The organism is Micromonospora sp. DT81.3, assembly GCF_049847225.1.
Lineage (GTDB): Bacteria > Actinomycetota > Actinomycetes > Actinomycetales > Microbacteriaceae > Microbacterium.
Genome location: NZ_JBNCNY010000009.1, coordinates 1 through 57,671, shown reverse-complemented (window position 1 = coordinate 57,671; position 57,671 = coordinate 1). Strand labels below are relative to the sequence as shown.

At 65.0% G+C, this 57,671-nt stretch carries 44 protein-coding genes and 2 pseudogenes (1 of these 46 running past the window's edge); 33 read left to right on the top strand and 13 right to left on the bottom strand.

From position 1 onward, the window contains the following. Positions 1-488 carry the 3' portion of a hypothetical protein gene (locus ACPW96_RS18065; protein WP_425884686.1) on the top strand. The gene continues 64 nt to the left of window position 1, outside the view, so the window shows 488 of its 552 coding nt (coding positions 65-552); its start codon lies beyond the left edge, outside the window; the stop codon is at positions 486-488. Positions 489-677: 189 nt separating this feature from the next. Here the strand turns inward: ACPW96_RS18065 and ACPW96_RS18060 are convergent, their stop codons facing one another. The 4 genes from ACPW96_RS18060 to ACPW96_RS18045 all read right to left on the bottom strand — a co-directional run bounded on the left by ACPW96_RS18060 (position 678) and on the right by ACPW96_RS18045 (position 4,485). Continuing rightward, a complete protein-coding gene (locus ACPW96_RS18060; protein WP_425884684.1) occupies positions 678-1,697 on the bottom strand; it encodes an NAD(P)-dependent alcohol dehydrogenase in 1,020 nt (339 codons plus the stop codon). Positions 1,698-1,707: 10 nt separating this feature from the next. Next, positions 1,708-3,006: an ABC transporter permease gene (locus ACPW96_RS18055; protein ID WP_425884682.1), complete on the bottom strand. Its 1,299-nt coding sequence runs from the start codon at positions 3,004-3,006 to the stop codon at positions 1,708-1,710. Further along, positions 3,003-3,707, bottom strand: coding sequence for an ABC transporter ATP-binding protein (locus ACPW96_RS18050; protein ID WP_425884680.1), 705 nt, complete (start codon positions 3,705-3,707; stop codon positions 3,003-3,005). Before ACPW96_RS18050 ends, ACPW96_RS18055 begins: the two co-directional genes overlap by 4 nt. Positions 3,708-3,780: 73 nt before the next feature. Further along, positions 3,781-4,485 carry a DUF4386 domain-containing protein gene (locus tag ACPW96_RS18045; RefSeq protein WP_425884678.1) on the bottom strand — a complete coding sequence of 235 codons (705 nt, stop codon included), beginning with the start codon at positions 4,483-4,485 and terminating at the stop codon, positions 3,781-3,783. Positions 4,486-4,522: 37 nt separating this feature from the next. Here ACPW96_RS18045 and ACPW96_RS18040 point away from each other — a divergent pair, with 37 nt between their 5' ends. Then, positions 4,523-5,269 carry a TetR/AcrR family transcriptional regulator C-terminal domain-containing protein gene (locus tag ACPW96_RS18040; protein WP_425884677.1) on the top strand — a complete coding sequence of 249 codons (747 nt, stop codon included), beginning with the start codon at positions 4,523-4,525 and terminating at the stop codon, positions 5,267-5,269. A gap of 21 nt (positions 5,270-5,290) precedes the next feature. Here ACPW96_RS18040 and ACPW96_RS18035 read toward each other — a convergent pair whose 3' ends face one another. Further along, positions 5,291-5,881: a helix-turn-helix domain-containing protein gene (locus tag ACPW96_RS18035; RefSeq protein WP_425884675.1), complete on the bottom strand. Its 591-nt coding sequence runs from the start codon at positions 5,879-5,881 to the stop codon at positions 5,291-5,293. 77 nt (positions 5,882-5,958) lie between these two features. Between ACPW96_RS18035 and ACPW96_RS18030 the strand changes: the two genes are divergently transcribed. From ACPW96_RS18030 to ACPW96_RS17990, 9 genes are all read left to right on the top strand, one after another. After that, positions 5,959-6,900: an NAD(P)/FAD-dependent oxidoreductase gene (locus ACPW96_RS18030; RefSeq protein ID WP_425884673.1), complete on the top strand. Its 942-nt coding sequence runs from the start codon at positions 5,959-5,961 to the stop codon at positions 6,898-6,900. A 102-nt stretch (positions 6,901-7,002) separates the two neighbouring features. Then, positions 7,003-7,191 carry a hypothetical protein gene (locus ACPW96_RS18025; RefSeq protein ID WP_425884671.1) on the top strand — a complete coding sequence of 63 codons (189 nt, stop codon included), beginning with the start codon at positions 7,003-7,005 and terminating at the stop codon, positions 7,189-7,191. A 67-nt stretch (positions 7,192-7,258) separates the two neighbouring features. Next, positions 7,259-9,922 carry a LuxR C-terminal-related transcriptional regulator gene (locus ACPW96_RS18020; protein ID WP_425884669.1) on the top strand — a complete coding sequence of 888 codons (2,664 nt, stop codon included), beginning with the start codon at positions 7,259-7,261 and terminating at the stop codon, positions 9,920-9,922. A 115-nt stretch (positions 9,923-10,037) separates the two neighbouring features. Next, positions 10,038-10,715, top strand: coding sequence for a hypothetical protein (locus tag ACPW96_RS18015; RefSeq protein ID WP_425884668.1), 678 nt, complete (start codon positions 10,038-10,040; stop codon positions 10,713-10,715). Positions 10,716-10,743: 28 nt separating this feature from the next. Continuing rightward, positions 10,744-11,013: a hypothetical protein gene (locus tag ACPW96_RS18010; RefSeq protein ID WP_425884667.1), complete on the top strand. Its 270-nt coding sequence runs from the start codon at positions 10,744-10,746 to the stop codon at positions 11,011-11,013. After that, positions 11,006-11,434, top strand: a complete 429-nt coding sequence (locus tag ACPW96_RS18005) for a hypothetical protein (RefSeq protein ID WP_425884665.1) — start codon at positions 11,006-11,008, stop codon at positions 11,432-11,434. Before ACPW96_RS18010 ends, ACPW96_RS18005 begins: the two co-directional genes overlap by 8 nt. A gap of 101 nt (positions 11,435-11,535) precedes the next feature. Next, positions 11,536-12,108, top strand: coding sequence for a DUF2306 domain-containing protein (locus ACPW96_RS18000; protein ID WP_425884664.1), 573 nt, complete (start codon positions 11,536-11,538; stop codon positions 12,106-12,108). 252 nt (positions 12,109-12,360) lie between these two features. Next, positions 12,361-13,296, top strand: coding sequence for an ATP-binding cassette domain-containing protein (locus tag ACPW96_RS17995; protein WP_425884663.1), 936 nt, complete (start codon positions 12,361-12,363; stop codon positions 13,294-13,296). Further along, positions 13,293-14,171 carry an ABC transporter permease gene (locus ACPW96_RS17990; protein ID WP_425884662.1) on the top strand — a complete coding sequence of 293 codons (879 nt, stop codon included), beginning with the start codon at positions 13,293-13,295 and terminating at the stop codon, positions 14,169-14,171. The genes ACPW96_RS17995 and ACPW96_RS17990 overlap by 4 nt, the downstream gene beginning before the upstream one ends. A 319-nt stretch (positions 14,172-14,490) precedes the next feature. Here ACPW96_RS17990 and ACPW96_RS17985 read toward each other — a convergent pair whose 3' ends face one another. Both ACPW96_RS17985 and ACPW96_RS17980 read right to left on the bottom strand, forming a co-directional pair. Further along, entirely contained in the window at positions 14,491-16,671 is a 2,181-nt protein-coding gene (locus tag ACPW96_RS17985; protein ID WP_425884660.1) for an alpha-L-rhamnosidase C-terminal domain-containing protein, read from the bottom strand. A gap of 191 nt (positions 16,672-16,862) precedes the next feature. Then, positions 16,863-19,937 carry a glycoside hydrolase family 3 C-terminal domain-containing protein gene (locus ACPW96_RS17980; RefSeq protein WP_425884658.1) on the bottom strand — a complete coding sequence of 1,025 codons (3,075 nt, stop codon included), beginning with the start codon at positions 19,935-19,937 and terminating at the stop codon, positions 16,863-16,865. 358 nt (positions 19,938-20,295) lie between these two features. Here ACPW96_RS17980 and ACPW96_RS17975 point away from each other — a divergent pair, with 358 nt between their 5' ends. After that, positions 20,296-21,942, top strand: a complete 1,647-nt coding sequence (locus ACPW96_RS17975) for a ricin-type beta-trefoil lectin domain protein (protein WP_425884657.1) — start codon at positions 20,296-20,298, stop codon at positions 21,940-21,942. A gap of 532 nt (positions 21,943-22,474) precedes the next feature. Beyond that, the gene (locus tag ACPW96_RS17970) at positions 22,475-23,206 is read left to right on the top strand and encodes a glycoside hydrolase family 16 protein (protein WP_425884655.1); all 732 of its coding nucleotides are present in this window, start codon (positions 22,475-22,477) and stop codon (positions 23,204-23,206) included. Between the two features lie 73 nt (positions 23,207-23,279). Here ACPW96_RS17970 and ACPW96_RS17965 read toward each other — a convergent pair whose 3' ends face one another. Next, positions 23,280-24,335: a LacI family DNA-binding transcriptional regulator gene (locus ACPW96_RS17965; protein WP_425884653.1), complete on the bottom strand. Its 1,056-nt coding sequence runs from the start codon at positions 24,333-24,335 to the stop codon at positions 23,280-23,282. A 191-nt stretch (positions 24,336-24,526) separates the two neighbouring features. Here ACPW96_RS17965 and ACPW96_RS17960 point away from each other — a divergent pair, with 191 nt between their 5' ends. From ACPW96_RS17960 to ACPW96_RS17935, 6 genes are all read left to right on the top strand, one after another. Further along, positions 24,527-25,840: an ABC transporter substrate-binding protein gene (locus tag ACPW96_RS17960; RefSeq protein WP_425884652.1), complete on the top strand. Its 1,314-nt coding sequence runs from the start codon at positions 24,527-24,529 to the stop codon at positions 25,838-25,840. A 73-nt stretch (positions 25,841-25,913) separates the two neighbouring features. Further along, positions 25,914-26,798, top strand: a complete 885-nt coding sequence (locus ACPW96_RS17955; RefSeq protein WP_425884650.1) for a carbohydrate ABC transporter permease — start codon at positions 25,914-25,916, stop codon at positions 26,796-26,798. A 2-nt stretch (positions 26,799-26,800) separates the two neighbouring features. Continuing rightward, the gene (locus ACPW96_RS17950; RefSeq protein WP_425884648.1) at positions 26,801-27,676 is read left to right on the top strand and encodes a carbohydrate ABC transporter permease; all 876 of its coding nucleotides are present in this window, start codon (positions 26,801-26,803) and stop codon (positions 27,674-27,676) included. Positions 27,677-27,962: 286 nt separating this feature from the next. Further along, on the top strand, positions 27,963-30,299 hold the full coding sequence (locus ACPW96_RS17945) for a family 78 glycoside hydrolase catalytic domain (RefSeq protein WP_425884646.1): 2,337 nt from the start codon (positions 27,963-27,965) through the stop codon (positions 30,297-30,299). 62 nt (positions 30,300-30,361) lie between these two features. After that, entirely contained in the window at positions 30,362-31,384 is a 1,023-nt protein-coding gene (locus tag ACPW96_RS17940) for a family 43 glycosylhydrolase (RefSeq protein ID WP_425884644.1), read from the top strand. 162 nt (positions 31,385-31,546) lie between these two features. Beyond that, positions 31,547-34,102 (top strand): glycoside hydrolase family 3 protein, encoded by a 2,556-nt coding sequence (locus tag ACPW96_RS17935; protein WP_425884642.1) that lies wholly within the window; start codon positions 31,547-31,549, stop codon positions 34,100-34,102. Positions 34,103-34,591: 489 nt separating this feature from the next. Here the strand turns inward: ACPW96_RS17935 and ACPW96_RS17930 are convergent, their stop codons facing one another. Beyond that, a complete protein-coding gene (locus tag ACPW96_RS17930; RefSeq protein ID WP_425884641.1) occupies positions 34,592-36,556 on the bottom strand; it encodes an RICIN domain-containing protein in 1,965 nt (654 codons plus the stop codon). Between the two features lie 541 nt (positions 36,557-37,097). Continuing rightward, positions 37,098-37,694: a recombinase family protein gene (locus tag ACPW96_RS17925; protein ID WP_425884639.1), complete on the bottom strand. Its 597-nt coding sequence runs from the start codon at positions 37,692-37,694 to the stop codon at positions 37,098-37,100. Between the two features lie 631 nt (positions 37,695-38,325). On the opposite strand from ACPW96_RS17925, the gene ACPW96_RS17920 reads away from it, so the two are divergent. Together ACPW96_RS17920 and ACPW96_RS17915 are read left to right on the top strand one after the other, a co-directional pair. Then, positions 38,326-41,907 carry a hypothetical protein gene (locus ACPW96_RS17920; protein WP_425884637.1) on the top strand — a complete coding sequence of 1,194 codons (3,582 nt, stop codon included), beginning with the start codon at positions 38,326-38,328 and terminating at the stop codon, positions 41,905-41,907. Positions 41,908-42,437: 530 nt separating this feature from the next. Further along, the gene (locus tag ACPW96_RS17915) at positions 42,438-42,869 is read left to right on the top strand and encodes a hypothetical protein (protein WP_425884635.1); all 432 of its coding nucleotides are present in this window, start codon (positions 42,438-42,440) and stop codon (positions 42,867-42,869) included. On the opposite strand, the gene ACPW96_RS17910 is transcribed toward ACPW96_RS17915, so the two are convergent. Then, positions 42,856-43,314, bottom strand: coding sequence for a hypothetical protein (locus ACPW96_RS17910; RefSeq protein ID WP_425884633.1), 459 nt, complete (start codon positions 43,312-43,314; stop codon positions 42,856-42,858). The two genes, ACPW96_RS17915 and ACPW96_RS17910, sit on opposite strands and share 14 nt — an antisense overlap. A 23-nt stretch (positions 43,315-43,337) precedes the next feature. Between ACPW96_RS17910 and ACPW96_RS17905 the strand changes: the two genes are divergently transcribed. The 3 genes from ACPW96_RS17905 (at position 43,338) to ACPW96_RS17895 (ending at position 45,849) form a co-directional block, all read left to right on the top strand. After that, on the top strand, positions 43,338-44,357 hold the full coding sequence (locus ACPW96_RS17905) for a serine/threonine-protein kinase (RefSeq protein ID WP_425884631.1): 1,020 nt from the start codon (positions 43,338-43,340) through the stop codon (positions 44,355-44,357). Positions 44,358-44,928: 571 nt separating this feature from the next. After that, positions 44,929-45,192 (top strand): hypothetical protein, encoded by a 264-nt coding sequence (locus tag ACPW96_RS17900; protein WP_425884629.1) that lies wholly within the window; start codon positions 44,929-44,931, stop codon positions 45,190-45,192. A 222-nt stretch (positions 45,193-45,414) separates the two neighbouring features. Further along, positions 45,415-45,849 (top strand): GNAT family N-acetyltransferase, encoded by a 435-nt coding sequence (locus ACPW96_RS17895; protein WP_425884627.1) that lies wholly within the window; start codon positions 45,415-45,417, stop codon positions 45,847-45,849. A gap of 504 nt (positions 45,850-46,353) precedes the next feature. Here ACPW96_RS17895 and ACPW96_RS17890 read toward each other — a convergent pair. After that, positions 46,354-46,770, bottom strand: a complete 417-nt coding sequence (locus tag ACPW96_RS17890; RefSeq protein ID WP_425884873.1) for a flavin reductase family protein — start codon at positions 46,768-46,770, stop codon at positions 46,354-46,356. 37 nt (positions 46,771-46,807) lie between these two features. Between ACPW96_RS17890 and ACPW96_RS17885 the strand changes: the two genes are divergently transcribed. From ACPW96_RS17885 to ACPW96_RS17870, 4 genes and pseudogenes are all read left to right on the top strand, one after another. After that, a complete protein-coding gene (locus tag ACPW96_RS17885) occupies positions 46,808-46,945 on the top strand; it encodes a hypothetical protein (RefSeq protein WP_425884624.1) in 138 nt (45 codons plus the stop codon). A gap of 56 nt (positions 46,946-47,001) precedes the next feature. Next, positions 47,002-49,135 (top strand): annotated as a pseudogene (locus tag ACPW96_RS17880) (molybdopterin oxidoreductase family protein); the annotation flags it as partial. A 509-nt stretch (positions 49,136-49,644) separates the two neighbouring features. Further along, positions 49,645-52,227: a nitrite reductase large subunit NirB gene (nirB, locus tag ACPW96_RS17875; RefSeq protein WP_425884622.1), complete on the top strand. Its 2,583-nt coding sequence runs from the start codon at positions 49,645-49,647 to the stop codon at positions 52,225-52,227. Further along, positions 52,224-52,550, top strand: a complete 327-nt coding sequence (locus tag ACPW96_RS17870; RefSeq protein ID WP_425884620.1) for a Rieske (2Fe-2S) protein — start codon at positions 52,224-52,226, stop codon at positions 52,548-52,550. Before nirB ends, ACPW96_RS17870 begins: the two co-directional genes overlap by 4 nt. Before the next feature lie 325 nt (positions 52,551-52,875). Here the strand turns inward: ACPW96_RS17870 and ACPW96_RS17865 are convergent, their stop codons facing one another. Then, entirely contained in the window at positions 52,876-53,964 is a 1,089-nt protein-coding gene (locus tag ACPW96_RS17865; RefSeq protein ID WP_425884619.1) for an ATP-binding protein, read from the bottom strand. 600 nt (positions 53,965-54,564) lie between these two features. Between ACPW96_RS17865 and ACPW96_RS17860 the strand changes: the two genes are divergently transcribed. The 5 genes and pseudogenes from ACPW96_RS17860 to ACPW96_RS17840 form a co-directional block, all read left to right on the top strand. Continuing rightward, positions 54,565-55,521, top strand: a complete 957-nt coding sequence (locus tag ACPW96_RS17860) for an acyl-ACP desaturase (RefSeq protein ID WP_425884618.1) — start codon at positions 54,565-54,567, stop codon at positions 55,519-55,521. A 46-nt stretch (positions 55,522-55,567) separates the two neighbouring features. Beyond that, positions 55,568-55,699 (top strand): hypothetical protein, encoded by a 132-nt coding sequence (locus ACPW96_RS17855; RefSeq protein ID WP_425884616.1) that lies wholly within the window; start codon positions 55,568-55,570, stop codon positions 55,697-55,699. Positions 55,700-55,863: 164 nt separating this feature from the next. Next, on the top strand, positions 55,864-56,031 hold the full coding sequence (locus ACPW96_RS17850) for a hypothetical protein (protein WP_425884614.1): 168 nt from the start codon (positions 55,864-55,866) through the stop codon (positions 56,029-56,031). Between the two features lie 233 nt (positions 56,032-56,264). Beyond that, positions 56,265-56,546: a hypothetical protein gene (locus tag ACPW96_RS17845; protein WP_425884612.1), complete on the top strand. Its 282-nt coding sequence runs from the start codon at positions 56,265-56,267 to the stop codon at positions 56,544-56,546. 32 nt (positions 56,547-56,578) lie between these two features. Continuing rightward, positions 56,579-56,809: pseudogene (locus ACPW96_RS17840) on the top strand (DUF2382 domain-containing protein); the annotation flags it as partial. Positions 56,810-57,671 lie beyond the last annotated feature (862 nt).

Sequence of the window (57,671 nt, the reverse complement as noted above, 5' to 3'; positions counted from 1 at the left end):
GCACCGTCATTCTTGGGTTTGCGGCGATCGCAGTACCAGTACTCGCGGCTTCCGACTGGAAGCTCCCATGGGCGCCGAGGCCCGGCGGACCAGCCCACAGCTTCGAGGTCTACGGGTCAGCATCTTCGGACCATGCGCTCGAAGCAAACACCACCGATGAAGGGCCGGTGACCTACACGCGTAAACCGGGCGTGTCGACCGTCGAGGTGGAGATCCGTTGGTTTGCCCGCAAGGTCGATGATTCGCCGGCGGAAGGCCTGTGCGACATATCAGTCACCGTCGAAGCCGAAGGGGCCGATGAGAATCGGGAGCCCTACAGCGAAATGTCCTCCCCATGGTGCTCAACCGCTGACACTTTCGGAGAAGACGAGCCCAACACTGACCCCATCGTCATAGATCTGCCTGCTGGCCACTATTTCGTATCCATTCGTGATGAAGACCTTTCGGTGCCCGCAGGGGTTCCCGACGGTCAGTTCGTCATCGAGTGACGGGGGGCCGCGGATGATGGGCCGCGCGAGAGGTGTTCGTTTTTGAGGATCGCTATGCAGGACGACGAGCGGGGGAGTCGCCGCAGCAGAAATCGGCTCGAAGGACGCACCGCAGAGGGTGTTCGGATGAGATTTCAGCGAGGTCGCCTATGCGGGACACCAGATCCGTACACGTACGCAAATAAAGGTTTACGAGACACCTCCAACCGTGTCGAAGGTGATCACCGCGCTTCCACGCTTGTGGCCGGTCTCCACAACTCGGTGGGATTCGGCGGCCTGCTCGATGGGATGGACGGAGCTGATAAGGGGGACGAGCGCACCCTGCTCGACCAGTTCCCGCAGATAGGCGAAATTGCGTGCCATCTCGGCAGGCTTCGCCAGACCCGTGAAGAGGATGGCGGCCTTCCTCTGGCCGAAGAACGCGCTCCACAGCATCCGGGCGAGGATGCCGACGGAGGGCACGGTCGTCAGATAGAGGCCGTCCCGCGTCAGCGATCGCCGGACGCGCGCGAACGAACTCTTTCCTACGGAGTCGAAGACGACGTTGTAGGCGTCGCGGGCTTGAGTGAAGTCCTCCGCGGAATAGTCGATTACGTGATCAGCGCCCAGCGCACGCACGGCCTCCATATTGCCGGTGCTGCAGACGGCCGTGACATTGGCGCCGTAGTGCTTCGCCAGCTGCACAGCGGCGGACCCTACCGCCCCCGCAGCGCCATTGATCAAGATCGACTGGCCGGCGCTGAGGCGCGCCCTGTCGCGGATGAAGGGGAGTGCCGTGATCGACCCGTCGAAGACGGCAACCGTCTCGACGTCGCTGAAGCCAGCTGGGGTGGGAACGATCACGCCGTCCTCGGTGGCGACAATGTATTCGGCATGCGCGCCGAAGTCGGAGACGTTGATTCCAGTGACTCGGTCGCCGACGGCGAACCGGGTGACGGAGGGGCTGATGGCGATGACTGTGCCGGCAAAGTTGGTGCCGAGGACGGGCCATTTGGGTTTGGTCAGTCCGAAGTAGAGGCGTGCCATCAGGGGTCCGCGTCGGGCCTCGGTAACCGCGTGCGTGACGACGGAGGCGTGGTTGCGGACCAGTACCTCGTGGGCTTTGGGGGCGGGGCGTGGGATCTGGGTGATCTCGAGGCTCTCGGGTGGTCCGTAGCCCCGACTCACGACGGCTGTCATGACGTCGGTGGAGGCAAGTGTGGTGTTCATGAGTCGGTTCCTATTCGTAGCGGAGGGCGTCGATTGGGTTCTGGCGGGCTGCGCGGCGGGCGGGCAGGGTGCCCGCGAGGAAGGCGATGAACATGACCAGCAGGATGATCCCGGCGACGGGGGCGGGTGCGAACTGCATCACCTGCAGTCCTTCCAGGTCAGCCAGGATGGTGTCGGCCAGAATGGCGCTGACGATGGTTCCGGTGAGGATGGCCACGAGTGCGCCGACGGTGCTGCCGAGGAATCCGATGAAGATTGCCTCGGTGCTGAAGAGGGCGTAGACGCGCCGTCCGCTCATTCCCATGGCTTTCATCAGGCCGATCTCGCGGGTGCGTTCCTGGACGCTCATCAGGAGGGTGTTGACGATGCCCACCCCGGCGGCGATGAGGGCGATGCCGGCGAACCCATTGAGGACGCCGATGATGCCGGTGAGGATCGTCTGGAATACGCCGATCTGGTCTGCCACGGTCTGGGCTGTGTAGCCCTGGGTGGCGAGGTCTGTCTTGATCGTGGCGATCCGCTCGGCGGAAGCTTCGGGATCAAAGTGGGCGGTTGCCAGGAAGTAACCCGTGTCCAGCCCATCCGGCTTGGCGGCCATCTGAATGGCGGCCACCTCGTCGGTGAGGGCGCGGCTCAGCCGTACGCCGACGCCGAGCAGAGTTAGGTTCTGCACTCCGGCCACTGTCGCGGTGACCTCGTGCATGGTTCCGACGTAGTCGGCGGCACCGAGGGTTATGGTTGCACCGATCGCGTCGTCGGCATCGGCGAAGCCGAGGTTGGTCAGGTAGGACGCGGGCAGCAGCACCTCGTTCGCGTTACTGGATTCGGAGAGCTGAGTGCCAGCGGCCAGATCGGCGCGGGTCATCTCGGAGTTGGCGCCGACGGCGAGGTTGTATTTGCCGTTGCCGTTGTATTCGATCCAGCTGGGGGTGACTGCGATCACCGGGTTGACGTCTCGGATCCCGTCAGTGACGGCGATGGTGTCCAGGTCGGAGGGGCTGAGAACGGCGGTTGAGCCGCCGGTCTCGGTGGCCGCGGCTGTGCTGGCGGTCAGTTCGACCGGGTCGTACGCGGTGGGCCCATCTCCCAAGCCGGGGGCGGTGTCGGCAGTTTTGGCGATGGAAAGGACGTCTGGTGCGCCGACAGAGGCGAGCTGCACGTCAAGGTAGCTGGAGATGCCGGTGCCGATCGCGTTGGTCAGGGTGAGGGTGCAGGCGCCGATGAAGATCGCGACGACCGTGAGGGTGGTGCGCAGTCTGCTGCGAAAGGTGTTCGCGACGGCGGCGTGGAGGATGTCGAGGGTGTTCATGCTGCTGCTCCTACGTAGTCGAGGGAGCGCACTTCGCGCCCGTCGCGGATGAAGATCTGCCGGTCACACCGGGCGGCGAGGTCGGGGTCGTGGGTGACGATCACGAGGGTGATGCCGTGCTCACGGTTAAGGGAGAACAGAAGGTTCTCCACCAGGCGCCCGGTGTTGGTGTCGAGATTGCCGGTGGGCTCGTCGGCGAAGATCACCTTCGGCCGGTTCACCAGAGCGCGGGCAATGACCACGCGCTGCTTTTGCCCGCCGGAAAGGTTGATCGCCTTGTTGGTTGCCTTGTCGACGAGTTCGAGCTGCTCCAGCACCGCCAGCGCGCGCAGCTTCCTCTCACGGACACCGATGCCCGCGATCTTCAGTGGCAGCATGACGTTCTCCAGCACGGTGGCATGAGGGGTCAGGAAGAACTGCTGGAAGACGAACCCGAAGTCGCGGTTGCGGATGCGGCCCATCTGGGCGGTGGTCATCGTGGCCGGGTCCGATCCGCTGACGCGGAGGTCACCGGTGTCGGGGGTGTCCAGGAGCGCAAGGAGGTGCATGAGGGTGGACTTTCCGGAGCCGCTCTTGCCGACGATGGCGAGGGCTTCGCCGGCCGGGACGGCCAGGGAGACGCCGGCCAGGGCGGTGAAGCGGGAGGAGCCGCGCCCGTAAGACTTCGTGATGGTGCGGGCTTCGAGGAGAGGGCTGGTCATGATCGCGGATCCTTCGTCTGGGTCGTGGGGAAGAGGTGGCCGGGGCCTGTGTGGAGGAAGCCTGACCGGCGGGTTAGCTGCGGGGGAGGCGGCGGCCCTTGATGAAGAGCCAGAAGATCATCGCGGCGGTCTCGCCGACGAACCCGAACAGGCCGAAGACGGGGGAGAAGCCGTCGACGAAGAGCAGACCGCCGAGGTCGGCGATGTAGCAGAGACCGGCGATGCCGATCAGGATGCCGAAGATGTTCGGCATGAAGGTGGATCGGATCGCGAGGTAGGCGACCATCAGCAGATACACGCCGAACAGGCCGAGCGCTGTATCCCAGATGGACTTGAATGCCACGATGCTCGCTAGCGCGGCCGCGGGATCATCGAGCGTGTTGTAGGCGATCACCAGCTGCGTGAGCGCGACCGCGAACCAGGTGGCGAAGGCGACGCGGGTCAGTCCGGCCACCCGGGACAGAACCGGGCTCACCGGTTTGAAGACTGCGCTGGTGCCGGCGGCGGCGAAGAGGTCCAGCACAACCACGACGTACAGGGCCGCCACACCGGCGATCCACAGTTGCGGGGAGGCGGCGATCGCCTCGGCGGTCGCGGCCGCGTCGCCCAGAGTCGTCAAACCCTTGACCGCGATGAAGTACCCGAAGATCGACAAGAACACCATCAGCGTCAGTGCAGTCGCCGACACCAGCGCCCCGGTGCGCTGTGACCAACGCAGCGGGTTGAGGGTGAACGGGGTGGACTTGACGGGAGCGGGTGCGTGCATTTGAGTGGTCATGACCTCATCCTTACAGTGTAGTGGTAACATACTTACAATGTATGTATTCGTTGTAAGCAAGTTATATGTACGTAGTAAGTTTGTCAATGAGGACTTCGAGGAGATGAAGATGGCGCCACGCAAGACATCGACCGGCATTCGCGAACGGTTGAGCCGCGATCGTGTGATCGCGGCAGCCATCACACTCGCCGACGCCATCGGGCTCGACGGGCTGACCATGCGGCGGCTGGGTGAGGAACTCAATGTCGAGGCGATGTCGATCTACAACCACGTGTCCAACAAGGAGGACCTGATCAACGGTATGGCCGACGCGGTCTTTGCAGAGATCGAGCTGCCCTCGCACAGCGATGAGTGGAAGACCGCTATCCGGAAGCGCTCGATCTCCTTCCGGGAAGTCCTCGCGCGTCATTCTTGGGCAACGACGGTCCGTGATTCAGGGACGAACCCCGGCCACGCGACCCTGCGACACCACGACCGGGTCATCGGCACCTTGCGCAACGGAGGGTTCTCGGTCGATAAGGCGGCGCATGCTATCTCGGCGGTGGACAGTTACATCTACGGCTTCGCGATGCAGGAGAAGAGTCTCCCGTTCACGACTCCGGAGGAGACGGCCGCGATGGCGGAGATCATGCTGTCCCAGATTCCGAAGACCGAGTACCCCTATCTCGCGGAGCTCACCGCCGATCACGTTCTGCGGCCGGGGTACTTCTACGGCGACGAGTTCCTTATCGGGCTGGACCTGATGCTCGACGGTCTCGAGGGGATGCGCGGCGGCCCTAAGTAGGGACTGGTCCGACCGCGCTCGTCAGGTCGGGGTTGCCTTGGATCTGGCGCGGACGTGGATGCGTTCTCCGTGCTTGCCGAACATGCTGAGGATCTCGACTGGGCCGCTGCCGGCGGATCCGAACCAGTGTGGGTTCTTGGTGTCGAACTCTGCTGCTTCGCCCGGTCCCATCACGATGTCGTGGTCGCCGAGCACCATTCGGAGCCGGCCTGCGAGCACGTAGATCCATTCGTAGCCGTCGTGGGTGCGCAGCACGGGGTCGCGTTCGGTGGCCGGAATGATGATTTTGAATGCCTGTGGTTGGCTGTGCGGTTGGGACAGGCGGGTGAGCGTGCGGCCCTCCGTGCGAGTGGCGTTCTGCGGCACCCTCGGGTCGTCGATCTTGGGGGAGCTGACGATATCGTCCAGCGAGATTGCGAGCGCGGCGACGACAGGCAGCAGCAACTCGAGACTGGGTTTGCGCTGACCCGACTCGAGGCGGGAGAGGGTGCTCTTCGAGATTCCCGTCACCTTCGCGAGATCTTCCAGCGTGACGTTCTTCTTCTGCCGCGCATGACGCAAGCGCGGCGGGATCTGGCTGAGTTCAGTCTCGATGCGCTGCGATGTGCTCACCCGCCCATGCAAGCACCTCGTTCCAGTTTCGGCAACGGAATTCCCTCGCGCGAAGTTCGCAATGTCATCTTGGTCTCATGGACGAGAAACAACATCATGACGTCATCATCATCGGTGCCGGCGCCGCAGGTTTGAGCGCGGGACTGGTCCTGACCCGAGCACGGGCCGATGTCCTGTTGATCGATGCTGGCCAGCCGCGCAACGCGCCCGCCGAGCACATGCACGGCTTCGTCTCCCGCGACGGAATGCCCCCACTAGACTTCCTCGCGGCGGGCCGCGCCGAGATCGCATCGTACGGCGGCCGGTTCCTCGCGGCATCTGTCGTGGCAATCGAGCGGTCGGCCGACGCCTCGTTCGGTGTCACGTTCGCCGACGGCACGGCGCAAACGTGCCGTGCCATCCTGGTGGCGACCGGTCTCGTCGACGAGCTTCCCGACATCCGCGGGGTTGCCGAGCGATGGGGGACCCTGGTACACCATTGCCCCTACTGCCACGGACACGAAGTCCGGGAGCAGAAGATCGCCGTCATCGGCGGGCCGCAGCGAGAGATGTCCCTCAAACAAGCAGGGCTTATCCGTCGCTACAGCGACAGCGTGACCCTCATCACGAACGGCATCGACCTCACACCCGCCGAATTGATCCGTCTCACCGCGTTCGGCGTCGCGGTGGAGCACGGCTTCGTATCAGGCTTGACCGGTGCACCCGGGTCGCTCGACGCGATCGAGCTGACCGACGGAAGCGCCGTAACATCCGACGCCGCGTTCATCGCACCCCGGCAGGCGCCCCGGGACGCGCTCCTCAGATCACTCGGCTGCCAGACCGACCCCGCCACGGGTCTGGTCGGTGCCGATGGATCCGGCCAGACCAGTGTTCCCGGCGTCTGGGCTGCGGGCAACGTTGTCACTCCCACCGCACAGGTCATCACCGCCGCAGGCGCCGGCAGTGCTACCGCCATCGTCATCAACGGATGGCTTCTTCAACAAGACCTCGACGCCGCATCCGTGGCGCGACCGCAGTAACACCCTCCCACCGAAAGGACATCAACGATGTCTCAGTCAGCAACAACCTCAACCCGCATCCCGTCTTCGGCACCACAACCCCCGTCCGTTCACGTCAGAGCCGTGATCACCTGGATCGCCATCTTCCCGCTTGTCACACTCGGGTTCTTCGCCATCGCCCCCTTCGCCGAAGACTGGAACCCCGTCCTGCGCGCGTTCATCCTCTCCATCGTCGTGGTCCCGATCGCCGTCTACCTCGTCGTCCCCCAGCTGATGCGCCTCTACGGGAAGATCCGCGCCGCACGTCGCTGAGGCGGCTGCCGGCCTGTCCACTGAACGTCGGTCGAGGCCGTCCTCGCAGCATCCCTAGGATGAGCACATGGCGATGCCGGTTCTGGCAACCAAGCTCTTCGTTCCGCCGCCGCGCATCAACGCTGTGTCACGTCCCCGCCTCGTCCGCAAGCTCGATGACGGAGTCGCCGCCGGGCACAAGCTCACTCTCGTCTCGGCACCCGCCGGGTTCGGAAAGAGCACCGTGCTCAGCGAATGGATCTCCGCGAGCAGACGGGCCGATCCCGACATCGGGGTCGGCTGGGTTTCGCTTGAGGATAGCGACAACGACCCGGTCCGGTTCCTCTCCTATCTGTCCGCGGCGTTTGACGCCACGAACAAGAGTCTTTCCGGGCCACGCAACCTCTCGGGATCGGTCGAATCCACGCTGACCTCCTTGATGAACGAGGCCGCGCAGACAGCGAGCTGCTTGCTGATCGTCTTGGATGACTTCCAGTTCATCGAGGAAGCATCCATATGCGAGGCGATCAGCTTTCTTCTGGACCATTCGCCCCCCAATCTGCACCTTGCGATCGCGAGCCGTTCGGATCCTCTGCTCCCCGTGGCGCGGCTGCGGGCGCGGGACCAGCTCACCGAACTGCGCGCGGCCGACCTCAGGTTCACGCCCGACGAAGCGGCACAGTTCCTCACCCGGGCCACCGGCATTGCGCTGTCCCCAGACGATACTGCTGCCCTCGAGGAGCGAACGGAGGGGTGGATCGCCGGACTTCAACTGGCCGCCCTCTCCCTGCGTGAGCGAGCCGATCCCTCCGAGTTCGTGTCGGCCTTCGCCGGCAGCAACCGCTTCGTGATCGACTACCTGGCCGAGGAGGTCCTCGAACGTGCGCCGGCGCACGTCCGCGACTTCCTCGGCCAGACCGCGATTCTCGAACGCCTGTGCGCACCGCTCTGCGACGCCGTCACCGGGAATGCAGACGGTGTGGAGATGCTGGCCACCCTCGAGCGTGCCAATCTGTTCATCGTCCCGCTCGATGACCAGCGGCAGTGGTACCGATACCATCACCTCTTCGCGGACGTGCTGATGGCCCGTCTTAGGGCGCGCGGCATCGCCCACGTGAACGCGCTGCACAGTAGGGCCAGCGACTGGTTCGAGCGCCACGGCTCGCCTGAGGAGGCCGTGCGCCACGCGCTGGCCGGCTCAGACTTTCCGCGGGCCGCGAGGCTGATCGAGTCCACGATTCCAAGTGTGCGCAAGAGTCGACAAGACGCCACTCTCCTCGGCTGGCTCGCCCTGCTGCCTCGTTCGGCGATCGATGCCCGGCCCGTGCTGCGTGTCTTCTCCGCGTGGGCGTCTCTGGTCGCCGGCGATCTCGCCGCGGTCGAACCGCAGCTCGCCGCCGCTGAGAACCAGCTCGCTGTCGCGCGAGATGGAGGCGTTCACGAGTCCGGTCCAGGCGAGGAGTTGGACTCACTGCCCGTGACGATCGCGCTGTATCGAGGTGCGTTGGCGATGGCCGCCGGTGATACGACGGCGATCGGAGCCCATGCACAGCACGCTCTGGATGTCGCAGCGTCCGACGACTACCTCGGCCGCGGCGCGGCGGCCGGCATGCTGGGCTTGGCTGCGTGGGCTCGCGGCGAGCTCGAAGCGGGCACAGCTGCGTTTCGTCAGTCGGCCACCAGTTTGCGCCACGCGGGCAACCTTCTGGATGCGCTCAGCACGACGATGGTCGTGGGCGACATGCTGCTCGCGCGCGGTCGGCTCGCAGAAGCGAAATCGGGCTACGAGCTAGCGATAGGTGAGGCCGAAGGCAACCCACCGGCAGCCGACCTGCATGCCGGCTTCAGTGAGGTGCTCCGGCAGTGCAACGATCTGGATGCCGCCGCGCTGCACCTTGCCGCAGCCGATGCGCTCGGTGCCGTTTCGTTCTCGCACGAGCACGGGTACCGCTGGGCGGTCGGCATGGCGGAACTCGCGCGTTCCCGAGGTGATCTGGATGCCGCTCTTGACTACTTGGCCGCGGCCGACACGCAATACCGACGCGGATTTCTTCCCGACGTACGACCCATCGGCGGTGTGAGGGCCAGGATTTGGATCACTCAAGGACGTCTGGCGGACGCTCGGGGGTGGATCGCCGAGCAGGGGTTGAGCAGCTCCGACGAGCCCGTATACCTGAGCGAGTTCGGTCACATCACGCTCGCTCGACTCCTCATCGCGGAGGACAGTGACGAGTCCGTCGATGAAGCCGTGACGCTGCTCTCCCGTCTCGCCCGCGCCGCGGATTCGGCTGGTCGTCTGGGCAGCCTCATCGAGATACTGATACTGCAGGCTCTCGCGTTGCGCGCGGAAGGGCGGACCGCCCCCGCGTTGATGTCGCTGGACCGGGCGCTCACGTCAGCTGAACCGGATGGCCACATCCGAGTCTTCCTGGACGAGGGCGCGCCCATGTTGCGGGTGCTGAGAGAAGCTGCGGGCGCGGGCATCCGGCCCGACTTCGTGCGGATGCTGAGCCGGGCACTTCGTGACGCCGGTGAGATCGCGGCCGTCACGCTGCTGGCCACTCCCCTGAGCGAACGTGAGCTGAGCGTAATCCGTCTGCTTGGCACCGAGCTGACTGGTCCGCAAATCGCTCGTGAGCTCCATGTCTCGCTGAACACCATGCGGACGCACACGAAGCACATCTTCGTGAAGCTCAACGTCAACGATCGCGGGGCCGCCGTTCGGCGGGCCGAGGCGCTCGGAATCATCTAGCTGACAAATCACCACGCCTGACGTGCATGTGGGGATGCCCCGTCACCAGGTTTCTTCGTAGCTTCAGGACGTCCGCAAGCGACCAGCCCGGGCAACCCAGCATCGGAGAACAGTCATGAGCATCACACCGACCACCCTCACCCGCGGAGCCGCTGTCGCGGCGATCCTCGCCGGCCTGGCGTACGTCGCCATCCAGTTCATCCACCCAGCGGATGTCATCGAATCGCTCTCCACCCAGGCATGGGTGAACGTCCACATTCTGAGCTTCGCGGAAGCGGTGCTCGCCCTCATCGGGCTCACCGGCCTCTACCTGTTCCAGGTGCGCAAGGTCGGCATCCTGGGTCTCGTCGGGTACCTGATGTTCGGCCTCTTCTTCATCCTGCAGGCATCATTCAACTTCGCAGAAGCACTCATCGCACCCCTGATCGCGGTCAACGCACCCCAGCTCGCCGTCGACTTCGTCGGACTCTTCGGACGGTACCCCGCAGAAACCGATCTGGGCGCTCTTGCCGCAGTGCCGCTGGTCGGCCTCATCCTCTACGCCGGCGGCGCCCTCCTGTTCGGCATCGCCTCCCTTCGAGCTCGTGTGCTGTCCCGCGGGGCCGGCATCCTCCTCATCATCGCCGCCGCCGTCACGCCGCTCTCTGCGCTCCTGCCCCACACCCTCGAGCGCATGGCCGCCGTACCCATGGGCCTCGCCCTGGTCTGGCTCGGCTACTCGCTTTGGATGAACACTCGCACGAACACCGCGCGACACACCCCGACGGACTCAGCCCGGATCGCCGCGAGCTGACCTCGCCCTCCTCGACGGCATCACGGCGATGTTCCACCCACCAGCCCGCGGGGCCGGCGACCCCGGCCTGTATGAGATCCGCCTGCGCGGGCAGCTTGATCAGCGCTGGAGCGAATGGTTCGAGGGATTCACCCTGACCAACCAGAGCGACGGAACCACCACCCTCACCGGTGCTGTGGTTGACCAAGCTGCCCTGCACGGGCTCCTCAGACGCGTCGGAGACCTCGGCGTCACCCTGATCTCCCTCAACATGACGAACGAAACGAAAGAGGCACCTCGTGTCCAAACCAATGAGTGACAGAAATCCTCCGCCCAGCACCGCCGGAAAGGTCGCCGCACTCCTTCTGCTGGTGGTGGTGGTGTTCCAAGCCGCACTGGCCGCGGGTGCACCGTGGGGGGTGGCCACCCAGGGCGGCGTGAACGAGGGAGTCCTCCCGGACTCTCTCCGCATCAGCAGCGTGATCACGCTGGTCATCTATGCCGCCCTAGCAGTGGTCGCGGGGACATCCCTCGTCCCCGCCACTGTTCGCCGCCGGATTTTGTATACGGCGTCCGCTGTGATGGTGCCGGCGACCGTGCTGAACATCGCGTCGACGTCGTTCATCGAACGGATCATCTGGGCGCCCATCACGATCGCGCTGGTCATCACACTCTGGAGCGCGGCCCGCCACGAGTCGATTGCTCCGCTGTCACGCCGGCTGCGGCTCTCTGCGCGATGACCGGTTTCGTCACTCGGGTCCGTCCGAGACCACCGCTGGTCCAGTGGCTCGCCCCGACGGGTCTTATCCTTCTCGCGCTCATTCCCATATTGGCCGGCGGGATGCGGCTCACTGAGCTCGCAGAAAATCCCCTCTCGACCCCCGCGAACTCGCGCTTCGTGGACTCGCCCGTTCCCGTCCTCATCCACATCGTGAGCGTCACCGTCTACAGCCTTTTGGGCACCTTCCAGTTCGTGCCGGCACTACGCCGCCGCGGAGCACGCTGGCACCGGATGGCCGGGGTCATCCTCATTCCCGCCGGTCTGCTCACCGCACTCTCCGGGATGTGGATGGCCGCCTTCTATCCCCATCCCGCCGGCGACGGACCTGCACTGCTGATCCTGCGCCTCGCCTTTGGGACGGCGATGATTACGGCCATCCTGCTCGCCATCCACGCGATCGGCCATCGCGACTTCGCCGCACACGGCGCCTGGATGACACGGGCCTACGCGATCGGGATCGGCGCCGGCACCCAGGCCATCGTGCTCATCCCCGGATCGATCATCTTCAGCTCAACGCACGAACTCTCACGCACCGTCCTGATGGGAGCCGCGTGGATCATCAACCTCACGGTCGCCGAACTCGTCATCCGTGGACGAGCACGCCGACGCACCTTCAACGCGCACGCGCAATGAAAGGTCCCCGAGAAAGTGACAATCACCCCTCTACCCCCGATGAATTCGGTTCGCCTCGACGGCGTTCTGGACTCGCTTCTGTCCCGCTGGCTCTGGCTGGTGCCGGCGTCAACCGGTGGGTCTGTCGAGTTCTGGCAAACGTCGCGTTCATGCGCGACGAATACCCGCCGTCCGATCGGACACCCATGATTCGGTGGCGCAGACAGAGAACATGTCGCCGTCTCCTAGATTGACGAGAGAGAAGGAGAGCTGATGGCCATCATGGTGAACGGTCTGATCAAGCGGTACCGGGGAGTGACCGCGGTCGATGACATCAGCTTCGATGTCGAAGACGGGCAGGTCTTCGCCTTCCTTGGCACCAACGGCGCGGGCAAGTCGACCACGATCGGGTGTCTCACGACGACGCTGGCACTCGATGCTGGCACGATCCGGGTCTCGGGGCATGATGTCGTCTCTGATGGCGAGAAGGTGCGCGAAGCGGTCGGCGTCGTGTTCCAGGACTCGCTGCTGGACCCGATGTTGACGGTCCGTGAGAACCTGGCGCTGCGCGCATCCTTCGCTCACCTGGATCGCACCAACGCCGGTCGACGAATCACCGAGTTGGCCGAGCTGATCGAACTCGACGACATACTCGGTCGGCGGTACGGGCTGCTCTCGGGCGGCCAGCGCCGCCGGGTCGATATCGCGCGCGCTCTGGTGCACGAACCCCGCATCCTCTTCCTCGACGAACCCACCGCCGGGCTTGACCCGGGCAGTCGAGCAGTCGTGTGGCGGACGATTCAGGAGCTGCGCCGGACATCGGGACTCACGGTCTTCCTCACGACCCACTACATGGAGGAAACGGAGGAGGCCGACCGGGTCTGCATCATCGATCGCGGGAAAATCATCGCTGACGGCACACCGGCTGAGCTTCGCGCGACGCACAGCCGCAGCGTGCTCACGGTGACCAGCGATAACCCGGCAGGCCTCCTTGGGATCGCCGCGAAGCACGGCGCCGTGCCAGAACAGGACGACGACGTCATCCTGCTGCCTGTTCCTGATGCGGCCACGGCGCGAGCGATACTCGCCGAGCACGGCGACAGCGTTCGAGACTTCGAGTTCCGCCACGGCCGCATGGACGACGTCTTCCTCGCCCTCACGGGCCGGTCGGGCGACGAGTCCGCGACCGGCACGGAGACCGCGGCGTGAGGGTCGTCGCCGCCATCGTGGCGCGGAATCTTCGACTCTTCTTCCGCGACCGGCTCAACGTGTTCTTCTCGCTTCTGGGCGCGATCATCCTGTTCGCCCTCTATACGCTCTTCCTCGGCAACCTGCAGACCGAGGGGCTCGAGGGCCGCTTCCCCGCCGCCGAGCCCCGGCAGGTGAAGGCCTTCGTCGACAGCTGGATGTTCGCCGGCATCGTCCTGATCACCACAATCACGACCGGCCTGGGCGCGCTCTCCGTGCTCGTCGACGACGCTCAGTCCGGACGCTTCCGCGACTTCCTGGTATCGCCGATCCGGCGCGGACAAATCGTGCTCGGCTATCTGATCGCGGCGGTGGCCGTCGCCCTGCTGATGTCGCTTTTCGTGCTGGTGCTGAGCGTGCTGTACCTCGGCGTGATCGATGGGATGTGGCTTGCTCCCGATGCCCTTGTGCGGGTCACCGGCATCGTGGTGCTCTGCTGCGCGGCCTTCACCGCGCTGTCGGCGCTCATCGTCTCGGGCGTGCGGACCGCCGGGGCATTCTCCGCGCTGGCGACGATCGTTGGTACAGTCCTCGGCTTCGTCGCCGGGGCCTACATCCCGGTCGGGTCGTTGCCCGACTCGGTCGGTAACGTGATCAACGCACTGCCTTTCGGCCAAGCCGGGATGCTGCTGCGACGCGACTTCACCGCCGAGAGCCTGACAGCGATGACCGGCGGGATCCCCGAGGTGGAGGAGGCTCTCCGCCCGGTGTACGGCATCGATTCCTTAGTGGGCGACTGGCTAGTGCCGGCGAGCGTAGCCGTCGCGATTCTGATCGTGCTCACGATCGTCTGTACGCCGCTGGCCGCGCTGCGCCTCCGGGCCCGCATCCGCTGACTCCGGTCAGGTATTGGTCGACGAACTTCTTATCGTTCGCCAGATAGGGGTGTCCCGGATGGGGATCTCCATCGGATGCACCACGCAAGCCAGGTCCGGCTCCCTGACAAAGGGTGTCCGGACGAGATCTCGTTGCGACGACCGTAAGCGGTACTACAAGGGCCCCAAGATGGCGTACGCAAACGAAGGTTTGTGAGAAGGCTGCGCGTTGTGTACAGTTTCGGCGGTCGGGAACTCACCGACATGCAGGCCGAGATCGACTCGGGGCATGGGGATGCCCCGGGGTCGCTGACCCCGGGGCATCCGTTCGGTCGGGGTTTCAGGCGCCGTACTGTGCGATCAGCCTCTCGATGATCGTCTTTGAGCGTGCGGGGACGGGGTTGCCCTGCAGGTAGTCGTCGATTCTGGCTCCGACGACGTCGCGGATCTTCTTGAGCGCGGCGTCGGAGAGAGTCAGCGCCGTGATGGCGTAGGTGTCGCCGTGAGGAGCGGGGACGCTCACCGTGCGCGCTTCCCATACGGGAATGAACGCAACGCCGCTCTTCGACTTCACCTTGACGAGGGACCTGGCCGGGATGGCCAGTTCGATGCTCCCCGTTGCGCCGTCGGGTGTCTCCACCTTCAGGTTGAGGGAGTTGCGCTTCTTCTCCCAGGCGACCTGGACGGGTCCGTACGCGGTGGGCACGTCGCCCTTCGCCCACTGGAGGTCGCCGGTCTGCGGTGCGACGACGAACTCACGGTAGCCCGGGCCGATCGGGCGCACGCCGAGCACGTACTCAGAGAGCTGCGAGGTCGGGGCGCTGGACCACCCGTGTGCGAGGCTGTTGTTGTCGATCGGGTTCGAGCCGTCGTCCACTACCGCGGTTCCTTCGGGCGACACTTTCTCCCAAAAGGACCCGGTGTAATCCGGTGTGCTGGGATCGACCTGCGGTCCCCAGTGGCGGCGGAGCAGCTCGAGGGCGTCTGCACTGTCTCTCTCGTTGAAGCGCGCAGCCGTGTCGAATCCGGTGCCAAAAGGCACGAGCACGTCCAGCTGGAAGCCTTCGGCGTTGTCTGAGAAGTGCTGGACACCGGCCGGTACCCACAGCTCGTCCTGGATGCGCTGAAGGATAATTTCGTGCTGGTCCTCGGGAGCTACTCCCCAGAGCACTGCCATGCTGTTCGCGTCCTGAGCAAATTGTCCCCGCCGGGTGTCGCTGAGGTCGTAGAGCCCGAGCTCGGGATTCCACAGGTGCTCGTTGATCGCGGCCTTGAGCGTTTCGGCCTCATTCTCGAGCGACGCGGCCTCGGCGGTGTTTCCGAGCTGGGTCTCCAGCCATGCGGCTTCGCGGAGCGTGTGGTAGTAGACCACGTTGTAGGCCGTGACCGCGCCGATCTTAGGCGGGTCGTACGCGTCCCAGTCGAGTGCACAGCAGATCGGCGGGGGAGGGGTGTCTCCCTGTCCCATGGCGGTGACCAGGAGGCCCCGCGCGTCGACCAATGTTCGGTCGAAGTCGAGCTGGCGGCGGACGACGTCCAGCGCTTCCTGAGCGAACGGCTCGTCGCCGGTGTATCGGTAGTAGTCGACCATCGTGTTGGCGGCGTGCATGGAGTACGTGGCGCTGTAGTAGAGCGCGAACGGAGGCTCGAGCCCTTCCCCGAGGCGTGTTGATCCGGCGATGATCCCGTTCTCGCGCTGCGTCAGCGCCAGGCGCTTCAGCGAGTCCCGCATGTACTGGTCGCCGTTCTCGCCGTACGTCACCCAGCCGACCGGGTTCTGGACGACCAGATCACCGGACCAGATCGCCCGGTCCCGCTTCGCGCCGTCGATGACCGCGGGGAACTGGTTGTTGTTCTGCGTTCCGGGCGGGACCATATTCAGCTGCTGCGTGTAGGCGCCGGAGTACCAGAGGCGATTGAGCGTGTCGTCGCTCGAGAGGAAGTTGCCCTCGAAATCATCCAGCGTCGCCAGGAACGGCTTGAACTCGATGCCGACCCCGCTCAGCGTGATGGATCCGGGCGTGGTCAGCGCCACCCGCTCATACCGCTCACCACCCTGCTGATACTCAGTTCGGAGCACCCCCGGACCGGTGGGGGAGAACTCGTTCCAGCGGAACGGCTCCGCGGCGGGCGGTGCTGCACCGCAGCAGGGTCCCTCACCGCCGTTGTCTCCGTCCTCGTCGATGAACCGCAGCGACTCGCTGAACGAGGCGCGGAGCGTCGGGGTGCCCGATACCGCCGTGACGTCGAAGTACGGGATACCGCCGACGTTGACGCCGTAATCCAGGACGACCACGGGCGGTGCGCCCCCCTCGGTCATCGTCAAGGTGACGCCATCGCCTCCGTCTGTGAGCGAGTCCGCTTTCGTCACATCCCCGGACACCGACACCACCGCGACCGGGCGGACATCTGCGTCATCGGGGCCGAGGACGTAGTCCTCCCACTGCGTCCCAGAACCTGGCGCCGACCAAGCCGCTGTCGGTGCGATCAGCACCGAAGCTGCCAGTGCCCCTACCGCCACCACCGCGACTCGTCCGCAGACGCGTCGTTTCCGGCCGGGTGAGTGAACTTCTTCTGAATTGACCTGCCACAGCTTCCGCATGTTGTTGTACTCCAATGAATCGGTCTGGACGAACGGATGGGGTGCGCACCCCTGACAGGGTGTTCAGGGGTGCGCACCCCGGGAGGTCCTTCGTATTGCGCAGGCGAGGCCTACCGCAGTGCGCCGATCTCGCTGACGTTCCCGGCGTTGTCGGTGGCCCGGAACTGGAGCGCGGTCCGGGACCCGCTTGCCGAGATCACCGGTCCTTCGTAGCTGCGCCATGCGGTGGTGGTGGTGCGGTCGCCGATCCGGACCCGGTAGCGGTACTCGAGGCTGGCCACGCCGGAGGTCTCATCCGTGGCGGTCAGTGTGGCGAACACCCGCAGCCGGCTCCGTTCGGCGTTCACCGTGGGCGCGGTCTGGTCGATGCTGACCTCGGTGGTGACCGGCTCGGAGACGTTGCCGGCGGCATCCGTCGCTCGTGCCGTGACCGTGTAGACGCCGTCCGCATCGAGGACGAGCGGGCCGTCCTGCGCAGCGAACTCGCCGCCGTTGACGCTCACCTTCACGACCGGCGCGGGGTCGGTCTCGTCGGTGGCGGTGAAGGTCAGCGACACCGGGTCGGTGTACCAGCCGTTCGCGCCATTCGGGGCGGCCGGGTCGGCCGTCACCGTCAGGGTCGGCACCGTGACGTCGGGCTCGGCCACCGTGATGGTGCCGGTGGCACGGATGTCGGCCGAGGAGCTTCCCACCTGCAGCGGGACCGAACCGGTGGGCGTTACCCACGAGTCGGTCTCCACATCCCAGTACTGCAGTGACCGCCGGTCGATCGGGATGGCGACCTCGGCGCTTTCCCCCGCCCCCAGGGTCACCCGGGCGAACCCGGCCAGAGCGCGATCCACCGTCTCGACGTCTGTCGGAAGGTTTCCGACGTACGCCTGGACGACCTCGGTGCCCGCGGTGTCCCCGGTGTTGGTGACGGTGACCGTCGCCGTCGTGGCGACCGTGTCCTCGGCATCCGGGTCGACCACGCCGGCCGTTGCGGTGTCGGCGTACTCGAACGACGTGTACGACAGGCCGTGGCCGAAGGGGAAGAGCGGGGTTGCACCCTGCTCGATGTACCCCTTGTAGCCGACGTAGATGCCTTCGTCGTACTCGGTGGTCGGGTCGGCTTCGCTGATCTGGGTGAACGGGTGCTGGTGTGCACCTCCGACGGCGTCGACCTGGGCGTCGTCGACCGGGAACGTCACCGGCAGCTTGCCGGATGGGTTCACGTCGCCGAAGAGCAGCCCGGCGATAGACCGGCCCTGCGCCTGCCCGGGGTACCAGGCCTCGAGCACGGCCGAGACGTCGTCGATCCAGGGCATGGCGACCGGCCCGCTGGTGGCGAGCACCACGATCGTGTTGTCGTTGACCGCGGAGACCGCTTCGATCAGCGCGTCCTGGTCCTGCGGCAGCACGATCGACCCGCGGTCGGCGGCTTCGCCGGTGTAGTCCCGGGCGACGATCACCGCGGTGTCCGCCGTCTCAGCCGCAGCGACCGCTTCGGCGATGGTCGGGTTGACCACTCCGGCCGGGGGTACCCAGCCGAAGCGCATCATGGCGCCCGGCTGGTCGTTGAGGCCGCCGTTGAACTGGTTCGGAGCGTTGGTCTGGTAGCTGATCTCGACGAAGTACTCCTGCCCTTCGACAAGGTCGAGGCTGACGGAGCGGGTCCCGAACGTGGTTCCCGGGTCGTCGATGAGCGTCTCGCCATCGATCAGCAGTTTGCCCGCACCCAGGTGGCTGAGCGACAGCTCGTAGGCGCCGGTGGCGGGCGCGGTCAGGGTGCCGCTCCACACGGCCGAGATCGGCTGAACCGCGAACGGAACACCGGGGCTGGGAACCTGCGACGTGTTGATCGCGTCGTTGGAGATGCCGGTGCGGTAGTTCACCTGCGGGTCCGTGCGGATCAGTTTCGGCTCTCCTTGGAACCCGAACCCGAACCAGTAGAACCCGGACAGCCCGTCCGCGTCCTCACCGCTGGAGGGACGAAGCACCGACGATGGCACAGGAACCGGACCGGGAAGCGTGTCGCCGAGCGAGACGGGGTCGGTGCCGGGCGAGTAGGTCACGTCGGACGCCGCGCGGTCGGTGATCCCGTCGAGGATCGTGGTGAGGTTGGTGGGTCGGGTGACCGCGCCGCTTCCTCCGCCATCGATGTACCAGTCCGCGTCGGAGCCGATCACGGCAATCGACCCGGTGTCATCCGCAAGCGGGAGCGTGCCGTCGTTGCTCAGCAGCACGGCCGAGGCATCCGCCACGGAGCGGGCGACCGCGTCGTGTTCGGCGATCGTCTGGGCGTCGAGCGGCGTGGATTCCGGCTGAGGGTTCTCGAACGATCCGGGAGGGGGGTTGTCGATGATGCCGAGCGCGAAGAAGGTCCGCAGCACGCGGCGGGCGGCATCCGTGACACGCTCTTCCGACACTTCGCCCCTCTGCACCGCAGCGACGAGGTTCTCGCCGGCGAAGTCGATGCCGGGTCCGGAAACATCCAGGCCCGCCTCGTAGTCGGCGAAGGAGTGCGTGGCGTTGAAGTCCGAGGACACGTAGCCGTCGAAGCCGAGCTGGCCCTTCAAGATGTCATTCTGCAGTTCGTCGTTGCCGCAGGCGTACTCGCCGTTGACCCGGTTGAACGCGCACATCACCGCGCCGGGATCCGCATCCCGGACCAAGGTCTCCCAAGGCCGGGTGTACACCTCCTGCAGCGTGCGCTCATCGACCACCGCGTCCACGTGCCCGCGCCGCGTCTCCTGGTTGTTCAGGTTGTAATGCTTGGCGATGACGGAGATGTCCTCGCTCTGAGTGCCGATCGTCTGAGCCGCCGCGAACTCGCCGCTCACCAGCGGGTCCTCCCCGAACGCCTCCCACATCCTCCCGTTCAGCGGCGTGGTCAGCAGGTCCATCGTCGGTCCCGCGAGCCCGTTGAAGCCGAACGCCCGCGCCTCCGCACCGGCGACCGCCCCGTAGGCCTGCGCCGCTTGCAGGTCGAAGGTGGACGCGAGCGCGATGCCCACCGGCAGCGCCGTCGACTCGGTGTCCGTCGCCGCGACCCCGCAGCATCCGTCCTTCCCGCGAATCGCGGGAACGTCGTACTGCGGCAGTCCCGGCCCCCCGGACTGGATCAGGAGCGTGGCCTTCTCCTCGAGAGTGAGGACCTCCACGAGCAGCTGAGCGCGCTCGTCCGGGGATAGCGAAGTGTCCATCCACGGATCATCTGGGGCGGCAAAGGCCGGTGTCACCGGCCCCGCCGCGATCACGGCGGCCAGAACGGCCGCTCCCACCAATCCGAAGCGTGTGCGCGCGTTTATCATCGGGTATCCCTAGGTCGGGGGTACCGATGAAGCCCGGTTGGTCGACGTCGACACCCAGAGGGTTTGCTCAAGTCGGCGAGATCGAGAGCTGAGGCCACTGACAATACGCACGCGGACGACGCCCCCACAACCCCCTCGGCACACCTTTTTGAAACGCATCAAACGTTTCGCCCACATCAGGGTAATCTTCCCAGTCACCGCGTACTGATCTCAGGTCGTGGCCTCCCGTCCACTGACCATCGGATGCGCCTTGCCACGATACGTTCGTCTCCTTTCCGCCGCGCTGTCCGTACTTCTGGCGAGCACGGCCGCCGTTGCCCTGTTTCCCTCAGCCGCCCTCGCGGCGGTGCCGACCACTACCCAAGGTCCCGCGCTCGGACTGCTTGACCCGGTGACCTACCAGCCGGCCGCGTTCCCGGACGGCACAGTCGGTTCAGCCTGTGAGGTCGCGGCCTGGTCCCGGAACTGTCACGACCTCCTCGTGGACGAGTCCGCACGCACGCTCACCTATGTGTACGCCACCGAGTGGAAGACGTTTGTCGGCTCGACTTACAGCATCAATCTGACTACTGGCGCGGGGGCGAGCGGGGGCAGGGTGTCGCAGCTCCCGCAACGCCGGTGCGCCGAACTCGCGATTCACAATGACTACGAGAGCGATGGGACAGACGGCGACTACGTCTACCGCGTGTCGGACGGCGTGCGCGTGTCCGCCGATGCCGCCTTCCCCTCCACCCTGTGGCACCTGAGCCCGGACTGCCGATTCGTCTACGACTCCGCCGGCCGCTTGTTCACGGCGACGGGCGAGCCGCGTGGAACGTTCGCGTCGGCCGCGGTCAACCGCGTGCGGACCAGCGACACCGGCCGCGTCGTCGCGTACGAGACCGCGACAGGCCTGTTCGTCATCAACCTGGACCTGGGACGCACTCTCCGCGTCGATGTCGTGGACAACCTCAACGGCGGCACGGCGCCTGCCGGAGCGATCGGCGGGTTCTCGCTTGGCCAGACCGGGCGGACGATCGCGTTCTCCTCGGATGCGATCCTCGCGGGCGCGCCGGGCACGGCCACCGCCGCCCGGCAGGTGTACACCCGCGATATCGACTGGCGTCCGCAGGCGATCACCGGTGTCGGCGGCAAATGCGTCGACGTCGACAACGGCAGCAGCGCCAACGGCACCAAGGTCCAGCTGTGGGACTGCGCATCGTTCAACGCGGCGCAACAGACGTTCGTCCCGCGATCCGACGGCACCCTGCGCACGCTCGGCAAGTGCCTGGACGTGTCGGACTTCGGCACGTCGAACGGCAGCCGCGTGCACCTGTGGGACTGCTCCGGCGGCGCTAACCAGAAGTGGAAGGTCAACACGGATGGCTCGATCGTGAACCCGGTCTCGGGCCGCTGTCTCGATGCTGACGGCACCGCCAACGGCACGCGTCTGCAGCTGTGGGACTGTGCCGGCAGTGCCAACCAGCAATGGAGCACCCCACCGGTGACGGGTGTGGTGACCGGGCTGGCAGGCAAGTGCCTGACGTCGGAGATCGACGTTGCGGGTGCTCAGCCGGCCAACGGCGACCCCGTCACTGTATGGGGCTGTGTCGGCGACGACCCGCAAACATGGACCCACTACAACGACGGCACACTGCGCTCCTTCGGCAAGTGCTTGGACGTGTCGAACTTCGGAACGTCCAACGGCAGCCTCGTGCACCTGTGGGACTGCGCCTCCGACTCGCTGAACAACGGCAACCAGGAGTGGATCGCCAAGTCCGACGGGTCGCTTGTAAACGTGACGTCTGGTCGTTGCCTGGACCTTATTGGGCCGAGCAGCGACAACGGTACGCGGCTGCACTTGTGGGACTGCCACGGCGGCGTCAGCCAGAAGTGGAACCTTCCCGACGTCGCCTGAATCGCTGGCTGACAAGGCCGGAACGAGCACCGCAGTCCCGGCCTTAATTGCGGATCTCTCAAGGGAACTCATCATGGACGCACTGGATGGCCGCAGGCCGGCAACGCCGCACGCTGTAGCCCGGCTCGGTGCGAGCACCGCCGACGAATTGGTCGGCACCGCCCCCGTGAAGGCTTGGCCCGGACGGTGGTGGCCCACGGCTAGGATCGCCGCAGCGGCCCGATCCGTCATCACGCGTTCGACGGTTGCTCCGACACGGACTTCTGGCGTTCGAGGCTGCAGGAGCGAGGATTGCGTGGTCGGAGGGGAGTGATGGATGGCTGAGTTCGATGAGCCAGGTCCACGGGGACGGGGGTTGCGTGTGTCTCGCCGGACCGTGCTGGGCGTGGGAGGGCTGGTCATCGCTTCCGCCTTTGCTTCGGCCTGCAGCCCAACACCGGAACGGACGGGGCGCACGTCGACAACGTCGCCAGATCCAACCACGTCGCCAGATCCAACCACGGCTCCAGGTGCGGCTGGGTCTGAGTGGAAGGTGGTCTGGGAGGAGACTTTCTCCGGATCGACGCTGGACCCTCAGGTGTGGACGTTGGCGGACTACGGCGGCAATCGGGACTTGAACGAACAGCATTACAACGATCCCGCGATGGTGGCGCTGGAAGAGGGCAACCTTGTTTTGCATGCGCGTGCGCAGGAGCGAGATGGCTACCCGTACGTGGCCGGCAGCATCTCGTCCAAGGACAAGCTCACCGTCGGGCCCTATGGCCGCTTAACGACGAGGCAGCTGTTGGGACCGGGACACGGTCTCGGATTTGGCGTATGTCTATACGGCGCTGACATTGACGCTGTGGGCTGGCCGGGTTGCGGAGAAATCGACGCAACCGAGATCGCTCTAGCGCGACCAAGCTCCCCTTTCGCCTCGATCCACGGACCCGGCTACTCCGGCGGTTCGCCCATCTCTGTCACAGGGGACATCCCGTCCCTCGTGAATCGCTGGGCGGAGCATGTCTTGGAGTGGGAGCCTGGCCGTATCACGTGGGCGATCGACGGACAGATCTACCATGTCGCGGAGGCGTCAGACCCGCGAGCCGCTGCCGGCTGGCCCTTTCATCAGCCCTTCTTCATCACGATCGTTCTGACCGTCGGGTCTCACCTGTCGGGGCCGGTAGACGCGGCCACGTGGCCGCGCGACGAAGACGGCAATGAGATCGACCCCTACGCGGTCGTTGATTTCCTGAGGTTTGAGCAACGCGCGAGCGAGTCGTAAAAATCCCCGGCACAACTGGTTGAGAGGGGCCTAGCTGACACTTCCCGACGGGCGAGCTTGGACGAATGCCGGGTCAAACCTGGTCTCGCTGCCAGATGTCCCCGAGCGATGACCGTCGAGAGATCAGGTGTGGCTCGAGGGTGACTGTTTCGCGAGGAGACTCCGGGTTAGCGATCCGATCGAGCAGGAGATCCGCCGCCGCGCTTCCCATCTCCTCTCCCGGCTGGCTTACCGTCGTGATCGGGATCGCACTTTCGGAGGCGAAGTGGTTGTTGTCGTATCCGGTGATGGCTACGTCGTCGGGTACCCGAAACCCGTCGGTTTGAGACAGCGTCTCGATGAGCCCGATCGCGAGCAGGTCGGCGGCGGCGATGATTCCGTCGTAGCGACCGGGTCCCATGGCGAGGATCTGCTGGGCGAGCTGGCGTCCGTGGCGGATGTTGAGGCCTCGCGTTTCCAGGACGTCCAGCGAGGCGTGTGGAGCTTCGCGAACCGCGGCTGAGGCGCCGTCGTATCGCTCCTTCACTGCGCCGAGAAAGAGAGGTCCGCCCGCGAACAGAAGCCGGCGACGACCCAGGTCTAGCAGATGTCGTGCGGCGAGAGCGCCGCCGTGGCGTTCGTTCACGACGACGCCGGCATAGGCATGGCTGGGAGATTCGAAGTTTACGAGCACGGTCGGTGTGCGTTGCAGAGGGAGATGCTCTGAGCGGATAAGGGGGGTGTCGAGGGGTGCGAGGATGATGCCTGCGACTCGTGCCTGCTCGAAGAGCTGCAGATTGCGGATCTCTCTGTCCGGATCGATGTCGCTGTTTACGATCATCACGTTCAGCCCCTGACGGCGCATCACCTTTTCGGCGCCGCGGGCGATGTCGACGAAGAATGAGTTGCCGAGGTCGGCGACGACAAGACCGACCGCCGTGCTGGTGCCGGCGGCAAGGAAGCGTGCAGCATCGTTGCGCACGAAACCCAACTCGGCGATCGAGGCCAGCACTCGACGGCGGGTCCGTTCGGTGACCTTCTGAGGACTGTTCAAGGTGTTCGAGACAGTACCGAGGGCCACGCCCGCGTGTGCCGCGACGTCCGCCATGCTCGGCTGGGTGTGGCCGTGAGTTCTTCGTTCGGTGGCCATGATCATCCTTCTCCGGTCGACGCGCCGGCATGGCGGCTACTGCTTTCAGACTGTATCCCCTTGCCAGCCGCTGACGCCGGGTCCATGAAGCGTTTCACGAAATGGTAACGGCGAGTTGACGCCGATCCTCGGACGTGCGAGCATTCCGGGTGAAGCGCTTCAACCCGAGGCGTCGCTTTCAAGGAGGAATTGTGACCACAGCCACCAAGCGTTTTCGGCGCCTGATTCCCGCTGTCGCCGTGCTCAGCGCCGGCGCGTTCGTTTTGGCCGGCTGCACCGGCGGTTCGGACACCTCGGGAGGGGGCGGGACGGGCGAATTCACCTATTTCGGTCAGACGGAGAACACCACCATCGTGGGCACGCTCGAATCGCTCGCCGAGGGCGTCTGCAGCGATGCGAACGCTGCCGCGCCGCTGAAGGCGGACGCGATTCCGGGATCCACCTGGGATCAGCAGCTGCAGCTCCTTGCCGGCCAGGGGGCACTGTCGAACATGAGCATGGCCGCCGGGACGCCGACCTTGATGAAGGAGTTCATCGCCAACGACCAGGTCGTCAACTTGTCCGAAGAACTGGAGAAGTTGGGTGTCGCGGACAAGATCCTTCCGGCGGCAGAATCTACGCTGAAGGCCCTCTATGACTCGGAGGATCTGTGGGCGCTGCCGACTGAGCTGAACATCGAGGGCTTCTGGTACAACAAGGAGATCCTCGCGGCGAACGGCGTCGAGGCTCCTGCGACCTGGGATGACCTGGTAGCTGCGGCGGAGACGCTGCAGGCGGCCGGGGTGCAGCCGTTCATCGCCGCCGGTCAGGATGGCTGGCCGGTGACACGCCTGGTGGGCAACTACATCCTCCGTGATCTGGGCCCTGACGCGCTGCAGAAGGTCGCAGACGGGGACGCGAGCCTGACCGACCCTGAGTATGTGGCCGGCGCCGACGCGGTGGCAGAGTTGGGCGCGGCGGGGTACTTCGGTGCCGCCCCCGGTTCGATTGATTACACGACGGCGATGAACCAGTTCCTCACGGGTGGGGGCGCGTTCTTTTACATGGGCAGCTGGGCGCTGGGCAACTTCACCAACCCCGAAGAGAACCAGATCGGGGTAGAGAACATCGGATTCGCTCCGTTCCCGGCCGTGGAAGGCGGCGCGGGCAGCATCGATGAGGTTCCGGCGAACGCCGGTATCCCGGTGATGTTCACGACGCAGGACTACACCGATGAGACGGCCGAGTGGCTCAAGTGCGTCGTTGAGGGCTATGGCGACACCGCCCTGGCGGAGTCGGGTGTGATCACCGGGTTCACGATCGATGAGGCCCCGGCCGACCAGCCCGAGCTGACCACGCTCGTTCAGGACACCATCTCCGCAGCGTCTGGAAGCGTTCTCTGGTTCGAGGCGACGTTCAGCCCTGAGGGCACGACCGTCAGTCAGACGAACGGCGGCGGACTCGCTTCCGGCACGTTGAGCGGCGAAGAGTTCATGCAGCTCGTCACGGCCGCCAACGAGGGCTGACCGTCCCCACACCCGCGCCGGAGGGATCATGGAAGCCATGGTTCCTCCGGCGTCTCTATGACGAGGAAGAACGATGCAAAAACTTCTCGGTGATCGCCGAGCCGTCCTGATCCTGCTCGGACCGGCGCTGCTTCTGTACACCGCCATCATGCTGGTGCCGATCTTCTGGTCCGCCGGCTACACCCTCCTCGACGGAAACGCGATCCGCGGCTTCGAGTTCGTCGGCTTTGACAACTACGTCAAGTTCTTCCAGGATCCGACCGCATGGGAGACGGTGGGGTTCACGATTCGGTACGCGCTGATCATGACGCTCCTGCAGGTGGCCTTCGGATACCTGCTCGCGCTGCTGTACATCTTCTATCTGCGCCGCTCATCGGCACTGATCCGCACGATCGTGTTCTTCCCCGTCGTGCTCCCCACCGTGGCGGTGGCCCTGCTGTTCAGCAAGCTCTTCGAAGCCGCCCCGACGCTCGGCCCGGTGAACGTCATCCTGGAGGCGATCGGGCTGAACGCGGTGGACTGGTTCGGCCAGCCGGCCGCGTCGTTCGGGGTCATCATCCTGATGGATTTGTGGCGTTCGATGGGTTTCTACGCGGTGCTGCTGTATGCGGGGCTCGTCGAGATCCCCGAAGACATCATTGAGTCGGCTCGGCTGGATGGCGCCGGAGGGTTCCGGTTGGTGCGTTCCATCGTCATCCCGCTGTCACTGCCCGTGCTGCTCTCCTCCATCATCTTCAGCATCAACGGCACGTTGAAAGTGTTCGACACGGTCGTGGCCCTGACCAATGGCGGCCCCGGGACGGCGACCACGCCGCTCACGCTGTACATGTTCCGCACATCGTTCAACTACGGCGAGTTCGGTTACGGCTCCACCGTCGCCATGATGCTCACCCTCCTGTGCCTGCTGGTGACTCTCGTCATCTTCCGGTCCACGCGCCGCGACCCGACGAAAGGCTGATCATGTCTGCGCTCACCACGACTGTCGGCACCGCCCGAAAGCTGCCTCTCTCCCGCCGCCTGCGCCGGTTGCCGCTGCTGATCGGCGTCGCCATTCTGCTCATCATCATGATCTACCCGGTGCTGTGGATGTTCCTCGGTTCGTTCAAAACGCAACCCGAGTTCCTGAACGAGCCGTTCTGGGCGCTTCCCCAGCAGTGGAACCTGGACAACTATGTCTCGGCGTTCGTCGAAGGCGGGCTCGGTACCTATATCCGCAACAGCATCGTCGCCGTCTTCCCGTCCCTGGCCCTCATCATTTTCCTGGGGGTGGCGGCGGGGTTCGCGCTCGAGGTGATGGTCTGGAAGGGCCGCGGGACGGTGCTGATCGCATTCCTGATCGGCATCATGGTCCCGGTCCAGATGATCCTCCTGCCGCTGTTCACGATCTACTTCAACCTGCGACTGACCGGCACGCTGTGGCCGCTGATCATCACTTACACAGCGATCGGACTGCCGCTGACGGTATTCATGATGGCCACCTACATGCGGGCAATCCCGCGCGAGATCTTCGAGGCTGCCGCAATCGATGGGACGAGCATCTACCGGATGTTCTGGTCGATCGCGCTCCCGCTGATGCGGAACGCCATTTTCACCGTCGGCTTGGTGCAGTTCTTCTTCATCTGGAACGACCTGCTGATCGCACTGACCTTCACCAACCGGGCCGATCTGCGCACCATCCAGGTCGGGCTCCTCAACTTCACGGGAGAGTACGGCGCGGTCGACTACGGTCCTACCTTCGCTGCGATCTCCGTGAGCGTTCTCGGGACACTCCTGATCTATCTGTTCCTCAATCAGCGGGTCATGAAGGGCCTCACGGCCGGATCAGTGAAGGGCTGACATGATCCCGGCTGACACCCCCATTTGGCTTGAGAACCGCCGCGGAGCGTCCGCACTTGGCATCGACGAGCGACGCCCACGGATCTCATGGATACCGCCGGGTGACACCCCTGAATCGGAACTCGAGTTCAGGTGGCACGACGGCAGGACCGAGCGTGCGCACGCCTCCGATACGCGGCTGGTGCACTGGCCGTTCGGCGACCTCTCAGCCCGGGCGGGTGGCTCGCTGCGGGTGCGTGCTTTGCCGGGGGGGAACTGGAGCGCCCCGCTGTTGGTCGAGGCCGGCATGAGCGGTGACTGGGAAGTCGACTTCGTCTCTCCCTCGATGCGTGCCACGCACGACTCGCCTCGCCCGGCGTACCTGCTTCGGGCTCATTTCGTGCTGGAGGAGTTAGGCCTCTGCATGCCCGATATTGCGCGCGCCCGGGTCTACGCGACGGCGCATGGACTTTACGAACTGGATTTGAACGGCGAGCCGATCGGGGATGATCGCCTCGCACCGGGCTGGACCAGCTACCGTCATCGACTCCGCTATCAGACGTATGACGTGACCACGCAGCTGCAGGAGGGCGGCAACGTCATCGGCGCCTGGCTCGGCGACGGGTGGTATCGCGGGCACATTGGCTTCGACGGCGGGGTGTGGGACAACTATGGTACTGACGTCAGTCTGCTCCTGCAGTTGGAGATCACGACGACGGACGGGCGCAACCTCGTGGTGCCCCTTTCCGGCAAGTGGGAATGGCAGCTGTCTCCGATCCTGGCTGCCGGGCTGTATGAGGGGGAGGCGTACGACGCGACCCTGTACGACGACCAGTGGTGCCGGTCGAGGAACGCACAGGGATGGACGCCAGCCGTGACCATCCCGCTGGATTCCTTCAACGCACGGATCGAGGCGCCAACCGCGCCTCCGGTTCGCGAGATCGAGACCATCGCGCCGGTCACGATCGAGGAGATCCCGGGGGGGCGGATTCGGCTCGATTTCGGGCAGAACATCTCCGGCAGACTGCGCATCCGGCCGCAGGGGAGCGTGGGGGATGTGATCCGTCTGCACCACGCCGAGGTAATCGAGGAGGGGCACCTCGGGACGCGTCCGCTGCGAGCGGCGACCTCCATTGACACGTACCGGTGTGCGGGCGTTCCCGGAGAGGAGTGGTCACCCCGTTTCACTATTCACGGGTTCCGTTACGCCGAACTGGAGGGATGGCCCGGCGGCCCGCAGACGGTTGATGTGGAAGCGGTTGTTCTTCACACAGACATGCCGCGTACCGGGTGGTTCGAGTCTTCTCACGACGGCTTGAATCAACTGCACTCCAACGTGGTGTGGAGCATGCGCGACAACTTCGTCGACCTGCCCACCGACTGCCCCCAGCGCGATGAGCGCATGGGCTGGACGGGCGACATCCAGGTGTTCGCCTCGACCGCTCTTTACCTGTACGGCGCGCACGGCACACTCACCGGATGGCTCCGAGACCTTGCCGCCGAGCAGTGGGACGACGGTCACGTGCCGAATTTCGTTCCCTGGGTGGAGTGCGGCTTCCCGAACTTCCCAACCGCCGCCTGGGGCGACGCGGCCGTCATCGTGCCATGGGAGATGTATCTGCACGACGGTGACACCAGGGTGCTCACCGAGCAGTACGACAGCATGCGCGGATGGGTGGACCTAGTCGACCGGCTCACCGGTCACAGCGGCTTGTGGAACAGCGGATTCCAACTCGGCGACTGGCTGGACCCAGCCGCGCCCCCTGAAAGCCCGGGCGATTCCCAGACGGACAGGTACCTGGTCGCTACCGCCTACCACGTCAAGACTGCACGCATCCTGGCCCGCACCGCCCGCCTGCTGAACAAGGTAACGGACGCGAACCGGTACCAGCACATCGCCGACCGTGCCGCTGCAGCCTTCCGCGCGGAGTTCATCACCCCTACCGGCCGCGTCGTCAGTGATACCGCCGCATCACTGGCGATAGCTCTGGTTTTCGACCTGTTCGATGATGCGGATACCGCCGCCCGGGCCGGGCGCAGACTGCTCGAACTCGTCGAACACAGCGGATACCGGATCACCACCGGATTCGTCGGCACCCCAATCATCTGCGACGCCCTCGTCCTTGCCGGCGATCCGGATGCCGCCTACCGGCTGCTGCTGCAGGACCGACTCCCATCCTGGCTATATCCGGTCAGCATGGGAGCGACCACGATCTGGGAACGCTGGGACAGCATGCTTCCCGACGGCAGCATCAACCCCGGCGACATGACCTCCTTCAATCACTACGCGCTCGGAGCGGTCGCCGACTTCCTGCACCGCAGTGTCGCCGGCCTTGCCTCCGCCGCGCCGGGCTGGAAGAAGATTCGCTTCCAGCCCCATCCCGGCGGAGGACTCACCTACACGCACGCCCGACACGAAAGCCCACAGGGAACAACGTCCATCTCCTGGCAGCGCGAGGGCACCGCGTTCACGCTGCAACTGGACGTGCCGCCCGGCGCGGAAGGAATCGTGATCCTTCCGGGCGCGGACGAGCAGATCCGTGTGGCACCCGGGCACCACACGTTCCACAGCACATTCCGGGACCCCGCGGACGACCCTCTGCAGCCACCGGCCACGCAACGAAGGCAGCGCGAAAACGCATGAACCAGTTCACACCACCCGAAGAAGACACCCTCCCGCACCCGACCCACACAAGGGACTCGATCATGCCCGGCCAGCCCTGGCTCGACACCAAGGGCGAGCGGATCCACGCCCATGGCGGCTCGGTGCTCCACGTGGACGGCACGTACTACTGGTACGGCGAGAACAAGGAAAAGTCGGCCCCCGGCACCGGAATCTGGCACTGGGGTGTGCGCTGCTACAGCTCGACCGACCTCTACAACTGGACCGACCGCGGGCTCATCATCCCGCCGGACGAGGAGGACGAGAGCTCTCCGCTGCACCCGACGCAGCTGCTCGACCGGCCGCACATCATCTTCAACCGCGACACGGGCAAGTACGTGTGCTGGATCAAGGTGATGACGAAGGGGTCGATCCAGCGCTCGACCGTGCTCGTCGCAGACAGCATCCTGGGCCCGTACGAGATCGTGCAGACGTGGCTTCGCCCGCTGAGCGTGAGCGCCGGCGACTTTGACCTGGTCGTCGACCCCCACGACGGGAAGGCGTACTACTACTTCGAACGTGTGCACTCCGAGATGATCTGCGCAGACCTGACGGATGACTACACCGACGTCACCGGGTACTACTCCACGCACTTCCCGCAGCCGCAGCCGCCCTTCGTGCGCGAGGCGCCCGCGTACTTCGCGCGCGACCGGCAGCACTACCTGCTCACCTCCGGGACGACGGGGTACTACCCCAATCCCTCGGAAGCGGCGGTGGCGAAGAGCTACCACGGGCCCTTCACGGTGCTGGGGGATTTGCACCCCTCCGATGCGTCACGGACCTCGTTCCACTCTCAGATCTCGTCGGTGTTCCGGCATCCCGAGAAGAAGGATCTGTACATCGCGATCGCCGACCGGTGGCTGCCCCGCCATCTCGAGCACGGCCAGCAGGCTCACGACGCCTTCGTCGAGCACTTCGCGCCGGGGCGCGACGGGGACGAGCCGATGGAGGAGTTCGCCGACGTCGACACCACGATCGCCGATTACGTATGGCTGCCGATCCGGTTCGAGGGCGACCGACCGGTCATTGAGTGGCGCGACGAGTGGCGCATCGAGGAGTACAGCTGAGACCCGCCTCGCCAGACCCGAGTGTCAGGAGCGAGAGGTAAGGAGCCGAGCACACCAAAACCCCACGAAGTCCCCGTCCCCTTTCGACATCCACGCTCGACGGAGCGCAACGCGTCCCTCGAGGCTCCCCTCACAGATGTAGCAGTTCAAAGGAGAACCATTTTGAGACCGTTCCTTCGCCTCGCCCCGACCTCCCTCGTGGTTGCGTGCACCATAGCCCTCGTCCTTCCCGGAGCTATCTCGCCGGCGGCAGCGGACTCCACCTCGGCAACCCGTGCCACGTCGAAGCAGCAGCCATGGCGTGACACCAAGAAGTCACCGGACTGGCGCGCGGATCGACTGCTGAAGGCCATGACCCTCGACGAGAAGATCACGCTCATCCTTGCCACGAACGACGAGGACTTCGCGCCGCTCGCGCATCTCGGCATCCCGATCATGCGAAGAGTGGATGCCTCGGACGGACTGCGCGGCGACACCGGCGTGACGGCGTTCCCCGCCCCCAACGCCCTCGGCGCGACATTCGACACCGACCTCGCCGTGCAGTACGGCGACGCGATCGGCGCCGAGGCACGGGCGAAGCGGTGGAACGTGCTGCTGGGGCCGACCGTCGACATCGACCGCAACGGCCTCTCCGGTCGCGCGGCAGAGGGCTACGGCGAGGACCCGCTCGTGAACGGCGAGATGGGCGCGGCCGTAAGCCGCGGCTTCGAGCAGAACGACGTCATTACACAGCTCAAGCACTTCACCGTGTACAACCAGGAGAGCCACCGGCAGAACCTCAACGTCGCCATCTCCGAGCGCGCGTTGCGCGAGGTGCACTACCCGCCGTTCGAGCAGGCGATCAGGGAGGGTGGAGCCGACTCTGTGATGTGCTCCTACGCGCAGGTCAACGGAACCTACGCGTGCGAGAACGCCGAGCTCTTGACCGACCTGAAGACAGATCTCGGCCGGAAGGGCTATGTCGGCACGGACTTCCAGCCCTCTTCCGACCCGATCGCCGGCATCAACGCCGGCATCGACTCGCAGGCGCTATACCCCGGCGTGACGCCACGCGAAGCATTCACGGACGGCCGCATCCCGATCGAGCGCACGAATGATGCCGTCCGCCGCATCCTCGTCGCGCTCTTCGACTCGGGCGCGTTCGACAACCCGCTCGTCGAGACGGCGGTAGCGGTCGCTACAACTCCGGCGCACCAGGAGCTTGCGCGCACCGTCGGTGCGGCGGCGACAGTACTGCTGAAGAACGACGGTGCACTCCCGTTGTCGGCATCGGATAGCGTCGCCGTGATCGGCGCCGCGGGTGAGGACACGGTCACCGGCATCGAGGGCTCCTCGTACGTTCAGCCCGGCGACTTCACCACGCCGGTGGAGGCGTTCCAGCAGAAGGCGGGAGCCGCCAACGTGGCGGTCTCGCAGGGCAGCCTCGGCGATGGCATCGAACTGCCCGTCGTCCCGAGCAGCGCGCTGCGAACGGCGGGCGGCGCTGAAGGACTCGACGCAGTGTTCTTCGGCAACGACTCCTTCGACGGGGCACCCATCGCCGAGACCGTAACCCCGACCGTGAACTTCGCGTTCGGCAATCCCGTGCCCGACCTGCCTTCCGCCTGGTCGGCGCGCTGGACCGGGACGATCACGCCGACCGATTCGGGACTGCTTCGCATCTCGTCGCTGCTCTCCGGGTCGGCGAAGGTCACGATCGACGGGAAGACGTTCTTCGATGGCGAACGATTCATCTGGGACTTCTTCTTCTCGCCGCAGCAGTACACGATCGGGGGCACGCTCGAGGTGGATGCCGGCGTGCCGCTCGACATCGCGATCGAGTACTCGACCAAGGACGCGGGCTTCTTCGGGCCGCGCCTCACTCTCGGGTGGCAGCCGGATTCGCTGATTCCCGAGGCCGTCGAGGCGGCACGGAACGCAGATTCGGCGGTCGTGTTCGTCAACGAGGTCACCGGTGAAGCCGTCGACCGTCTCGGTTACTCCCTCCCCGGAGATCAGAACGAGCTCATCGAAGCGGTCGTGGCCGTCAACCCGAACACCATCGTCGTGCTGCAGACCCCGGGGCCTATCACGATGCCCTGGCTCGACGACGTCGCGGGCGTCGTGCAGTCCTGGTACCAGGGCGCGGCCGCGGGAACGAGCATCGCCGACGTCGTCTATGGGGACGCGGAGCCGGGCGGTCGCCTGCCGGTCACCTTCCCGGCCAGCGAAGATCAGGTGCCGGCCCTCGATCGCGAGAGCCTCTCCGTCGCGTATGACGAAGGCATCTACGTCGGCTACAAGTGGTTCGACAAGACCGGTGAGACCCCGCTGTTCCCCTTCGGGTACGGGCTCTCCTACACGTCCTTCGCGTACGACAAGCTCAAGGTCGGTGGCTACAACACGAAGGCGGCCCCGCACTCGAGGGCCGGCTCACCGGTGGTCACGGTGAACGTCACTAACACCGGTGACCGAGCCGGGTCCGACGTGGTGCAGGTCTACGCGGGCAGCCTGCCCACTGATGCGATAGATACTCCGGAGCGGCGCCTGGCCGGCTTCGCGAAGGTCGACCTTCAGCCGGGGGAGAAGAAAAAGGTCACTGTCCAGCTCGACCGGTCCGCCTTCGCCTACTGGGACGAGGCATCCGACAAGTGGGTAACACCGAAGGGGCAGGTCCGGCTGTTCGTCGCACGCTCCGCGACCGATGTTCAGTTGCAGGGCGCGCTGACGGTGCGCTGAGGCTGCCGAAGGGTGATGGTCGGGTCGTGTGCGCCACAGCCCGACCATCACCCACTATTTCTCGACAGCGCGTTTGCGGTAGGTGAGGCGGAACCAAAAGGTCGGCTGTCGCTCGCCTCCGGAAGGCCACGCCCTTCGACTCACTCGCCGTATGGTCGAGCGCTGCTGGAAGCGTGCTCTCCGCACGGCTTGTGGGTCCATCTCGATGGGAAGCCGCGAGAAGCCGCAACTCTGCTCCGAAGCGACGAGCAATTTCGTCGCGGATCTCCATCGAAGATCTTCGGTCTCGGGCATCCGCCGGCCGACCTTCAACCGGGGGATGGCCCTCGAGCGGCCGGGCGTGGAGCCAGTCGATCGGCGCAGACGCACGTGCGCGACGGCCCTATCACCCCTGCGGCACGACCTCGTTCATGCACCTACACCTTTTTCTGCCTTCGCCGAGAGTGTGCTCGGCCCACACAGCTGAGCCGACGTGCGTCACTGCTGGCGTCAGTCGGCTACCAAACGGAACTGCTGCTCGGGGGTATTCCAGGCGGCCGGGCTGCTCGCCAGTTGGTGCACGTTCTGCCAGGATCCGTAGCGTTCTCCCGTGATCTGGAGCGCGGTGCCTCGCGCTTTGTTCAAAAGCCGGTAATAGCCATCGCCTGTCGGCACGATCTGCCACAGTTGCTCGTCCCAACGAAGCGAGCTCGACACCGTGGCCACGTTCCAGGATGTGGACCAGCCGGCATAGTGCTCGCCCGTGGTGTGCAGCACTCGCGTTGGCGAGCTGAGGCTAGTGAGGCGGTAGTAACCGTCGCCGGCGCTGGTGATCACCCACCGTTGCTCGATCGTGTTCCATGCCGTTGGAGTAGCGACCGTATGCGTGGCGTCAGGATTTGCACGGTAAGTCTCACGGGTATTCTGCACAGCAAGCGCAGGGAACGCTCTGTTCACCAGTTGATAGGTCCCCACCCGGTCGTCCGTCTGCGAAACCGCCGAATCCCAGCGGTACGTTCCGACGGTCATCGCAGGCAGGGTGTCGGTGACCGTGCCGTCCTGCGACCTGAGCGCGACGGTGCGGGGGCTGGATGCTCCGTTGGCCACAACCACGACGATTCTCCCGTCCGGGTTCCGGAACGCGACGTTACTGACCTCGGTGGATGTCTGGCTCGACCCGATCCGAACGGAACCCGATGGCACGAACCGGGAGAGCTGTCCGTAGAGGTAGTAGTCGCGGTTTGCTGTCACGGCGTCCAGGCTCCCGGGGGGCGCCGTGAAGGGGAGGGAGCAGCACTCCGCGCGAAGGGGACCGGTGTTTGGTTCACCCGCGGTATCGAAGAAGCTCAGCCAGTAGGTCCAGCTCTGAAGCCCGTTGCGGTACAGCTCCATGACCCGCCGCATCCCAGCCTGCCAATTGCCGTCAATCTTGTTCGCCTCACCGTTGATTCCGTAATAGCTGCGCTCGGTGAGATGGATAGGCATGCCGGGATAGCGCAGTGCGAACTCGGAGAGCACGGACGGGGCGTCGCCGCTGTAGTCGTGGATCGCGACGCCGTCCACGTACTGCGCCGCCGCCGGGTCATCCAGAATCGCAGGGACGAAGTCGCGGAGGCGAGGGGGATTGTCGTCCCCGACCCAGATCTCGGTGTCAAGGCCAGCGCTCTCCAGTTCCGGACCAAGGTACCCCTTGATGTAGTCGCGCATCTGCTCGCCGGTCCACTCGCCGGTTGGGTAGTTCGTGATCACACGAGGCTCGTTCTGCGGTGTGATCGCCGCGATCGGGATGCCTTGTGACTCGTAAGCGCGAATGGCCATTCGCTGGTAGCGGGCAAGTTCGTCGTAGTACTCCGGCTTGACGAAGCCACCGTTGATCAGACTGCCGTTCGTCTTCATCCACGCCGGCGCCGACCACATCGACAAGTAGAACCGGATGCTTGGGTTGATCTGCCGTGCTCGCTGTGCGATCGCGATGATGCCGGCGTCGATGTCCTTCTGGATGGAGAACCCGGACAACGACTCATCCGTCTGCCCCGGAGCCGTGTCGTTGTAGGTGTAGAACTCCTCTGAGCAGAAGTCGGCACACCCGAGAGAGAGCCGGATCATGTTGTAGCCGTTTCCGGTCGTCGGGCTGAACAACGATTGCAGCACCTCCTCCCGCTTCGACGGCGAGAGATGCGCAATGTTCCACACACTGCTGCTCTCCAGCGACTGCCCCTGGCCATATACGCGCTGATACTCCGCACCAGAATCAACGTCGATGACGGTGTCCGGCACCGAAGACGGCTTCGCCTCAAGAGGCCGATCCGGGCGTGCCGCGACCGCATACTGCCCGTTCTCCGAACTCCAGGTGACGTGAGCCACCGGCGTCGCAGCGCGAGTGACGTCAGCATCGCCGATCACCATCGCTCCAACCATCGCCACGGCGGCCAGAGTGGCCGTCGCCCGGTACTGAAGCGCTTCAATTTTTAGCACTGTGTTCTCCTCTTTGAGACGACCGAGCAGATGGGCAGAGGGCACCACGCGCGTCTCAACGAGACTAAACGGCTAGGAGCTCCCTTGTCTATCGCACTCGAAGGGTCGCCTCGCTGATACGGGGACGGTCTTCTCCACACGGTTACGGCTGCACTGCTCGCCGCGAATCCGGTGAGCGGGACCGCGTCTGTGGGAGGCGCAAACAATCGCGGGCCACTCTCACGAAAGCGTTGGCTGACAAGCAGCTTGACCTGCATCTTGCCGTTGTCGCTATATAAAGCTGACTCAAGGTCAGAATCGGCAAATCGCGCAGAAAGTAGCGCGCTGGGGGTTTCCGCGGCGGAGTAGCCGGCGGAGAAATCTCTGCCTCAGGCCAGATTGGCTTACCGAATCCTCGGCCTGGCGTACTCAAACGAAGGTTTGCGAGACACGGGCGCCGGCGTGCGTTGATGGGCCTCGGTGCGCGTAGACAGCCGTGTACGAAATCAACGTCTCGAAACTCCCGTCTCCGGGCGCACCGCGGCCCACGTTGAGCCGCAGCTCAGTGTTCCACTTCGGGATCGATGAGTGCTCGTGCCCGGCGGTAGAACGTAGCTCGGGAGATTCCGAGGTCACGCGCGACTTGAGCTGCGGGTTCTCCGCCTTCGATGAGTCGGCGGGCGTTGCGGATTTGGCTGTCGGTGATGAGCCGCGGGCGGCCGCCCAGATTCTTGCCGGCGTCGCGGCGTTTGTTGATGGAGTCGACGACGCGCTCTCGCTTTATCTCGTGTTCCATCTGCCCGAGAGCGGCCATGATGGTGAACAGCATGGACCCCATGGGTGTTGATGTGTCGACGTTACCCCCGCCCAGGTTGAGCACGCGAAGGCCAGCTCCGCGGCCCCGGAGCTCTTCAGCAAAAGCGAGCATGTTCTGGGTTGATCGGCCTAGCCGGTCCAGAGTCGTGATGACGAGGGTGTCGCCCTTGTGGAGAGCATCTAACGCGCGGTCGAAGCCCGGCCGTGATGCTCGAGCGCCAGAGATGCCGTGGTCGATGTAGAGGTCATCGCGTCGGACGCCAACGGCCAAGAGATCGGTCTGTTGCCGGTCGGTGGTTTGCTGGCGGGTCGAGACGCGCGCGTAGCCGATCAGCTTGATCATTCTGCTCCAGCGTGTCTCGTAACTAACGGTGAGTACTGCGATTCAAGCAGGAGGTTGTGAGACGTAGTTATGAGAATCGCCGGGCCGCGACATTCCGGGGCAAACAAGAAAGATCGGGACCGGTCACGAGGGACGACGTGAGACGTCTCGTATCCCAAGGGTTCCGAGACACATGCGGTGTCGCATTCGAGGCACGCGCGGGCTTCTCCACCGGGCGGGCATCTGGATCACCATTATTGCCGACGGCGTGCCACCCGCTCGGCAATTGCTCAACGGGTCGTTGGGGGACCGGCTTGAGGGCAGCTAGATCTACCCGCGACTCGGGCCGAGCGCGCGCATTGGCGGTGTGGCAAGTGTCACTACCTGACCCAAGGACGAGGGTGAGTGATGCGGCGATCGGTTGCGTGGTCCGCGACGTAAGCACCATGTGCGACAATCTGTCCGCGTCGATCACAGCGCGCGACTTCGCGAAGAAGCTAGCCGGACCCTAGAGGCCACAGTCCTAGCCTGCTGCCTATGCGCATTTCCCTCCTTAGGCAATGTCGACACAACATGCGAGAGCGCGAATCGTACGCTGAAGGGGTCCAAGCACGCGCGGGCGCTGACGATACACGACCGTGCGGCGCTGTCAGTGGATGGGAGCACGTTGTCCGAGGCGATGTCGTACGTTGTCGAGCCAATCAAGTCGTTCTTGAAGTGGCTCACCCTTGAGTCTCGGGTCGCCAAGTCTGTTCAGCACCGCGCCGCAGACGAAGGTATCCGCGTCAATCGCAGAGACCTCCGGATGCACCTGTATCGAACCCGGTTCGTTTCCCATTTGGACGAGGTGTCGGCGCGGCAGCAGCTTCGTCAGTCGCTGGGCGTTCTTACTTCAGGAGACGCGGCGCAGGGTGATCGCTTGTTCGAACTGCTTGAAGCGGCGATTCAGTCTCGATCTTCACCAGTTGGCGCAACCACAGCGGTCGGTGCTGCCCTAGTCGAACGGATCGACACCCTGCAAGATAGCCTCCAGACTCGAGACCAGGATGAGTTGCTGTGGGAGTCTCGTCTGTCGCGGCTCAGGCCCATACGGGCTGAAGCGGCGGGCGAAGTCCGTCAGTCGTGGTCTCGCATGCCCAGCGTCGTGGGCCTACTTGCCACTGGCGACCGTGAAGGCATCCTCACGAGCTGGGGCCTCAATTTGCCGAACTTCCTGGCGGAAGCTCCAGCCGCCGTTCTCTGCTGGCTCGCCGATCTGGCAGCCGACCTGGGGCTGTTAGCAACGGCGGAGAAGTTCTTCGAGGTAGGGATTGCCCGGGGGGCGTATCCGCTGGGCTATTGGGAGGTACGTCGCGCCTGGGCTTCGGGCTCAGCGAACGACCAACAGCTGACCTTCGCCGATGTCGATCATCCCTTGGTAAGAGCTCGATCGCTCGAGTTCGCCGGGGACACGGTACGGGCTGTCGACGTCCTCTTGTCCTGGATTCCCAAGATCGTTGCGGAGCGGGCAACACGCGACATACTCCTTGCACGAGTCGCACTGAACGAGCGCGACTACGAGAAGGCGATTGCGCTGGCCATGCCGCTTAGCCGGCTCGGATCGACCGCGGCGACGCTCATTGCCGCGCGTGCTCTGATTTCGCGCGAGCTGTTCACACCGTCGGACTTGCACCATGGGGATGTTGCCGCAGCCTTCTCGCTCTTGGTAGGACTGCGGGATTCCTTACGGGAGTGGGGACACGACACTGGCGAGGTCGTGGTGCTCGCATCGACAGCGGCTCGGCTTCTGAACGACCCCGTCCGTGCGCTTGCCTTGACGCAACCCGCCCCACAAGGAGAGGCGACGGAGAGTGAAGCGCAAACCGTCGCAGTTCGAGGGGCAGCGGCCATCATGCTTGCGGAGAACGGGATGCTGGAGGCCGCGGAGTCGCTTGTTTCGGATCCCGGGCTGGATCCGACGCTTTCCCACCACCTGTATGGCCTCATCGCAGAGGCAAGCGGCGACCGTGAGGCGGCTGCCGCGTATTTTGCACGTGCTCTGGACACCTCTGCGGATCCCGATGCGAAGGGACAGTTCGCTTACACCCTCGCGACACTCGGTCAGGTGCATCCGTTCGTGCACGAGCAGCGCGCGGCGGGCAACGTCAAGTTCGCTGACGAGCTGACGCTGATTGCGGACGCATTCGCGGACAGGCCAGGCGGTGTAGACAAGCTCCGAGTTGCGGCTCACTCGTCAGCAAGCCTAAGCATGACACTGAGCCAGCTGTACCGGTCGATGGGCAGGGCCGACCTCGAACTTCAATCGCTGCGGTCTGCGGCGGAGCGTCTGGGCGATCCTGATGTGTGGCTCGCCGCGGCCAGGCTCGAGAAGAATGCCAGCAACAATATGGAGGCCATCAATTGCGCAGAGCGAGCCCTCGCGGCGGCGCCGCCTTCGTGGGGCGCGTTGGTCCGCACCCACGCACTGTTGGTGGAATTGTTCGCCGCCGTGGGGGACTGGGTTCGTGCGATCCGCTCGGCGGAGACGCTTGTCCGCCTGGAGCCAAACAATCGCTCCGCCATCTGGGCGCTGATTTCCTGTCAGTATCACGCAGGTGAGTCCGATGCCGCATTGGGAACATGGAATAGCGTCGCCCATAGAGAACGGCCCGATTCGCGTCGAGACGTACTCGTGTGGCTTGCCCTGTGCGAGGAATTCGGCGAGGCCATCGCCTCTGTGGAGGATCTGGCGACCGTCGCAGCGGAGTGGGCAGCTGACGAAGAGATCCGGCGTCACATCGTCGGGCTGGTCCTCTTTCCTGGATCCGCAGGAGAGGACGCCGAGAGCGAGGAGGTGGATGCGGCCCCAGCCGCGTCGGATGGCGGACCATCGCCGGAAGCCGAGCTGGCTGATCCGCGGCAGACAACGCGCGCCGAACTAATCGCGGGATACTTCCGTGATTTTCCCGATGGGGAAATCCGGCAGATTACTTTGGACCTGACTAACAGGGACTCGATCGTGGACGCTATAACGTCTGCAGTCGGCGAACGCACTGACACCCGTGAGCTCGATGCACAGGTTGGGTCGGGACAGTTCCCGCTCGGACTGGCCACCCTCGCGCATGGCGGCACCTACGCCGAGGCAGTCATTTCGTCGGCATCGGGGGTTCGATTCTCTATATCGGGCGACCAGGACGAAATCTCAGCTGCTGCCAACTCGATTCAGCGTCCCGTCGTGATTGACACAACGGCAGTGTTCACGCTGGTAGCTCTACCGGAACCGCTGCGAGTCAAGCTGCTTGCACAGTTCCCGGCACTAGCCATCTCCTCTGAACAGTTTCGCGACGCTGTCGCAGCTCTCCAATCGATCACGAGGTTCGGGCGGGCTCACTCCTACTTGACAGCCTTTAGGGGCCCAGTCTCATTGCGTGCGTTCGGGAGGGGAGCCGATGACCGCGAGATAGCTGAAGCGCTCGTCGCGATGATGAGACCGCTCGTACGTGAGACCCGTAGTCGGAGCTATGCGCACCCAGAGCTGGGTGATGCGTTTGCAGATGACGCTTGGTTCGGCGCTACCGCCGTGGCTGGAACCGACAGAGCACTGTGGTCAGACGATCTCGCCCTCAATCGAATCGCGTCAGACACCGGCGCCACGGCCTTCTCGACGCTCGCTCTCGTGGGGGCACTCAGACAGCGCGGCCTACTTTCCGCGACGGACGAGCGCAAGATAGACGTCTGCCTACTCCCTCACCGCTACGTCGGTATTCCTTTTGACGCGTCCCTCTACACGGATGCGTTGAGAACGGCTCACGGCAGTCCAACTGCGCTGGCGGCCGTGATCGAACATCTTGACGGGGCTGGCGGGAACGGGGTACTCGAGTATGTGCTAGCCCAAGCCCCTTCGATCGCCGCGAACGGACCTGATTTGGAACAATGGGTCTCGGGGTGCATCCGCTGGTTGGCGAGAGTTTCTCCGGATGAAGCCGCGAGGGCATCGAACCTGCGTCTCTTCACCTCGCGGATAGTCCGGTCGATCTGGATGTTGCCTCAAACCTTCCCCTACATCGATGCCGGTGTCACCGACGGTCTAGATGACTCCGGCGATTTCGACCCGCTGGCGGAGGAGATCGAGCGCGCATTCCGGGCTATGACGCGTCAGGATCGCGCCCAAGCCGTGCGTTGGGTCTTTGATCTCATCGCCGGCATGGATGCTTCTCGCCGCCACCGGTACACGGGCATAGCCCTCCGGCCCTAATTGGCCGACCGCCCCTCCTATAAGGTCTTCCGCTCCGAGGCATCTCGCAGAGCGCCCTCCGCGATGGGCCCTCGACAGCGACACCGATCGACGCGGCGAATCAGGGACGCGCGGAGCAGGCGCGCAATCGCCGTGTACAGAGTCCGTCGCGCGCGGGGCTAGACGACTGCAGGCGACAGCCGTGAGCAGCCAAGTCAAAAGCGATGCGATGAGGCACCAGACGGCGATGGCTTGCCTCAGCCGTACGCCGCGGTGGAACCACCGTGCTTAGGGCCAACTGTCGCGTTTGCGGCCCGCTCGTTTCAAGTTAAGGGCTGTCTCGCAAATTCGTCGACGCCAGTGAAGAGCCATCACGCCCAATCCCGAGTGAAGAGGGGCGTGTGCCGCTCAGAATTCCATTGCCGCTGCCGGAGTACTCTCCGCGGAGTGGAAAGTACCGACGGTACAGGAAGCCGTCGACGATCGGTCGGTTTCTGGCGCCGCGGAACGTCTCGGTGCCTGTGACCAGCTCACGGCCTATAGTCGCCCCTGTGATGATGCAAGAGGTGCTGGACCTCGCCCCAGCCATGATGGCGGCGGAGACAAGCAACCGGGACCTCGGCGATCCCACCGTCTTAAAGGCCGCCGGAGCCTGGTTGGCTCAGCTCTGTAAGGATGCCGACTGCACGGTGGTGATCGCGGCGTCCCGTTCCGCCGAGTGGATTGTCGCGTCCGCGGTCCTCACGACAGATGCCGTGTTGCACACGGCGGCCACTGGCTCGTCCACTACCGGGCGGGTGATGATCGTCGAGGGGGCCGTCGTCACCGGGTCTGCGTTGTATCATGCGGCGGAGGCGGCTCGGTCTCAGGGAGCGACATGGGTTGGGGCGGCGATCTTTCTTCGAACTCGACCGGATCTTGATCAGCTTGATGTCGCCTCGCTCGATCTTGTCAGCAACCTGAGGTCGCTCACGCAAGCTTGACTGCCGCAAGCGCCGCTGCTGCCGCTTCCGTGTATGACGCATCGGCGACCGTTAGCGCGCCGAGCGCGAGCGCCGCGTCCTTGGTACCACCAATTAGGTCGCCGATTCGCTTCCCGTTTCGGATCTCCACGACATTGACGTGATCGAGAGCACCGGAAAGCACTGCCCCTTCCACCCGGAGTCGGAGGCGCCCGGCATTCGTGTCAGAACTGCGCGGCCCGCGATCGGCCTCAAACATCACCGCGGCAGCGATGTCCGGGTGGCCCGCCAGTGCACTACGCAACCAGTCCCTCCCGTCGCGTGCCTGCTGCGCCTGGGATGCTGACCCATCTAGAACGTGTTCAAGGCAGGCCGGGGCGAGAGCGCCAGTGTCGTCCACCACGACCGCTCGCAACACCCGCCGCTTGGTGGAGATTGCGTGGAATCGGATCCCGAGGTAGCGCACAGACGCACCTTACACTCGACCTCATGTTGAGCACGTCGCCGGGTGGCGTACTCGCCGGGCGATACGAACTGCGCGAGAAGATCGGCCAAGGCGGCTACGGCGAGGTGTGGCGCGCTTGGGATCGGAACCGGTCGCACGAAGTCGCCCTGAAGTTGCTCTTTCGAGGGCGTCCGACCGAAGCCTGGCTGGAGGCATCCCTGCTCACTCAGCTCAAGAGCCCGTACATTCTCGAAGTCAACAATGCCGACTTGATCGTCGACGTGCCGTTCCTCGACACCGCGCTCGCGAAGGACTCCCTCGACCGTGTGTGCGCGTCGCATGGCGTAGAACCTCATTTTGGTGTCGAGTCGATCCGCCGGGCGCTTCGTGGCCTTGCGCTGTGCCACTCCCGCGGTCTCCTCCATCGTGACGTGAAGCCAGCCAACATCTTTGTGCGAGCCAACAACGACATCGTCCTCGGTGACTTTGGCGCAGCAGCTCTCATGGACTCAAGGGGGACCGCGGAAGCCGCCGGGGACCCTCGGGTACGCGCGCCGGAAGCGTACCTGGATGGCAGACAAGGCGCGGCCGCCGACATCTATGGCGCGGCAGTCTCTCTGTTCGCACTGCTGACGGGTCGATGGCCATTCGACCAAGTGATGCAGGCCGCCTTGGATGTTGCAATCCAAGCGGGCGCCCGGCCCGCGCTCCGCGACCTCGCCCCTCATGCAAGCCTCGCGCTCTCCCGAGTGGTGGACCAGGGAATGCATCTTGATCCGTCGAGGCGCTTCTCGAATGCGGCCGAGTTCGACTCCGCTCTGGGGAAGCTTCCTCCGCGCATCAACCGGTTCACTCCGATCGCTGCGCATCCGAACCATCTCCGCTGTTGGCGGGTCGACGGAAAGTCTGATCTCCACGTCTGCGTCGAGGCGGGTGACACCCAGCACGTTGAGGTGACACACGCCGGCAGTGGGCGCCGAGTCGGCCGGCTGTGCGTACCGTGCGCTCCTTCAGAGACCGCTGCGACTCTTCGCAAGACCTTCGACAACCTGCGCAAGGGCTAGTTCATGATCACGAGTCGATCGATCGCCAGTGCTCGGCCCGAACAATCTTCAACGATGGGGCAGTCAGTGCCCGCTCAGGGATCGCTCAGGTCGGCAAGCGAGCTGCAGTTAGTGATCGGAGCGAAGATCCGCCGTGGCGAGTCGTTCCACTTAGGTGGAAGGACGAAGACAGTATCGGTAACGGCGGGATCACCGTGTGGGTGCACCCGAGGGTCTCGGTCGTGTACAAGCTGTTGTTCACTGCCAACTCGCCGACCGCCCTCTCCGCGGTACCTGAACCTCCGAAGCACGAGTAAGCCAAGGTGCCCGAAGTTATTAGACGGCTGCACGAGGCGCACTGACCTGTACTGCGGGTAGCTCACGGACGCAAGACGGGCGGGTGGTTCTTTCTCGGCGGGCAGGGATAGGAGTGGGGGCCGTTCTCACCTCGCCGATGAGGATCGGCCCCACGAATGCAATTGTGCGGGAGTCCTCTTGAGCGTGAGGGGGTAGACGCGCACATCCTCGGTGTGCACCGTTGACGCGGCGCAGTATGTTGGTTGGTCTCGGCCGGAGGAAGGACCCGGACCGAATGGGCTCGACGCTCGTCACAGACGAGAAACTGCACGTTGTTATGGACAACCTTGCACCGATCACTCTCCCCAAGGATGCGTACGGTCCTCAGCCGCTCCACTGGGTCAAGGCCCGTGTGCCGGTGTGGGCGTGGATCTCGTGGCCGCACAAGGTCGCGGAACGTCTGCCTGCATGGGTGACCGGAAGCAACGATCGAGTCTGCGTCGTCGCCTGGGATACTGACCGCGGCGAGCGGAACACCGTTGTGTGGCTGATCCCCTGACCGCCGCGCGGGTTCTGATCGTCAGCGCATGCCTCAGCGCTCGTCGACTATCACCCCCGGCGAATTGCACATGAACTCGAGGCGGATGCCGCGTGACCGGTGCCCCGGTGCGGATCCCACGTGGGACGCAACCTCGTCGCCATGGCCGACCGGCGAAGGGGTATCGCGGCGGAGTCCGGCAGCTCCGGGGGAACGGATTCCTGGTCGAGCTAGAGTCACCTCATGAGCGCCGCGATTGACAGCATCCGTCCGGCGGTCTCGAACGATTGCGAGAGCATCTGGCCGCTTGCCCGTGGTTTTGCCACGACGTTTCGGCTGCGGGAGGACGCGTTCGCGGCATCCTTCGAGGCGAACATTCATCACGACGAGGCACTCTTGATCGTCGCTGAACGCGACGACGGGATCGTCGGTTACCTCCTCGCGCATTGTCACCCCACCTTCCTTGCCAACGGCCCCGTTGGATGGGTGGAGGAGGTGATGGTCGACGAGTCTTGGCGTAGGAAAGGTGTGGGTGAAGCCTTGATGGCCGCCGCGGAGACATGGTCGGCGGCGAAGGGCGCCGCCTATATTGCCCTGGCGAGCCGCCGCGCCTTGAGCTTCTATGAGGCAATTGGTTACGAAGACTCAGCGACGTTCTTCAGGAAGAGTCTGACCTGAACGAGTCCACGGTCACACTGTCGGTGGCGAACGTCCCTCCTGTCGTCCGAGCCGGCTCGATCATCTCCGAACGTCAGACAGCGCGTCGGTGGGGCCCGCGAAGACTCGTTCGATCGACATCACGCACCTTGTCACACGCATGCGGCAGGAGTGCCGGTGAAGGATCGACTTCGGGGCGGGCGGGCGGTCGCCAGTAAGCGATCACAGGATGCTGCCATTTAGCGATCAGCATCACAGGGCTGCGGTATTCCGCGCAAACAGGACAGATCGGGACGGGTCTAGGGACGACGTTAGATGTCTCGTATCCCATGGGCTACAAGACACCCATTGTTGTCGACTGCGTGCCGCCCGGTCGGCATGGTGGCTAACGAGTCGTTGAGCGACCGTTCTCGGTTCCGGTGGGCGCGGCTTTCACCGATGCCGGTGATCGATTCGCTGGCGGGGTTGATTGAGAAGGTCATAGTCGCAGTGTCCGTCTTCTCTTGGCTGGCGGCCAGCGAGGCGCTATTGGATGCGGGAGTGGTCGCCGAGGCGGTGCCATGAACGGTTGTGATAGACCAGCGGGTCGCCGGAGGTCCCGGCGGCGATGTCGCGCTCGACGTGTGACTGCAGGGCGTGCGCTGCGATCACGGTGGAACTTCCGGCATCCATTCGTTCGATCACGGCGCAGCGCGCCCATGCCCGCACGTGCCGGTATACCGGCTCACCCGTGACCAGTCGCGAGTACCGGTGGGTCTCGGCGAAGCGGTCGATGCCGCTTGTCGCACCGAGCTTGGCGATGTCGAGGTCGTGTGCGTCGAGGAGGTGCACGACCATCGTCTCGGCCCGCGTCAGCACTGCAGCGGCGGAGGACTGCGCCGAGATTGAGAAGATCAGCAGCGGCGGGTCGGCGCTGACTGACGACACGGATGTCGCGGTCAGGGCGACCGGGCCCTACGGCGGCTTCATCATCCCGCAGGTGCTGGGCTTCTCCAAGACGAGCTTCGACGACTACACGGTGGCCTTCTACTGGTTCATCGCTGCATATGTGGTGATGATCGGGGTGACGGTGTTCTTCTACGCCCGCCGCGGCTCCGCCCTCGGGCAGCGCATCTGACGAGTGTCTATCGTGCTCCGCCTCTCTTCCTCACCCGGCTCCATGACGGTTCCACGATGGTGACCCTCGGGCTTCAGGGCCAGCGGGCGCCCGTCACGTCCTCTTCTTCGACTCTCACGCACTGCCCCTATTGTTCGCTCCAGTGCGGCATCACTCTGCAGCCGGGTGACGGAGCCAACGCGGTCGACCTTCGGCCGCAGCCCGACTTTCCGACCAACCGCGGTGGTCTCTGCTCGAAGGGGTGGAACGCGGGCACGCTGTTGGGACATCCGCAGCGCCTGCTCACCCCGCTCGTGCGCAGTGTCGCGGGGGATCGCACAAGTGCGTTCCGGGCCGCGTCATGGGAGGAGGCGCTTGACGTCGTGGAGGCCGGGATCCGTTCCAGTCAGGAGCGGTACGGTCTTGACAGCGTCGGATGCTTCGGCGGAGGCGGGCTAACGAACGAGAAGGCGTACGCGTTCGGCAAGTTCGCCCGCGTGGCTCTGCGTACCTCGATGATCGACTACAACGGGCGCTTCTGCATGTCCTCGGCCGCGACCGCGTGCAACCGTGCCCTCGGAGTGGACCGTGGGCTCCCATTCCCGCTCAGCGACATCGCCGAGACCAAGGCAATTCTGCTCGTGGGATCCAATCCGGCCGCGACCATGCCGCCCGCGATGCAGTACTTCGACCAGGGCCGCGCGAACGGTCAGGCCCTGATCGTGATCGACCCGCGCAGGACCGCGACCGCGACGAGCGCCGCGCTGCACCTCATGCCGCTGCCCGGCACCGACCTCGCCCTGGCCAACGGCCTGCTGCACATTGCCATCAAAGAGAAGCTGGTCGACACCGCGTATGTGGATGCCCGCACCACGGGGTTCGCCGCGGTCAAGGCATCCGTCGCCTCGTGGTGGCCGAACCGGGTCGAGCAGCTAACCGGCATCCCTGTGGCGATCCTCCGGGAGGCGATTCGCACGTTGGCGGCGGCGCCAAGTGCGATGATCCTCACCGCGAGGGGTGCGGAGCAGCACAGCAACGGCACTGACACAGCGCAGGCGTTCCTCAATCTCGCGCTCGCGCTCGGACTTCCCGGCAAGCCCTACTCGGGGTATGGCACGATCACCGGGCAGGGCAACGGGCAGGGCGGCAGGGAGCACGGTCAGAAGGCGGACCAGCTTCCCGGTTACCGCAAGCTCGCTGACCCAGACGACCGGCGACACGTCGCCGAGGTCTGGGGAGTCGACCCCAACGACTTACCCGAGCCTGGACTGTCGGCTTTCGAGATGCTCGACCGGATGGGCACCGACGGCGGTGTGCGGGCGCTGATCGTGCTGGCCTCGAACCTGGTCGTCTCGGCACCGGACGCGAATCGCGTCGCGGAGCGACTGGGAAGTCTTGACCTGCTGGTCGTGTCCGACATCTTCCTCGCCGAGACCGCCGCCTTCGCCGACGTCGTGTTCCCGACGACGCAGTGGGCCGAGGAAGAGGGCACGATGACCAACCTCGAGGGCCGCGTCATCCGGCGAAAGCGGGCGATGCCTCCCCCTGACGGGGTACGCAGCGATTTGGAGCTGCTCTCGGCGATCGCGGCCAGACTCGGCCGAGGGTCGCATTTCCCTACCGACCCGCGCGTGGTGTTCGACGAGCTCCGCCGTGCCAGCGCTGGGGGCCATCGCGGATTACTCCGGAATCAGCTACGAGCGGATCGACGCTGAGCAGGGCGTCTTCTGGCCGTGCCCTGGAAAGGACCATCCCGGCACCCCGCGATTGTTTGCGGACCGGTTTCCCACACCGGACGGGCGGGCGCGGTTCATCCGCGTCGACCACCGGAATCCGGGGGAGATCCCGGACTCACGGTACCCCTATGTGCTCACCACCGGCCGGCTGATGGCGCAATATCAAAGCGGGGCGCAGACTCGGCGGCATTCCAATCCGGAGCAGGCGGCCCTGCAGCCCGAAGTGGAACTGCACCGCGACCTCGCCCGGCAGCTCAAGGTCAACCAGGCCGACATCGTGCAACTGCGCACGAGGCGCGGCGCCGCCAACTTCCGCGCCAGGATCACCGAGGACATCCGGGTCGACACCGTCTTCATCCCCTTCCACTGGGGTGGGTCATCCAACGCGAACGCGCTCACCAATCCGGCCCTCGACCCGCTCTCAAAAATGCCGGAATTCAAGGTATGCGCCGTTTCGATCACCCGCGTCGGATCACCCGCAGACGTGCACCTACTCGCCGCCCCTCCCGGATCTCCAGGCCCCTCAGGGCCGTCCGGAGCGGTCGTTCCCCTCCCGCCCTCCACCACGACGATCACCGCACGACCCGCACCGAGAAGTGCTCCACCATCACCAATGAACCGCCGAAGGACCTCCGCAATGATCTCCAAGAACCGCTTCCTGCAGGGCTTCTACCCATTCGCTGGCGCCGGCCCCGCCACCATGGTGCCCATACACAACGACCTCTCCTACGTGGTGCCCGAGGGTGTCGTCAATCAGCCGCTCTACTTCCGGGGCGGCAACTCGACCCCCGAGCTGATCACCGTCGTCCTGCTACGCGACGGGGCGCCAATGCGCTTGTTCCCGATCGGCGCGAAGAGCGACGTGAACGTCCCGCTCCGGGTGGTCGAAGACATCGAGGGCGGGTCAATGATCGAGCTGCAGATAGTCGCTGCCGAGGGTGTCAGCGGCACGGTGGTCGTCGACCTGGGAATGGTGGAGCACTGATGAGCACGATGATCGAAAGCGCCCGCGACATCGAGGCCGAAGAGGATCCACGTCGCCGCCTCGTCGTGATCGGCAACGGAATGGCCGGGGCACGCGCCGTGGAGGAGATCCTCGCCCGCGGTGGCGCCCTCCAATTCCGGGTGACGATGTTCGGCGACGAGCCCTACGGCAACTACAACCGGATCATGCTCAGCCACGTGCTGTCCGGGGAGGAACACCACGACGACATCTTCCTGAACCCGCTCTCCTGGTACGAAGAGAACGACATCACCCTTCATGCGGGCGTCCGGGCGTCCAGGATCGACAAGTACGCCAAGCTCGTCTTCTCCGACGACGGACAGGTCACCCCCTACGACGTGCTCATCATCGCCACCGGCAGCCAGTCGTTCATGCCGTCAATGGAGGGCCTGCGAACAGAGCCCGGTGAGCTGCTGCCCGGGGTGTTCGGGTTCCGCACCATCGATGACACCCGCCGCATGGTGGACTACGCGACGCACGAGCACCACACGAAGGCGGTGGTGATCGGCGGCGGGCTGCTCGGCCTGGAGGCGGCCAGGGGTCTGCAGGCGTACGGCCTGGATGTCAGCGTGGTTCATTCCGGAGGCCACCTGATGAACGCCCAGATGGGTTCGCAGGGGGGTGCCATCCTCAAGCGCAGCGTCGAAGCCCTCGGCATCACCGTGCACACCGGGAGCCGGACGACCGCGATTCTCGGGCTGAACAAGGTGCACGGCGTCAGGATGCGTGACAAACCGGACCTCGAATGCGACATGGTCGTGCTTGCCGCCGGTATTCGCCCGGTCGTAGATATCGCCGTGGTGAGCGGCCTCACCGTCGAACGGGCGATCGTGGTGGATGACCAGATGCGGGTCATCGACGAGGACGACATCTACGCGGTGGGTGAGTGTGTGCAACACCGCGGTGAGGTGTACGGGCTCGTGGCCCCGTTGTGGGAGCAGGCGGTCGTGCTCGCCGATCAAGTGACGGGCGCGGACCCGGATGCCGAATACCTCGGGTCCCGCACGGCGACGAAGCTCAAAGTCGCCGGAGTCGAGGTCGCGTCGATGGGACTTAGCGAACCCGAGCGGGACACCGACGAGCACATCGTCTTCTCCGAACCCGGCCGGGGCGTCTTCAAGTCGATCGTGATCCGCGACGAAAAGCTCGTTGGAGCGACCCTTCTCGGCGACAGCCGGAAGGTGGCGTATCTCACTCAGGCGTTCGACCGTGGGTTGCCGCTCCCGTCGGAGCGGATCTCCTTGATGTTCGACGTGGGCGGTCCGTCAGAGGAGGTCGGGGTCGCGGAGCTGCACGAAGATGCCCAGATCTGCAACTGCAACGGGGTGAGCAAGAAGGCACTGGTGGACGTGGTCAGAGGCGGCGTGAAGACCGTCGCCGGGGCCATGGACGCGACCCGGGCCGGCAAGGGCTGCGGCTCCTGCAAGCTGCTGGTCAAGCAGGTCGTCGAATGGGCGGCGGATGGCGTCGTCGAAGAAGACCCCGCCGCGACCTACTACGTGCCCGGCATCCCGATGGACAAGAAGACCCTGATGGACGCCATCCGTGATCTCGGACTGACCTCGGTCTCGCAAGTGTTCGCCGCACTCGCCCCAGGCGGCAAGGACGACGCCAAATCGAAGATGGGCCTGGCATCCCTGATGAAGATGATGCTGGGAGAGGACTACGTCGACGAGCGCGACGCCCGCTTCGTCAACGACCGCGTGCACGCCAACATCCAGCGGGACGGGACCTTCTCGGTCGTCCCACAGATGAAGGGCGGAGTGACCAACCCCGACCAGCTGCGGAGGATCGCCGACGTCGCGGACAAATACAGCATCCCGATGGTCAAACTCACCGGCGGTCAACGCATCGACCTGCTCGGAGTACCCAAGGAGGACCTGCCCAAGGTCTGGGCCGACCTCGACATGCCCTCCGGCTACGCATACGGCAAAAGCTTCCGCACAGTGAAGACCTGCGTCGGCCAGGAATACTGCCGCTTCGGCACAGGGGACTCGACCACGCTCGGCATTCAGCTTGAGTCCGAGTTCCAGGGCATCGAGTCGCCCGCGAAGCTCAAGCTTGCCGTCTCCGGATGCCCACGCAACTGCGCCGAATCCCTCGTCAAGGACGTCGGTGTCGTCGCGATCGAGGGCGGCCGCTGGGAAATCTACGTTGGGGGAGCGGCCGGCGCCCACATCCGGAAGGGAGACCTGCTCGCGACCGTCGATGACCCGGAGACGGTGAAAGTGCTCACCGGCCGATTCATGCAGTACTACCGCGAAAGCGCGAACTGGCTGGAACGCACCTACGCGTGGGTGCCCCGGGTCGGAATCGATCACATCCGGGCCGTCGTGGTCGATGACTCCGAGGGCATCGCCGATCGACTGGATGCTGCGATGCAGGAATCCGTCAGCAACTACCGCGACCCTTGGAAGGAACGCGATGACCCAATGACTCCCGGTCAGTTCCGGACGGCACTACCCCTCACGGTCCTCCCGCAAGTGCCCGTCACCGGACGGAACGATGCCATGCCCACCGTCGAGGCGGGCCGCGCCGCCGGCGACATCCGGGTGACGCGATGACCGGCTCCGTGGAGGTGGCCACCCGCACGCTGGGACCGGTCGCGCAGATCCCCCTCGGGGAGGCCCGCGCGTTCGGCGTCGACGGACGGCAGATCGCCGTGTTCCGGCTGCGCGACGGTTCTCTTCGCGCGCTCTCCGCGGTATGCACACACAAGGGCGGCCCAATCGCGGACGGCACAATCGACCAACAGGTCGTGGTATGCCCGCTGCACATGCACGCGTTCGAACTCGACACCGGGTGCTCGACAACGGGTGCTCCGCCGCTCATCTCCTACAAAGTCACGGTCGACGAAGACGATAACATCGTGCTGCAACTCGGCTGACCCGGAGACCTCGGCACGGACAACCCACAGAAGGCGGTCCTGGAAGCGCGGACGGCCATGCACTCCCAGAGGCACCCCGCCTAGTACGGGAGCGCGGCGGGGCGTTGTGACGTCCTCGATCGGGCCAGAGTAGCGATCCGGCGGCTGGAAGCAACAAGTGGCTCTGGGACATTTGGAACGCCTCAGCTTCAAGTCCGGTCCATCTTGTTGTTCCCCGTTGGGTACCTGGGGACAGTCGGGGACAGGCCGATCCGAATGATCGAGCAACATCCGGGAGATCGAGCGTCTGTGAGCCGGCGGTCCTCCGGTGGGTAGCGCTGATGCGTTATCCGTCGAGATCGCGGATGAAGGCAGCGAATCCTGGGATGGTGAACTCGATTTTGCCTCGTGAGCCGGACTGGATGAATCCCTTGTCGATCAAACGAGCCCGAGGCATCGACAGGCTTTCACTGGAGACGCCTAGTACGCGGGCAACTTCGGCGCGTTGGACCGGCTCGTCGCCCAGCGAAGCCATCGCGGTCATCAGCTCGCGTTCGGCCGCGGTGGCGTTGGCCCATCGGGCGCGGAACAGGGCGTCCAGATCGGCTTGCATGGCATGGCGACCAACGGTGACGTGGTCGACCGTGATTCGGCCGCCGGGGTCAGGATGCCCCGCAGCAGTCCATGTCGCGTCGGCGATCAGCTGCACCGCGTAGGGATAGCCGGCCGCGAGTTCGAACGCGGCAGCCAGAGCATCGTCCTCCCACACCACTCCGAGATGGCGCGCCGGCGCGGAAATCGCCACCTCTTCCGCCTCGCGGCCAAGCAGCAGCAGCGGCCGGTAAGCGAACCGTTCGCTGAACGTCACCGCGGAAGCAATCTTCTCAGGCGCGTTCGGTAAGCCAGCGGTGAAAACGGCGGCCGGCACGCCACTCCCTTCGGATTGCAGATGCTGCCATGCGTACGCGAGCGTGAGCAACCCGGCTGGGTCCGCCGCCTGGATCTCATCGACGAGAATCACCAACCCCGTGTGATCATCACTCGATGCCGCCAGACGAAGAACGGCTTCGAATTCTCTGTACCCGCCGGCGGTCGCTGCCACGTCCGGCTTGAGTTTTGCTTCGACGCCAACAATCTGGGGAATGCCGGCCCGGAGAGTGAGGGACTCCAGGTGCCTGCCCAGTGCAGTGCGTGCCCCGGAACGCCAGGTGCTGCTCTCCCGCTCGATCTCCGCAGCGATCTGAGCGATCAGTCCAACACCTTCTTCTCCGGCGGTCACCCATATCGTTTGTGCTTCACGCTCCCGGGCGCGACGCTGGTACTGCCTCAACAATGAGGTCTTACCCAGACCACGAGGCGCATGATCCACACGGATGCGCCCAACCAGGCGCCCCAGGTCCACCAGATACGAGAGGCGTTCCTCAAACTCACCCATCTGGACAGCGCGACCAGGCACCGTGCGCGCCACCTCGCCTGGCGTGTATGGGCTCGGTTGCATCAGTACGTCCCCGTTACAGTTCGTTATCGATCGATAGTTCTATAAAGGACATAACGCACGGTGAGCTTACGTTGGGGAGTAGCGCGCCGCCAGAACCAGTCGCTAACGGGATCGGTGTTCCTCGCCATATACAGCTCCTTCGCTCCGCCGGAATCTTCGCCCTGATCCGCCGACGTGTCTCGAAACCTCGAGCGTCGCAAATTGCAAGGGATTCGAGACAGTCACCGTGTCGCATATCAGGCACCCGCGCGGGTATCTTCACCCGGCGGGGTAAACGGGCACCCGCACGGGCGCTCCGGCTCCCACGCACCGATCGTCGTTTGGGCGCACGTCCATGGACCCGTTGACGGGCACGGCTTTTGGTCAATCGGGACGGGGTCGACAAGGTGTCCGTCTCGGCCGTCACAGCAAGGGCACCGGTCCGGCCGCGAGCACGACCCTCCGGGTCAAGAAGTAGGCGGCCGCGCGGCCCCCGGGCGCACCGGGCCCAGGTGCCGGTAGCCTCGGTCACGGGCCAGTGCGACCGAGGGAGCGACCATGACCAGCACGCCGACCAACCTCCTCGAGGAGCTCGAGCCGGTAGTGGCCGAGAACCTCGACCGCCACCTCTCGATGGCGCAGGAGTGGCATCCCCACGACTACGTCCCGTGGAGCCAGGGCCGTGACTTCGCGTTCCTCGGCGGCGAGGACTGGGCGCCCGAGCAGTCGCAGCTCTCCGAGACGGCCAAGGCCGCGATGTTCACCAACCTGCTCACCGAGGACAACCTGCCGTCCTACCACCGCGAGATCGCGACCCGCTTCGGCCGCGACGGCGCGTGGGGCACGTGGGTGGGCCGCTGGACGGCGGAGGAGAACCGGCACGGCATCGCGATGCGCGACTACCTCGTCGTCACCCGCGGCGTCGACCCGGTCGAGCTCGAGCGGGCCCGGATGGACTACATGACCTCGGGCTACGACTCCGGCGAAAAGACCGCGCTCGAGACGGTGACCTACGTGTCCTTCCAGGAGCTCGCGACCCGGGTCTCGCACCGCAACACCGGCAAGGTCACCGGAGACCCGATCGCGGACCGGATGCTCGCCCAGATCTCCAAGGACGAGAACCTCCACATGATCTTCTACCGCAACATCGTCTCCGCGGCGCTGGAGATCGCGCCCGACGCGACGATGCAGGCGATCGCCAAGGAGGTCATCGGCTTCGAAATGCCGGGAGCCACGATGGCGGGCTTCCGGCGCAGCTCGATGATGATCGCGAAGGCCGGGATCTACGACCTGCGCCTCCACCACGACGACGTGATCATGCCGGTGCTGCGGCACTGGCACGTCCTGGACCGCACCGACTTCGGACCGGAGGGCGAGCAGGCCCGCGAGCAGCTGGCGGCATTCCTCCAGGAACTCGACGCCCGGGCGACCAAGTTCGTCGACCGCCGCGAGGAGAACCGGGCCCGGGAGGCCGCGCGCGACGACGGGGTGCAGCAGGACATCGTCGCTTCCTGAGCCGCACGAGCCGGGCGACGACGGGTACCGCCGGATAATGAAGATCATGCGCACCGCGGCCTACATCGGCGTCGCCAAGAAGCTGTACGACGAGGCCCGCAAGCCCGAGAACCAGCGCCGGATCAAGCATCCTCCGCGTGCGGTCACGCTCCCGGTTCCAGTCCCGCCATCTGACTGACGTCGATGACGGCGCGCAGAGGGACCCCTCAGGTAGGCAAGCGAGCTGCAGTTGGTGATCGGAGCGGAGATCCGTCGTGGCGAGTCGTTCCACTTCACGTGGAAGGACGACGACAGTATCCGTAACGCCGGACCACCGTGTGGGTGCACCCGCGGATCTCGGTCGTGTACAAGTTTTTCGGCAGCGAAACGCCGGTCATCAACCGGGCCTGGGTGGATGTGCTGATGTTCACTGCCAACTCGCCGACCGGCCTCTACGCGGTACCTGAATCTCCGAGGCACGAGAAAGCCAAGGTGCCCGAAGCCACTCCACGGATGCACGAGGCGCACTGACCTGTACTGCGGGTGGCTCACAGACGCAAGACGGGCGGGCGGTTCTTTCTCGGCGGGCAGGTATAGAAGTGGGGGCCGATCTCACCTCGCCGATGAGGATCGGCCCCACGAATGCAATTGTGCGGGACGGATCCTCTTGAGTGTGAGGGGGTAGACGCGCACACCCTTGGTGTGCACCGTCGACGCGGCGCAGTACGCTGGATGGTCTCGGCCGGAGGAAGGATCCCGACCGAATGGGCTCGACGCTCGTCACGGACGAGAAACTGCACGTTGTCATGGACAACCTCGCACCGATCACCCTTCCCAAGGACGCGTACGGCCCTGAGCCGCTCCAATGGGTGAAGAGTCGTGTGCCGGTGTGGGCGTGGATCTCGTGGCCGCATAAGGCCGCCGAACGTCTGCCTGCTTGGGTGACCGGAAGCAACGATCGAGTCTGCGTCGTCGCCTGGGATACTGACCGCGGCGAGCGGAACACCGTTGTGTGGCGCAATTCCGTCACGCGTCGCAGCGTTTAGCCACGACGCCCTAGCGGCTTGTCGAGCGGGAGCCGATCACCGATGCGAACGTGGGCGACGCGCTGAGCGGACCGGACATCAGCGAAGAGGAGCACGAGGTCATCCTGACCGAGGAGCGCCCCGTCGTCGCGAAGGAGACGGTGCCGGTCGAGCGGGTGCGCCTGGGAACGGAGACCGTCACCGACACGGAGAGCGTCGAAGCCGAGGTCCGTAAGGAACAGATCGAGCTCGACGACGACGGCAACCGCACCATACGGCGATAGCGACTACACGGCCGCATCCCGCACTCAATTGCCCCAAGAACGTAATCCGGGACGTCTTCCACTGTTTCGGTTGCTGTGCTTAGGCTCTCTCATGGCTGACTTCCCGGCGTGTCCGAACTGTTGCACGGACGACTTCCTCGAGTACGGGCACTATGAGCCAGCACACCGTGAAACGGAAGAAATCGGGACGAGTATGGGGTCCGTCACTCGGGACCAGCGCCATGAGCCGATGGTTGAGTACCGCTGCTTGAAGTGCGGTCACGTCAACGCGCACAGCGTTCCGTACGCCTGGACCATGCCTTCGCCTAATCCGCGCGTCGAACCAGACGCGCGGTGGGATCAGCGCCCGGTGGCTGACACGACTATCGGCCCGCGGTCGTCCTACGCGACCGCTGACCGGGACGAGTGAGTGCGCGCGTGCGTCGCTACCTCCTGGCACAGATCGCCTAGCGCCGGGACATAATCGGCGCCCCGCCTTCGTCGCGTGGATCATAGGCGGAGACGCTCTGCCGCATGTCGCAAGGCGGGCCCGAGCTTTCGCGTCGACGATAGGGATTGACCCGGTTTGGTCCCGACGTGGGCGGATCATTTGACCGGCCGGTCTCAGACACCAGCCCACATGCAGTGGCCGTCGCAACCACTTGGCTGGGATCGCGGTGGCGGCCGCGACTAAGGGTCGAGTTTAGGTCCGGACGTCGGCGGTATACCCGCACTTTCCTCGTCCCTCCGATAGATGCCGAAATGTGTCGACGACGCTTGAAAACTGGACAGTAACGACGCGGTGGTTCCAGTGATCGTTGCAACGTGATCACACCTGTTGGAGGTCATGTTGTCGTCACGTCGCATTCCGAAGGGTCCAGGC

Coding starts and splice junctions, on each gene's coding strand:
- ACPW96_RS18060 (WP_425884684.1), bottom strand. CDS start 1,697: ATGAACACCACACTTGCCTCCACCGACGTCATGACAGCCGTCGTGAGT.
- ACPW96_RS18055 (WP_425884682.1), bottom strand. CDS start 3,006: ATGAACACCCTCGACATCCTCCACGCCGCCGTCGCGAACACCTTTCGC.
- ACPW96_RS18050 (WP_425884680.1), bottom strand. CDS start 3,707: ATGACCAGCCCTCTCCTCGAAGCCCGCACCATCACGAAGTCTTACGGG.
- ACPW96_RS18045 (WP_425884678.1), bottom strand. CDS start 4,485: ATGACCACTCAAATGCACGCACCCGCTCCCGTCAAGTCCACCCCGTTC.
- ACPW96_RS18040 (WP_425884677.1), top strand. CDS start 4,523: ATGTATGTATTCGTTGTAAGCAAGTTATATGTACGTAGTAAGTTTGTC.
- ACPW96_RS18030 (WP_425884673.1), top strand. CDS start 5,959: ATGGACGAGAAACAACATCATGACGTCATCATCATCGGTGCCGGCGCC.
- ACPW96_RS18020 (WP_425884669.1), top strand. CDS start 7,259: ATGGCGATGCCGGTTCTGGCAACCAAGCTCTTCGTTCCGCCGCCGCGC.
- ACPW96_RS18015 (WP_425884668.1), top strand. CDS start 10,038: ATGAGCATCACACCGACCACCCTCACCCGCGGAGCCGCTGTCGCGGCG.
- ACPW96_RS18010 (WP_425884667.1), top strand. CDS start 10,744: ATGTTCCACCCACCAGCCCGCGGGGCCGGCGACCCCGGCCTGTATGAG.
- ACPW96_RS18005 (WP_425884665.1), top strand. CDS start 11,006: ATGAGTGACAGAAATCCTCCGCCCAGCACCGCCGGAAAGGTCGCCGCA.
- ACPW96_RS18000 (WP_425884664.1), top strand. CDS start 11,536: ATGCGGCTCACTGAGCTCGCAGAAAATCCCCTCTCGACCCCCGCGAAC.
- ACPW96_RS17995 (WP_425884663.1), top strand. CDS start 12,361: ATGGCCATCATGGTGAACGGTCTGATCAAGCGGTACCGGGGAGTGACC.
- ACPW96_RS17980 (WP_425884658.1), bottom strand. CDS start 19,937: ATGGACACTTCGCTATCCCCGGACGAGCGCGCTCAGCTGCTCGTGGAG.
- ACPW96_RS17965 (WP_425884653.1), bottom strand. CDS start 24,335: ATGGCCACCGAACGAAGAACTCACGGCCACACCCAGCCGAGCATGGCG.
- ACPW96_RS17955 (WP_425884650.1), top strand. CDS start 25,914: ATGCAAAAACTTCTCGGTGATCGCCGAGCCGTCCTGATCCTGCTCGGA.
- ACPW96_RS17950 (WP_425884648.1), top strand. CDS start 26,801: ATGTCTGCGCTCACCACGACTGTCGGCACCGCCCGAAAGCTGCCTCTC.
- ACPW96_RS17945 (WP_425884646.1), top strand. CDS start 27,963: ATGAGCGGTGACTGGGAAGTCGACTTCGTCTCTCCCTCGATGCGTGCC.
- ACPW96_RS17940 (WP_425884644.1), top strand. CDS start 30,362: ATGCCCGGCCAGCCCTGGCTCGACACCAAGGGCGAGCGGATCCACGCC.
- ACPW96_RS17925 (WP_425884639.1), bottom strand. CDS start 37,694: ATGATCAAGCTGATCGGCTACGCGCGCGTCTCGACCCGCCAGCAAACC.
- ACPW96_RS17905 (WP_425884631.1), top strand. CDS start 43,338: ATGTTGAGCACGTCGCCGGGTGGCGTACTCGCCGGGCGATACGAACTG.
- ACPW96_RS17900 (WP_425884629.1), top strand. CDS start 44,929: ATGGGCTCGACGCTCGTCACAGACGAGAAACTGCACGTTGTTATGGAC.
- ACPW96_RS17895 (WP_425884627.1), top strand. CDS start 45,415: ATGAGCGCCGCGATTGACAGCATCCGTCCGGCGGTCTCGAACGATTGC.
- nirB (WP_425884622.1), top strand. CDS start 49,645: ATGAGCACGATGATCGAAAGCGCCCGCGACATCGAGGCCGAAGAGGAT.
- ACPW96_RS17870 (WP_425884620.1), top strand. CDS start 52,224: ATGACCGGCTCCGTGGAGGTGGCCACCCGCACGCTGGGACCGGTCGCG.
- ACPW96_RS17865 (WP_425884619.1), bottom strand. CDS start 53,964: ATGGGTGAGTTTGAGGAACGCCTCTCGTATCTGGTGGACCTGGGGCGC.
- ACPW96_RS17860 (WP_425884618.1), top strand. CDS start 54,565: ATGACCAGCACGCCGACCAACCTCCTCGAGGAGCTCGAGCCGGTAGTG.
- ACPW96_RS17855 (WP_425884616.1), top strand. CDS start 55,568: ATGCGCACCGCGGCCTACATCGGCGTCGCCAAGAAGCTGTACGACGAG.
- ACPW96_RS17845 (WP_425884612.1), top strand. CDS start 56,265: ATGGGCTCGACGCTCGTCACGGACGAGAAACTGCACGTTGTCATGGAC.